Genomic DNA, 57,671 nt, shown 5'->3' on the forward strand with positions numbered 1-57,671 from the left:
GGCAAAGAAAAGTAGGTGCCGCCCCGCACAGGGGCGACGCGTGAAGTGAGCTAACAAAACGCGGATGCCAGCGAAAAAGCAAAAGCAAAAAAAGCAGAGGCAAAAAGCAAAAAGCAAAAGCAAAGGCAAAAACAAAAGCAAAACCCGACCACCGCGCCGCAAACGTGTATAACCGTTTAAACAGCGCCCCCGCACTAATGCAGCATGCATAAACACTCAGCGAATCGCGCCGCATGCGCCACCGGCCTCGAACGGAGTTGCTCACGATGAACGCCAGCCAAGACCGCCAGATCGACACCAACGACACCAACGACGCCGCCACCCAACTTACCCGCGAGCGCCTGGCAAACGCCCGTTTGCGAAAACTGATCGACGCACATTCCAGAATCGCCGCTGCAAAACTCGACCTTGACCGCTTTCTGTCGCTCGTCACCGACTCGCTGCTCGAACTCGTGCCTGCCGCACATGGCTCCGTCGTCGAATGGGTCGATGGCGACGAAATGGTCTATCGCGCGTGCAGCGGCACCATCGCGCACCACATCGGCTTGCGCCTCAAGCGCGACGGCAGCCTGTCGGGACTCTGCTCGGTCGAAAAGCATCTGCTGTACAGCAGCGACACATCGGACGATCCGCGCGTCGACGCCGCCGCGTGCAAGCGCGTGGGCGCGACGTCGATGGTCGTCGCGCCGCTGCTCTATCAGTCGGAAGTGGCGGGCGTCGTGAAGCTGATGGCGAGCCGCACCGACGCCTTTTCCGCCGACGACATCGAAACGCTCGAACGGATCACCTCGCTCGTCGCGTCAGGCATGGCGCATCAACGCGTGTTCGCGGAGAACCGCGCGCTGATCGAACAGAACACCATCACGATCGCCCGGCTGCGTACCGAGATCAGCCTGCGCGAAGCCGCCGACAGCAAGCTCGAAGCATCGCTGCGCCGCCGCCGTCTGGTGCTCGACACGACGCACGACGCGTTCGTGTGCACCGACGCCGACGGCGTCATCATCGAATGGAACGATGCCGCAACGCGCACCTTCGGCTATGCGCGCGACGCGATGATGGGACGCCCGATGCTCGACGCGCTGTTCCCGGCGCGCTGCAAGGCGCACTATGCCGAACTGGACGTGTTCAACAGCGCACCGGAACAGAGCGTGGATGCACCCTTGCATCGAAGCCGCACCGAACTGGTCGCGCAGCGCATCGACGGCAGCGAGTTTCCGGCTGAACTGTCCGTGTGCCCCGTGCAGTTCGACGGACATACCGAACTCGCCTATTTCATTCGCGACGTCACCGAGCGCTTCAACGCACGCGAACTCGACAAGCGCTTTCGCGTGCTGGTCGACGCGATCAAGGACTATGCGATCACGATGCTCGACGCCCAAGGTCACATCATGACGTGGAGCGCGGGCTCGACGCAGGTGATGGGCTACCTGCCGCATGAAGTAATCGGCCAGCCGGCTTCCCTCTTCTACACGCCCGAAGACATCGCGACGGGCCGGCCGCAACGCGATCTCGAACTCGCCGCGCGCGAAGGCCGCGTCGAAATGGAAGAGTGGCGCGTGCGCAAGAACGGCACGATCTTCTGGGCCAACATCATCACGACGGCACTGCGCGATCCGAACGGCGCGCTGCAAGGCTTCGCGAAGATCACACGCGACATGTCGCGGCGCCGGCGCCTCGAAGAACTCGAAGCGTCGAGCCAGCGCATGAGCCAGTTCCTCGCGCTGCTCGGCCACGAACTGCGCAATCCTCTCGCGCCGCTACGCAATGCCGTCAGCATGCTGCAACTGAAGACGGCCGATCACCAGGCTTTCGTGCCCGAGCATGAGCTGATCGACCGGCAGTTGTCACATCTGACGCGCCTCGTCGACGATCTGCTCGACGCCGGACGTGTGACCCTCGGACGCGTGCAGATCGAGCCGAAGCCAGTGTCGATGCAGGCCATCGCGCAACTGAGCATCGAAGGCAGCGCGCCGTTGCTCGCGGCGCGCAACCAGACACTCGATGTGATGCTGCCCGACACGCCGATGACGATCGAAGGCGATCTCACGCGGATGGTGCAGGTCGTGCAGAACCTGCTGAACAACGCATCGAAATTCAGTCCGGCAGGCGCGTCGATCAGCTTGCAGGTGTTTCGCTCGGGCCGTCTGCTCGCGATCCGCATCCACGATTCCGGGCGCGGCATCGATCCCGATGCGATCGACGCGATCTTCAATCTGTTCGTGCAGGAAACGCCAACTGAAGAACAGGCCGACAAGAGCGGTCTCGGCATCGGGCTGACGCTGGCGCGCGCCATCGTCGATCTGCACGGCGGTCATATCGAAGCGCACAGCGAAGGCCGCGGCAAAGGCAGCGTGTTCACCGTGTGGCTGCCCGAGTTCAGTGATGCGATCGCCGCCGAAACCGTGCGCGAGGACGAGCCTGCGCCCTCGCAACCCGTCGATCTGAAGGTGATGGTGGTCGACGACAACGTCGATTCCGCTGACAGCATGGCGACGCTCGTGCAGGTGCTCGGCCACGAAGCGCACGCGGTATATGACGGCGCGGCCGCCATCGAGCTGGCGCAGACGCTGCAGCCGCATCTCGTGCTGCTCGACCTGTCGATGCCGAAGATGACGGGCTTCGAAGCGTTGCCGCATATCCGCAAGGCGCTTGCGGCACCGGGCGCCGTCATCGCCGCAATGACGGGGCTCGGCACCAGTGAAGACCGCGCGAAAACCGAGGCGGCGGGCTTCGATCTGCACCTGACCAAACCCGTCGATCTCCCGGAACTGGAGAGCGTGTTGCGGATTGCCGTCGCGCACGTGCCCCACTGAGGCGCACGACCATCCTCACGCTTACTGATCCTTCCGAAAACTCAAGAAGCCAATCCTGGGGACGTTAGCGAGGACAGTCACTTCATTCGAGGATCGAACGTGGATACAGTCAACCCTGAACTCATTGCGCGGCTCGTGCGGATCAATCCTGTCGTCATCGTCAATGGCGAGACGTCGCGCTCGCTGCGTTATCACGGCAAGCGCAACGTGCGTGCGCTGATGGGCTTTCTCGGCACGCATCGCGATATGCGCGCGCTCGTCTACAGTCATTCGGCGAGCGGCCGGCAGACGTGGCTCGACGTGCAGACGGGACGCGTGTCGCAGTTGCCGGTGTTGCTGCCGAGCTGAGCGGCGCGCAACAGCGGCGGGCCGCCAGTGCGCCTGCGGATGACCGGTTACGCAGGCGTGAAGACGATCGCCCCACGGTTTTCCGCCTGGGCAAACACTCTCGTGAAGCGGTACGTCTGCCCGTCGATGCTGAGATGGTTGAGGCCCGACTGGGTCGCCACCAGGATCGCGTCCGACAGTTCACGATGAATGGTCCCGCAGCTCGCCCATTCCTCTTTGGGCGCGCTCACGTCGCCAAGATACAGCCTTGCGTCTTCGACGCCTGTGCGCAGCATGATCAGGCTGAGCGCCTTGTCGAGCGCACGCTCGAGATATTCGGATAACGTCGAGAGTGCTTCCACGTCCGGTGGGAGTCTGGCGGAGTTCGTAGTCATTTTTGCCCCGTGCTTTAGCGCGGTCGCGCCTTTACAGCATACAGCCCGCATTCTCCTCTGCACAGCCCGCGCAGTGACGCAAAAAAACCGGCACGCATTTCCAATGCGCCTGTAACCCGGGACATCCTCCGCCAGCACGTACGCCTCCCATCTTTCGCAGCGCCTGTAGAAAACGATTAACCTCCCGCACACCGATCCGCCCCGCGTAGAAAGCGTTGTCGCGCCGCATATCCCGGAAAATACGTACTAGTCAGGCAGCGATAAACCGCCTATTCTTGGAAAAACGTTTTCCAAACGTGACGGAAACATGCCCGCGCCGCCGCCCCGGCGCGACGCATCCCGCACCGGCGCTCGTCGCCGGCCATGAATAAAGACGCGGCGCGACGAGCGATGCCGCGAATGGAGACATACATGCAATCTGCCGTCGTCGGCGTCGTGCGCTCTGCCAGCCGCTTCCGCTGGACCGTCTGCGCGCTGCTATTCTTCGCGACCGTCATCAACTACATGGACCGGCAGATTCTCGGTCTGCTCGCCCCCGTGCTCCAGCACGAAATCGGCTGGACGCAGGTGCAGTACGGCCGCATCGTGATCGCCTTCTCCGCGTTCTATGCAATCGGCCTGCTGGGCTTCGGGCGCATCGTCGACTGGCTCGGCACGCGCATTTCCTACGCGGCCGCGATGCTGGTGTGGAGCATCGCCGCGATGCTGCACGCGGCCGTCGGCTCGGTAACGGGCTTCGCGATGGTGCGTGCGCTGCTCGGCATCGGCGAAGGCGGCAACTTCCCATCCGCGATCAAGACCACGGCCGAATGGTTTCCGCGCCGCGAACGCGCGCTCGCAACGGGCATCTTCAACTCGGGCGCGAACATCGGCGCGGTGTTCGCGCCCGCGATCATTCCGCCTCTCGCCGTGCTGTACGGCTGGCGCGCGGCGTTCGTGATCATCGGCGCGATCGGCATCGTGTGGCTGGCCGTGTGGCTCGTCGTCTACCGTCCCGCCGACCGCAGCGCGCAAGACGAAGCCTTCGACGATACGCGCGACGACGCCGACTCGCTCGACGCCCGCAACGCGAACGCCCCCGCGCCCGGCTGGGGCCAGTTGATCCGCAAGCGCGAAACGTGGGCGTTCCTGATCGGCAAGTTCCTGACCGACCCCGTCTGGTGGTTCTACCTGTTCTGGCTGCCGAAGTGGCTCAACGAGTCGCGCGGCATGGACATGCAGCACATCGGCTTGCCGCTCGTCGTCATCTATGCGATCACGACGGTCGGCAGCATCGGCGGGGGCTGGATTTCATCGACGCTGCTGCGCAAGGGCTGGAGCGTGAATGCCGCGCGCAAGACGGCGATGCTGATCTGCGCATGCTGCGTGCTGCCCATCGCGTTCGTGTCGCAGGTGGACAATCTGTGGGTTGCCGTCGGCATCGTCGGTCTCGCGGCGGCTGCGCACCAGGGCTGGTCGGCGAATCTGTTCACGACGGCATCCGACCTGTTCCCGCGCCGCGCGCTCGGCGCCGTGGTCGGTATCGGCGGGATGGCGGGTTCGGTCGGCGGCGTGCTGTTCTCGGAAGTGATCGGCCAGGTGCTGCAGCGTACGGGGCACTACTGGGTGCTGTTCGCGATCGGCGCGCTCGCCTACCTCGTTGCGCTCGTCGTCATGCACCTGCTGACGCCGCGCATGGCGCCCGCGAAGCTCGATGCCTGATCATGCATGCCGCGCCGCGTTGCGCGGCGCGCGTACGAACGCGAGATGCGCGAATGGCGCGAGTCGATCTTCAGCCGCGAGCGGCCGTCGACTCGCGCACGATCAGCCGCGGCTCGAACATCGAATGTCCGGCTTCCGCGTGGCCCGCGAGTCCGTCGATCAGCTTCTGCATCGCCAGTTCGCCCATTTTCTCGCTTTGAATGTCGACGGTTGTCAGGGCAGGCGCGGCGTACTCGCCATACGGCACGTTGTCGATGCCCGTCACGGAGACGTCGCGCGGCAGCTTGAAACCGAGCGACGCCGCCTCTTTCATGAAGCCGAGCGCGATCAGATCGTTGTAGCAGATCACCGCCTGCGGCCGCTGCGGCCCGAGCATCACGCGCGAGCAGGCCTGCTCGCCGGCCTGCGCGGTAGGCGCATGGGCGTCGTGCACGTCGAGCGTCAGGCCGGCTTCGTCGAGACATTCACGCGCGCCGCGAATCCGCTCGTCGTTGATGCGCGCCTGGCCGAAGCCGAGATACGCAATATGCCTGTGCCCGAGGTTCAGCAGATGACGCGCGAGCATGTAGGTGGCGAGCCGGTTGTCGATACCGACGCTCGGAATCGGCAGGCCCGGACTGCGCCGCAACAGCACGAGCGGCTTGTTGAGTTCAAGCATCCATTGCGATTCTTCGTCGGGCATCCGCGAGTTGACGATCAGACCGTCGACGCGTTGCGCCAGCGCCTCGATCAGCGAACGCTCGCGCGCCTGATTTTCTTCGGTGTCGACGAGCAGCAGCGTGTAGTCGTGTTGCAGCGCGACGCGGTTCGCGCCCTTCACGACATTCGTGAAGTGCGGGTTGCTGATGTCGAGGATCGCGAGGCCGATGGTGCGCGTGCGGCCCGTGATCATCGAGCGCGCGAGCGGGTTCGAGCGATAGCCGAGCCGCTCGATCGCTTCCTTGAGCCGCGCTTCGACGGCAGGAGAAAAACGCTGCGCGCCGTTGATGTACTTCGAAACGGTCGCGACAGACACGCCCGCGTCGCTAGCGACATCGCGAATGGTGGGGGAAACTTTTTTCATCCGGAAGGTAACGTTTTCTTTTGCCGTAACCCGATTGTCGCAGAAAAGCTCTGCAATGAAGCTTGATAGCGGCCCTCTCGCGGCTTGATGAGTACGCCGATTGACGCACAACCCGCGTCGCATTTATATTTGGAAAACGTTTTCCTTATTTTTGGCTATTTCGAAGGATTAGCAATGAACGAGACACCTGCTGGGTCGCACAAGCCGTTCCGCCGCCTGCTGCTGACGGGCGCGGGCGGCAATCTGGGCCGCCAGTTGCGCGATGCACTGGCCGCCTGGGCCGACGTCGTGCGCGTGAGCGACATCGTCCCGGTGAGCGCCGCGGCTGCGCACGAGGAAGCGAGCGTCGTCGATCTGGCGGACCGCGACGCCGTGATGCGCATGGTCGAAGGCGTCGATGCGATCGTGCACCTGGGCGGCATTTCGATCGACGCGCCGTTCGACGATCTGATCGAAGCGAACATCCGCGGCACGTACAACCTGTACGAAGCCGCCCGCAAACATGGCGTGAAGCGCGTCGTGTTCGCCAGCTCGAACCACGCAATCGGTTTTCATCCCGTCACCGAAGTGCTCGACGCCGATGCGCCGCAACGTCCCGACAGCCTGTACGGCGTGACGAAGTGCTTCGGCGAATCGCTGTCGCGCTACTACTTCGACCGCTTCGGCATCGAGACCGTGTGCCTGCGCATCGGCTCGTCGTTCGAAGAACCGAAGAATCCGCGCATGCTCGTCACGTACCTGAGCTATCGCGACTTCATCGAACTCGTGCGTTGCTCGCTGTTCACGAACCGTGTCGGCCACGCGGTGGTTTATGGCGCGTCGGACAACCCCATCAAGTGGTGGGACAACACGAAGGCGAATTTTCTCGGCTTCCGTCCGCGCGACAGCTCCACGCAGTTCTCGGACCGCTTCCCCGTCACGTCGCCGACAGCCGAATACGACGACCCGGCCCAACGCTTCCAGGGCGGCGCGTTCGTGCTCGGCGAACCGATGGAACGCAGCGCCTGAGCAGGCGCTGCCCGCCGCAATCGCGCCGCAAATGCGGCAAAAACGCTCCACATCACGCGCGATGCAGCCCCATTGCCTGCATCGCGCGCGTGACGCCAACACCATTCGCCGGCGAATTTTTTTTCGCAGCGGCAATGCATTGCCCGCACAGTTTCGCAACGTGTACCATGTGGCCTAGGGCAAAACCCTTGGAGATGATCATGGACAGGCATGCAGTACATTACCGGCGCCACGTCATCATCCCACTTGCGTCCGTGGGCACTCGCGGCTATGCAGCCAGCGTGTTCGTCACCGGCCCGAACGGACGGCGTAAGGCCTTTGGCATCCTCGGCTACTTTTCTTCCGAGGAAGAGGCGATCGAGTACGCGACGTCGTGCGCAAAAGCCCGCATCGAAGGCAACCGGATGCCGGGTTTGCCGCGCAAGCTCGGTGCTGTCAGGCACTGGTTTCTGCGCCATGGCATGCGCCGCCAACAGGGACTGTTCGCAGCGAATCCCTGGGAATGATCAGACGTTAGTTGTGCAATCAACGCGCCGTCAGCCGCGCGCGTTCTCGACACGCAAATCAAACCGAAGCGTTCGATAATCGGAGAAGCTTCGACTCGCTGCGTTTCACGCGCATGAGGGTCGTTGTCCCTTTTGGGAAGTGCGATTCTCTGATTGTTGCTCGCCTGTTTCCACGCGCCAGGCGTGCCATTTGCTGGCATTTGTCTGACCTAAAACCGCGAGCCGGCGATGATCGAGGCTCGCGTCGATCGAACGACCGTCAGTATGATGACTACCCGAAAGATTTTGATGATTTTCGCCGGGCTCGTGCTCGGCGCGGCCTTGACCACGTACCTGATGCTGCTTCAGGCGGACCGCCGTGCAACGGCCGAAGCCAGGGCCGGCATGGACGAAAGCGTGCGCCCCGCCGCCGTCGATTCGCGTACGAGCGAAAATCATATGACGGAAGGCAGCATCGGCCAGTCGACGCCGCCCCGCGCAATCACGAAGAGTGCCGCCGTCGCACAGCAGCCCGTTGCGCCTGCACCCGTCCCTGCTCCGGCGGCGCCCGCGCCGATGAAACCCACGCCTACGCCCAGCGTTGCCGTCACGCAAAGCACTGAGCAAGCGAAGCCGGCGCCTTCGACGGCCGTCGCATCGGTGAACGTGCAGGACACGGGCGCGCCGAAAGTGGTGCCCGCACCGCGTGCGCAGCGCGGACGTGAGAGTCTGGACCGCCGCGCGGCAACCAGTCAGGGCCCGACGCCGGAAACCGAGGAACTCGTCCGCGAATCGGCGAAGCTCGATCCTTCGTTGCCGCCTCCCACGTCGATGCCGACGCAAACGCCTTCCACGGCAAGCACCGACTCACGCAGCGCGTCTCGCGGTGCGTATCAGACCGGGGCCGCGCAAACAGACCAGTTGGTGCGCGATTCGGCGAAACTCGATCCTTCGCTGCCGCCGCCGAACATGTCGGCCGTTCGCGCTGCGACCGAACAGCAGCAACGGGCGATGAAACCGGGCGCTGGATCGAACCCTGTCGCCGCAGCGGCGACGGACCAACTGGTCCGCGATTCCGCCAGGCTCGATCCCTCGCTGCCGCCGCCGAAGTAACGCGGATTGTTCGCGCAAGACAAAACGGCGCCGCTGCGCTCGCAGCGGCGCCTTTGCATGTCGCTTTCGTCCGATCAATAGTGGCTTAAACGGGGAAGTCCGTGGACGCCGACAGCGTCTTCCAGGCTTCCGTTTCCGTCGTCACGTACTCGTTTTTCTCCGCGACCGCCTTCAGCGTATCGGTGCCGAGCGCAAGCCGCAGCGGCGGCGTTTGTGCATCGACGAGCGTGACGAGGGCCGTCGCCAGCTTCTGCGGATCGCCGGGCTGGTTGTGATTCATTCCGACCGCGAAGCGGCGCACGTTGCCCGACGTCTCATCGTAGTCGCCGATGATTTCCTTGCCGACAACCAGCGACGACCCATCCAGAAAGTCCGTGCGGAAGTAGCCCGGCTCGACGACCGTCGCGTGAATGCCGAGCGGCTTCAACTCCGCGTGCAACGCTTCCGTGATGCCTTCGACAGCGAACTTCGTCGAGCAATACACGCCAAAGCCCGCCCCCGAGCGATAACCGCCAATCGACGACATGTTGATCACATGCCCCGAGCGCTGCTTGCGCATGACGGGCAGCACGGCGCGCGTCACATTCAGCAGACCAAAGACGTTGGTGTCGTACATGCGGCGCACGTCGGCGTCGCTCGATTCCTCGACAGCTGCCAGCAGGCCGAAGCCCGCATTGTTGATCAGCACGTCGATCCGGCCGAACTTCTCGACGGCGGCTTCGACGGCGGCTTTCGCCTGCGCTTCGCTGGTCACGTCGAGGGCGACGGGCAGCAAGGCCGGCGACTCGCCGAGCCGCTCGACAATCGCAGCGGCATTACGGCCCGTGGCGACGACGGCATTGCCGTCGGCCAGCGCCGCTTCGGCCATCAGCGCGCCCAGACCGCGCGAAGCGCCCGTGATGAACCAGACGCGCTTGAACTGTTGTTTCGTGACGTTGCTCATGATCGTGATCCTTCGTTCGTGGTGAGAGTGAAACGAAGAATAGGCCGTCCGATTCGCACAAACTAGCCGCACATTGCTAGACTGATAATCAACTTTTATTTGCTAATTGGAACCCGCCGATGAACGAGGTCCGCGCCATTTCGATCTTCGTCCGCGCCGCCGCCGTCGGCAGCCTGCGCAAGGCCGCCGTCGATCAGGGCATCTCGCCTCAGGCGGCCAGTCACGCCGTGATGCAACTGGAGAAGTCGCTCGGCGTGCGGCTGTTTCATCGGACCACGCGCAAGCTGAGTCTGACGGAGGAAGGACAGCGACTGCTGCACAGCGTCGAGCCGGCGCTCGCCACGCTGTCGTCGGCAATCGACGACGCGCGCCGCGCAAAGGATGAAGTCGCGGGCCCGCTGCGCGTGAGCGCACCGATGGCGCTCGGCCGCGCGGTGCTATGGCCGTCCGCGCTCGAATTCGCCGCGCGCTACCCCGACGTGCAACTGGACGTGCGTTTCGACGATCACTTCACCGATCTCGTCAGCGATCGCGCCGACGTCGGCTTTCGCGGCGGATCGCCGCCGTCGGGCGGCGCGATTGCGCGGCGGCTACTGCCTATCCAGCTGATCGTGTGCGCGTCGCCGGCGTATATCGAACGTCATGGCAAACCGTCGACCGTCGATGAACTCGACGCGCATCGCTGCACGGGATACCGGCGCGCGAACACCGGCAAGCAGGCGCCGTGGGAATTTCTGATGGGCAATGAAATCGTCTATCGCGAGATGGCCACGACGCTGTGCGTGAACGATATCGACGCGGAAACGGACGCGGTGCTGGCGGGTCTCGCAATCGGCCAGCTAGGCAGCTTCTCGGCCGCCGCGCATATTCGCGGCAAACGGCTCGTGCCCTTGCTGACGCAGCACATGACGCAGCGCGAATCGATCTACATCTACTACCGGCATCGCACCGAACAGCCGCTGCGCGTGAGGACCTTCATCGACTTCATGATCGCGCGGCTCGCGGATAACAAAGACTTCTATCTCGAGCCGGCGGAGTTGCGCGCCTGACGCGTTAGCCGCACACGATGATCGAGCGCAACACGAACGCGCGCCAGTCCGCGTGATGCGGACCGGCGCGCGCCGTAGACGAGACCGACGTTACTCCGTCTTGTTACGCGGCTTCAGCTTGCCCTGATAACGCAGCGTCGGACGCACCGTTTCGGCCTGCGGCGTCACCTGCAACTGACGGCGTGCCATCGCGCTAACTGGCGGCGTGATGGAGCCGATCGTCGTGGCGCGAGAAGGATCGGCGAGGCCCGAATTCACGAGCATCTTCGCTTCCATCTGCAGGTTGGTCAGCAACACGGGATCGGTCAACGCACTGCTTTGCGCAAGCAGCTGGCTCCACGCGTTGTCGCCGTAGTTCGTCACGTAGTAATCGAGCCCGCTCGGGTCCGCGACCACGGCCGAGCAACCGTTGACGCGCACCTGCATCTGCGTGTCCTTCAGCGCAACCGTCTTGCGCCGTGCGAGACCCTCGCCATAGGCGAGCGTCAACGGCACCGTCCATTGAATGCCCGGATACAGATTCTGGTTCGGATACGGCGACTGCCTGAGCGTGACGACCGTCTGATTGCTCGTGAGATCGCATTGGGTATCGAGCGACACCAGCGGCACGCCCGTTTGCCGCACGAAGCTGTCGCCGATCGCCACCATCGGCTCGCCGCTCACCTTCGCCAGCTCGTCCCACAGACGCTTCGGCGTCGAGTTGCCGAGAGAGTAATCGGCGAGATACGACTGCAGCCCCCTGCGCATCACGCCATCGCCGAGATAGTTCTCCAGCATCTTCAGCACGATGCCGCCCTTGTCGTACGTGAACGGGCTCGCGCTCAACACGAAGTCGTTCGATGCCCAGTCGTTGAAGTTCGGCTGCACCGGGAACGACGTGTTGCGCAGGTCGCGCGACATCACCGCGTACTTGGTCCTCACCTCGTCGACCCAGCTGAAGCGATCGGGGAAGAACAGAATTTTCGTCTTGTTCTCGAAGTACGTCGCGAACGATTCGTTCATCCACACGTCGTCCCACCAGTCGAGCGTCACGAGATCGCCGAACCACTGGTGCGCGGCCTCGTGCGTCAGCACCGTCACGCCATAGTCGGACATCGGCGTGCCGGGCGGCGGGAGAATGTCGTCGGCGAATTCGAGAATGGCGCCCCAGTTCTCCATCCCGCCGAAGTTCAGGTCCTTCTGTTCCTTGAACGCATCGTTCGCGGCGATCGTGTCGAACTTCGTCAGCGGCAGCGGGATGCCCGTATAGCGGTAGTAGTAATCGAGCGCCTGCTTGGTCTGCTGCATCGCCGGGACGGCCCAGTCGCGCATGCCAGGCGGCGTGAAAATCCGCAGGTGCAGATTCTTGCCATCCTTCAGCGGACTCGTGAAGTCGTCTTCGAGCGTATCGAACATACCGCCGCCGAAGAACAGCAGATACTGCGGCATGGGCGGCGTCTTGTCGAACGTGACGCGCTTGTAGCCGCTGTCCACGTTGACGGACGGTTTCTCCGCGGCATTCGACACGACACGCCAGTTCTGCGGCACTTCCGCCGACACCTCATAGGTCATGCGGAAAGCCGGTTCGTCCCAGCCCGGGAACCATTGGCGCCCGAGGTTGGTTTCGCCTTGCGTGAGGATCGCGCCGCTCGTGGTGCCGTCCGTCGACTTCAGATCGACGCGGAACACGCCTTCCGCCGCGGAGCAGCCCGGATACGGATCGTCGCCGCAACTGCCGCCCGTTTTCGTGGCGGGATCGTCGTAGGTCTTGAAGTTGATGATGCCCGACCACTCCATATGCAGCGAGTAGTTGCCGGGATGAATCTGGCCGCTGACGGGCCGCAGCTGATAGAAGTCGCCGTCGTCCTGCGGCGTTGCGATCAGCTGGATATTGCCTGGCTGCAGTGTCGTCTTGCCGTTGACGAACTTGATGCGATGCCCGGCAATGACGATCTGATTGATGTTCTTCGTGACCTGGATCTCGACATCCGCGCGGCCGTCGAACGCGGAGAGATCTGCGTTAGGCCGGAACCACAGCTTGTAGTTGATCGGCTTCACGGTGTCGGGCAACTCGACGGGCGGCACCGACTTGTTGATCGACGTATCGGCGACGACGGGCGACTCCGGCGCCGCCAGCACAGGTTGCGACGCCGGTGCGGTTGCGCCCACCTGTGCAGACTTGCTCGACGTTACGCCTCCATCGTCTCCACCACCACATGCACTCAATGCCACTGTCGCAGCCAACAACAGGCACTGCGCCTTTAACCGAAAATATGGTCGCATGATTCGTCCTATCGGATAAAGCAGCTCTGGAAATGTGTGGTTATGCGTCTCTTTTTATTATTAAAAATCGCGAAAAAAGGTCTCCCCCACGCGCGTTAAGGCGAATGAAAGATTTTTCAATAAACAGACGAAAACCGGCCTCAGCCGAATTCGCTGATATTTACATTGTTGAAACGTGAACTAGAGAAAAAATTACGGCATGAAACCGACGCGCAACGGACGTCACGCGCAAGGCTCGCAGGGCCGACACGCGCGCGATAATGATTTGATGCGCCCGTTTCGAATGACTGTCAGCTTACGATGGACGGTAGATTAGTTGGGCAAACGTCAGCGTGTCAACGCCCATTACAAAATATTTCTCGAATATTTCGACTATGCGTGATGAGTGAAATCGATTTGGAGTCAACGCTGCTATTGGAATTTATTTTGCATAAACGGACCTACGGGTTTTCCATAAAGACATAAGCCGACAAACGCATTATTTGCTGAACGGCCAATTCGGTGGAAAAGGCATATTAAAGAAATGCCTTCCAACGAATGACATGTCGACCAATTGATCAGGAATGCCATTCGAATGGCAATGTGCAGTGATGTTTCGGAGCACGGATTTGCGAACGGTTCGCATGCTATATTTATCCGACGATTACAACCTCGTTCCTGCGACCACGATGTGAAGAGGTTCTCATCTATCCGCCAATCGGCTGTCATGGGGCGCGGCTTCACCCCGATGGTCGCACTCGTCGTCGCGATAGTGTGCGGGGCGTGCGTGATCGCCGCCGCTGCCTGGTGGGCGGGTCACGAAGATCAGGCCGCCATTCGCGAACGCGAAAACCTGATCGCCAGCGACATGGTCGAATCGATCGACCGCATTCTCGACAACGTCACGTCACGCCGGAAACAGGAACTGTCGGCGCTGCCAGGACAGCCCTGCCCCAACGTCGAGCTTCGCCTCTCCGAACTGGAAACCTACGTTCAGTACGTGCGCAGCGTGAACCTCGTCGAGAACCAGCGGCTTTATTGCTCCTCGGCGATGGGACGTGTCGACGTCGCGCTTTCCGACTATCTGTCGCCCGCGCCTGCCGGCAACACGCTCGAGTTGATCGCAGGCACGCCGAATCAGCCGCAGTCGCCCGTGATGCCGCTGTATGTTCCGACGGGCAAGCACACCGGCCTGCTCTACATCGTCGAGGCCACCTATCTCGCGGACACGCTCGCGCACGGCGTGCGTTACGAAGCGGGCCAGGTGGTGCTCGTCGTGTCGAACGCGCGCGCCTTGAACGACCGGGGAGACATGATTTCAGCCGACAGCGCCGCCGCATTGGGCGGCACGCGCGCGGCGTCGGCACGCTGGTCGTTCTCGATCGTCGTGGTAGCCGCGCCGGCATTCGTCACGCAAACGCACTGGAAATACGCTTTGGTCGCGGGCGCGGCGGCCATTCTGGTGAACCTGCTGATCGGCGCCGCGTACCTGATCGTGTTTGCGCCGCGCCGCCTGCTGCTTTCCTCCGTACGCCGCGCGCTCAGGCATGGGCAATTGCATATCGCGTATCAACCCGTGGTCGACATCGCTACGCGCCGCGTGACGGGCGTCGAGGCGCTGATACGCTGGACGCATCCGAAATGGGGCCCCGTGAGCCCGAGTGCGTTCATGACGGAAGTGGAAAGCAGCAGCCTGCTAGCGAGCGTCACCCGCTTTGCGCTGCAACGCGCGACCCAGGAGGTCGCGCAAAAGACGGACATCCGCCCATTGCGCGTCGCCATCAACGTCGCGCCTATGGATCTGGAGCGCAAGGATTTCGTCGCAGACGTGCTGGCCGCGAACGACCAGTTGCCCGACGACATCACGCTCGTGCTCGAAGTCACCGAGCGCTTTCTGCTGCAGAAGCATCCGCGTATCGAGGCGATCTTCGACAGCCTGAAGGCGCAAGGTGTCCAGTTCGCGATCGACGACTTCGGCACGCAGCACAGCAACCTCGATCTGCTCGGCCGCTTCCCGTTCGACTACGTGAAAATCGACGGCCAGTTCGTGCGGCAAGTCGACAAGCAGGGCCGCGAACTGATACGCGCGATCGCCGCCGTGTCGAAGCACTACGGAATGGAAGTCATTGCCGAAGGCGTCGAAACGCAGTCGCAGCATGAAGCGCTGCGCAGCCTGGGCATTCCGTTCGGTCAAGGCTACTTCTACCAGCGGCCCGTGCCCGTCTCGCAACTCTTCGCGGATACCAGCACCGACCCGCCCACGACGAAAACACGCGTCACGCCTTGAGCTTTTCAGGCATGACGCGTGCGTTGAACGCTCACAGCCCGAGGTCGCTCAAGCTGGGGTGATCGTCGGGACGGCGGCCCAGCGGCCAGTGGAACTTACGCTCCGACTCCTTGATCGGCATGTCGTTGATGCAGGCAAAGCGGCGTTGCATCAGGCCGTCTTCGCCGAACTCCCAGTTCTCGTTGCCGTACGAACGAAACCAGTTGCCCGCGTCGTCGCGCCATTCATACGCGTAGCGCACCGCGATCCGATTGCCGCCGAACGCCCACAACTCCTTGATCAGCCGATATTCGAATTCCTTGCGCCATTTGCGCTCCAGAAAAGCCTGCGCTTCAGCGCGATTGTTTGCGAACTCCGTGCGGTTGCGCCACTTCGTATCCAGCGAATAGGCCAGCGCGACTTTCGCCGCATCGCGCGAATTCCAGCCGTCTTCCGCGAGGCGCACTTTCTCTTTGGCCGTTTCCAGCGTGAACGGCGGAAGCGGCGGGCGAATTTCCTGTTGTTGCGACGACATGTCGACTCTCCTTGAACGAGGTATGTTGCCGTGATGCAGGTTCTTGCGGGCAGAAAATCAGAATGGTTTAGTCGGCAGGTACTTGCCGTTGAGCGTGATGATTGCGCGCTCGCCGCCTTCGGGGTCCGGCACCTTCTGAATATCGAGCTTGAAGTTGATCGCGCTGATGATGCCGTCGCCGAACTGCTCGTGAACCAGCGCCTTCAACGTCGTGCCGTACACCTGCACCATTTCGTAGAAGCGGTAGATGGTCGGATCGGTCGGCACGCCTCCGGGAATGCTGCCACGCAAGGGAATGGTTTGCAGCAGACGGACCGCGTCGTCGTCGAGTCCGAGACGTTCGGCAACCAGCTTCGCGGCTTGCTCCGGCAGTGCGTGCTGGCCGAGCAGCGCGGCCGTCGTGTACGCGACGCTCAAGCCCGTGCCTTCATTGATTGCTTCGAAGGTCAGGTCCTTGCGCGTCTTGGCGTCGATGATGGTTTCCGTCAGGGTTTCGCGTGCGTACTGGGTGGTTTGCGATTGGGTCATGGTGTTGCTCCTTCAATGGATGAGACAGGGAACGACGACGAGGAAAAATCAGAATGCTGCGACGCATGCTTCACGCGTTCGCGTTGACATCCGGATGGTCGGACAGCGAAACGAATTGACGTGTCGTGCTGTCGAGCGCATCGATGGAACCGGATTCGATGTCATAGACCCAGCCATGCAGTTTCAGGCGGCCTTGCGCGAGCGCCAGCGCCACGGACGGATGCGTCTTGAGATTGTTGAGTTGCGCGATCACGTTCTCACGCACCATCGAGTCGATGCGTTCACGCTCGTCTGCATGCTCGCGCGATTCGTTGACGAGCTTCGCCGAATCGGCGTAGCGCAGCCAGTTTGCGACGGCGGGCATGTGATCGAGACACTTGCACGTCGCCACGGCCGTCATCGCACCGCAATCAGAATGGCCGCAGATCACGACGTCGGTGACGCCTAGCGCGGCCACCGCGTACTCGACCGTGGCCGACACGCCGCCCGGTTCCGGCCCGAACGAAGGCACGATGTTGCCAGCATTGCGGATCACGAACAGGTCGCCCGGTTCGCGCTGCGTGACAAGTTCGGGGACCATCCGGCTGTCCGAACACGAAATGAATAGCGTTCGCGGCGTCTGACTGGTCGCCAGCTTGCGGAACAACTCTTTGCGCGCCGGAAAGACGTCGCGCTGAAATTTCAGAAAGCCGTCGATGATCTCTTGCATGATTCGCTCCATTCAGTCGCCGAGCGCGCTGGGTTGAGTTGCGCTGCGTTGGACAAAGAATGGACGCGAACTGCCATAGTGTCCAAGATCGGTTTACGATTGTGGCTATAGGCATAACCAATAGTTACCCGAGAGGGGCAGACATGCTGCTACGTCACATCCGTTACTTCATAGCCGTCGCACAGCATCGCAATTTCACGCGCGCGGCTGAGGCTTTACACGTGTCGCAGCCGACGCTGTCGCAGCAGATCAGGCAGCTCGAGGACACATTGGGCGTGCCGCTGCTGGACCGTTCCGGGCGCGAAATACAGCTGACCGACGCGGGCGTGGCCTATATGCGTTACGCGCAGCGCGCGTTGCAGGATCTCGATGAAGGAAAACGCGCGATACACGACGTCCAGGAACTGACACGCGGCTCACTGCGCCTCGCCATGACGCCGACGTTCACCGCATATTTGACCGGTCCGCTGCTCGAGAAGTACTACCAGCGTTATCCAGACATCACGTTGAACATCCTCGAAATGCCTCAGGAACGGATGGAGGTCATGTTGATCGAAGGCGCACTCGACGTCGGCATTGCATTCGACGAAACGCATTCCCCCGACATCGAGGCTCAGGTGCTTTTCGTCGAAGCGCTGGCGATGGTGGTCGGCAGGTCGCACGCTTACGCAAAGAAACGTACTGCGCTGACGCTTCGCGAGTTCGGTGGCGAGTCGCTCGTGCTGCTCAACGAAGAGTTTGCGACACGCCGCTACATCGACAGGTATTGCCGTCAGCATGGCGTCGCGCCTCGCATCGCGATGGAAGTCAACTCGATCAGCGCAGTCATTGAAGTCGTGCAGCGAACCACGCTCGCGACGCTGTTGCCAGACGCGATCGCACGTGAGCGCGACAAGCTATGCATGCTCAAACTCGAGCCCACCCTGCCGAAGCGAACGGCGGCGCTGCTGTTGCGTAAAGGTGCGTATCGAAGCGCGGCGACACGGGCTTTCATCGCGCTCGCGTTGGAGGAAAGCGCGGCCGGTGGGAGTCGTTGACGGGTGAGGACGGCTCCGTAGAGCGCAAACAGTCCGGAGGATGCGTATGTCGGCTGCAAGCTGGTTTGCGGCCCATTCGCGAACCGGCGCTGGCGAATCGCACTTTTCGCTGTCGATGAATGCGACTTCCGGACCGATAAGAGACAACGATCTTTCTACAAAGCGGCCGCCAGATTCGTCGACGTTACTCGCTCACACAAATGCCAGCGAGCAGCCATTGATGACCTCAACGACCGCTCGGCAAGGAGTTTTCTAATTGCTGTTATCGGCCATGATGAGTCACCCGTCCAGCGCCACACCTGAATAGCGCGAACCCGGATGGGTCGTTCACCCGGCGGTGCTTTCGTTGCTCCCGGCCACCAGTTGAGCCGGCAGCGGGAAATCGATCACGGTGTCGTTGATCCGGTTCACCAGGTTTCCAAAGGTGATGGAAGCGATCGCCAGAGACACGCCGATCACCTGATGTTCGCTGTAACCAGCCGCGCGAAACGCATCCAGTTCAGCAGCGGAAAGCGTGCCCCGTGTTTCGACAAGGACCCGAACGAACCGTACCAGCGCATCTCGCCTCGCGTCACCTGTAGGCTTTCCAGCGCGGACTTGAGTGATCACCTCTTGAGACAGGCCCGAGAATTTGCCTTTCAGCGCGTGAGCGGCCACACAGTAATCGCAGCCCGAAAGCTCGCTGACGACCAGCTTGAGCGTTTCGATATCCGCGTCTGACAGTTCGCTTCGAGTCACCGCCGCGTCGACAGCGAATATGGCCTGAAGTCCATCAGGACTGTGGGTGCCGATCGTCGCAAATGCATTGGGAACTTTACCTACCCTTTTTTTGAGCTTCGCGAATACCTCTGCGGTTGCGCCAGTCGCGGTTTCAAGCGTGGCGGTAGTAAGACGGGACATGCTATTTCCTTTGATGGTTCTGTTTAACGGCCATAAATCGCGTAGTGCCCAGGTGACTACGGCGAAGAACTTAAGATGGTGCATGCCGGAACTGTTGTACTGGATGTGCAACCGGTTGCCGACGCATCACGTGTGAATGGAACAATGAAGCCCTGCTCAACGCTGAGGCGCTTCTCGGTTTCTGGCCGCAGCAACGGTGGGAACGAGAACCGCGAAAACGACGATTGCCAAAGCAACGATAAACAGTCCGGCAAACGTCAGATGAACCGACTGATGCAAGGCCAGGCGAATGGCGGCAAAGTTGTCCGTGCTGCCGGGTGCTGACTCGATCACCTTGCGCAGTTGATCGGAAGTGACGGCGCCAAGCGTCTTCGAATGAGCCAGTCCGTAGTTGAGCAAGGCGCCGAAGACGGTCGCGCCGAGCGTGCTTCCAAGATTGCGCGAGAACAGGTTTGAGGCGGTAGCGCTGCCACGCTGCGACTTGTCGACCTGCTCCTGGATGAGGACGAGTGAAGTGACGCTGAGCGCGCCCATTCCAAAGCCCATGACCAGCGATCCGATAGCGGCCATAAGCGGCGCGCTATGCGGGGTCAACGAGACGAAGATCATCGCGCCCACCGGGATCACTGCGCTTCCACCGATCAACAGCTTGCGCAGATCGAACCGGTGAAAGGAGCGGGCGGAAAGCGTGGCGCCCAGCGGCCAGCCCACCATGACCATGGTTAGCGCAAAGCCTGCGACCACCGGCGTGCGATGCAGCACCCCCTGAACATACATCGGCAGGAAAGTTGTCAGCCCCATCAAGGCCATGCCGGAGAAAACCGTCGCGAGGTTGGTCATCGCAATGGGCCTATGCCCCCACAGGCTAAACGAGATCATCGGGTCCGGGCTTCGCCGCTCCTGCCAGACAAACAGCGCTGCGCTTGCGATGAACACGCTGCCGCTGAGCATCGCGTGCGTATAGTCCGCTGTACTCAGGTTCGTCAAACCGATCATGAGCGCAGCGATGGCGGCGGTAAAGAGAACCGCACCGCCGATATCGATGGACGGCCGGGCGTCTCTTTCCTTTTCATGCAGGAACAGGACAAATCCTGCGGCTGAAATCAATCCGATGGGGATGTTGATCCAGAAGATCCACGCCCACGAAAAGTCACGGACAATCAATCCGCCGATCATGGGTCCGAGGACGGCCGCCGTCGCCCACACGCTGGCCAGATAGCCCTGAACCTTTCCACGCTCTTTGACCGGATAGAGGTCGCCGACGATGGTCAGCGTGACCGGCTGTATTGAACCGGCGCCGATCCCCTGAATGAGCCTGAAGACGATCATCGCAGGCATCGACCACGCGAAGCCGGCCAGCAGCGAACCGACCAGGAAAATGACAATACCCGTCAGCATGATTCGCTTGCGACCAAAGATATCCGCGAGCTTGCCAAAGACCACCGTCATCGCGGTCTGCGTCAGCAAAAACGACGAGAAAACCCAGCTATATAAATGCAGTCCGCCGAGTTTCGTCACGATCTGCGGCATGGCGGTCGAGACGATTGTCGCTTCGATGGCGACCATCGCCAGCGAGGCCATCACGGCTGCGATGACAAGTGGCCTGGATGTCTCCGATCGGGACGACAGGTTGTCCAACATTGTGTTCATGATGTTCCTGCTTAAATGGCAACGGTTCAGGACATGATCCGCGCGTCACCGATGTCGATAGACTTGGCAAACCGCCTGTCCCAGATAAGCGGGAATCTCCGGATGGCCTGGACTCAACTCTAGGGCCGAGCTGCCCCTTTTCTCCTGCCCGAAAGATTCAAAAATCTGCTCAGGCGACTCAACCGGATATCTGCCGAGATCGAGCGACATGGGGGCAGATTATCCAGGCGGAGCGAATGATCGTTTCATCATCCGGCGTGCGAATGGGCAGGCCCGCTTCACGCCGTCGATGGAGGCTCAGTCTGCAGCCGTGCGACGACCGGACGCCTCCGAACCGCTGCCGGCTCCACCCTGGCTGCCAGCCGCGGCCTTCTGCGCTGCAACCCGCGCCTCTGCCGCCTGGATTTGAGTCGGGTAGGTAACGTCTTCGCCGCGAGACTGGTCGTAGCCGGCTTTCTGAAGCGCGACGAGTTCGGCGCGAACCTGTGCACGCGTCAATCCCCCTGACTGCGCTGCCACAACGACAGGTTGCTGGTCCGGCACTTGTGCATCAGCAGCGGCAAAAGCGGGGAGCGAAAAGACGGCGGCAACGACGAAAGCGGCAATGATTCTGATGTTCATGATGTTCTCGATCAGGAAAGGTGAAAGCGCTGGTTCGCCATTGAGCGTGCGATCAGCTGCATCTGTCCCAGCGCATGCAGGGTCGGAGGGATGTGCGGCCGGTTTTCTGAAAACTGGCTGCACACACTGGCGTGCTTCAGAAGGGCCTGGTCGGCAGATACTTGCCGTCGAGCGTGATAACTGCGCGCTCGCCACCGTCCGGATCCGGGACCTTCTTGACGTCGAGCTTGAAGTTGATCGCGCTGATGATGCCGTCGCCAAACTGTTCGTGGACGAGCGCCTTCAACGTCGTGCCGTAGATCTGGACCATTTCGTAGAAGCGATAGATCGTTGGATCTGTCGGTACCCCGCCCGGGATGCTGCCGCGCAGCGGAATGGTCTGAAGAAGACGCGCTTGCTGATCTGATAGATCCAGGCGCCCAGCGACGACTTTGGCCGCATCCGTGGGCAAAGGATGCTGGCCGAGCAGGGCTGCCGTCATAAACGCGATGCTCAGCCCCGTGCCTTCGGTCAGTTGCTGAAACGTCAGCCCTTTACGCGCCTTTGCATCGATGATCGTGTCGGCGAGGGCGAGGCGGGAGTCCTGGCTGTATTGCGATTGAGTCATGTTCGTTCCTTCGGATCAGGTGAAGTTTGGGTCCCGGCTTCGCGTGCTTGCCGGGAACCTATGAACGAAGAATGAGCCAGTCCAGCTATAGCGTCCAAGACCGATTTGTTCTTGTCACGATTGGTAAAACGAATAGTTCAGACGCCGCCCCTTTTCTGCCAGCAACGGTGCAGCGCGTTACGGGATATTCCTTCGCAGCACGCGTGGCACCCTTCGAATCAACGCGTACGCGCCCCAGGCAGCGCCTGCACTGATTCACGCAGTGATTTGCAGTCCGTTTCTACGTTGCCACGAGAGGTCGCCATGAAGGAAATCATTAAAGGGTTTTTGAAATTCAGCGGGACGTTTTTCCCGAGCGAGCGGCCCTGTTCAGGAAGCTCGCTACGTCACGGTCTCCTAGGGCGTTATTCGTGACATGTTCGGATAGCCGCTTCGTTCCCGTCAGACGTTGGAATGTAGTACGCGACCAGCAACGCGACGAGATTTCCCGGCGAGGTGAGCGAGATCGCGTGGAGTTCTTGCGAGGTTCTCTATACCAGCGAGGTCGATCCCAGCAGACGGAATATCCGTCTGCGTCCAGTTCTGGTTAGACCTGCGCCAAACCGCCGTCGACAAACACTTCACTGCCGGTCATAAAGCTGCTCTCGTCCGACGCAAGAAATAGCGCCACGGCAGCGGTTTCGTCCGGATCAGCTATTCGCCCAAGCGGCGTCTGCACTTTCAATGCGCCGATCAGCGCATCGAGTTGAGCGCCCGAGACAAGGCTCTCCATCAAACCCGGCGTTGCCGTCGCACCGGGAGACAGCACATTCACGCGGATTCCGGAGTCCTTCAGATCGAGCGCCCAGCTGCGCGCAAAGTTGCGGATTGCCGCTTTCGTTGCGCTGTAGACGCTGAACGCCGGCGTCCCCTTCGAACCTGTCGTTGAGCCGGTCAGGATGATCGAAGCACCCGCGCTCATCAGCGGCAACGCCTTCTGAACTGTGAACAGCGTTCCTTTCACGTTGACGTCGAACGTAAGATCGAATTGCTCTTCTGTGATAGCTCCAAGCGGCGCCAGCGAGCCCAGCCCGGCGTTCGCGAACAGCACGTCAAGGTGCCCCTTTTCCGCCTGCACAGCAGCAAAAATCCGGTCGAGATCATCGAGCTTTGACACGTCGCCCTGCAGCGCCCGCACGTTGTGCCCGATGTTCGCTACAGCCTTGTCAAGCTCGCTTTGACGCCGCCCCGTGACAAACACGAACGCCCCCTCCTCGACGAAACGCTTTGCGCTCGCCAGCCCGATGCCACTGTTTCCTCCCGTTACCAGTACAACCTTTCCGGTCAGCCTGCCCATCTGCGTACTCCTTACAAAATATCGATTGCGGCTCGACATCCTAGACCTTCACTCTACTTGTGGCTAGTATGAACCTTTTGGTAAGTACCCATGGAATGTCGAATGAAAAGGGATATGTTCACCTGTGGCCTCGACGCGGCGCTGGCCGTAATTGGGGGTAAATGGAAGCCCTTGATAATGTTCCACCTTGCGCACGACACGCGACGTTATGGCGAGCTGAAGCGGGCGATCGGAGCAGTTAGCCATAAGATGCTCATCCAGCAATTGAAGGAATTAGAGGTCGATGGCCTCGTCCATCGTGTCGACCACAAGGAGATTCCGCCGCGAGTCGACTACTCGCTAACAGAATTCGGGCAGACACTGGCAAACGCGTTGGCCCCGTTATGCGAGTGGGGCACTGCACATGCCACGGAGGTTAGCGAGATGATGACGAACCGCGAGGCACGCACCAGGTGAAATTCCGCGCAACGCTGGCGCGCCCCCGGAGCATCGGTTGCGCCGACGGATACGTTTGTTTGCGATGAGATGCTACAAAATTTAATATTCTGAAAGCCGTCGGAGATCTAATGTATGAAGAAAGCGCGGGGACATAGTTTGCACAAGCGGATCATCGCGAGAAGCAAATTGTTCTCACCATTTGTATTTTCGCCATCTTTCCGCACTTCATATGCTCACGATAGACGATATACGAACGGTTCCCTTGTTCGCTGGTCTGCCCGACAGTGAACTTGACCGCTTGGCAAAGTCCGCCGGCGACGTACATTTGCAAGCCGGAGATTTTGCCGTACATGAGGGCGGAGAGCCTGCTCTTTACGCCGTGCTGGAAGGAAAAATAGAAGCCTTCAAGGTTTTTGACAGCGTTGAGCGCACGCTTGGTTGGAGAACGCCTGGAAGTGTGTTCGGTGAACTGCCGCTTGTGTTGAGCTCGCCATTCGTTATTTCTTACCGAGCTGCTTCGCCCTCCCGGGTCATGCGTGTCGACACACAGCACTATTATTCAATTGCGGCCTCGTGCCGGGAAATCGCAGTCAAAGTGGGCCTCCTCGCCCGAGAGCGCGTCGGGGGTCTGCAGGAAATCGCTGACGAGCCGCCTTCGCCTCGGGCGACGATGATCGGCGATCGCCTGGATCCGACCTGCAGGGCGTTGCAACAGTTCTTGCAACGCAATCAGGTAAGCTTCGAGGTGAAAGCGCCCGATGATTTCGAGAAGCAATCTTCCGAATCCGGGGAACGTTTTCAAGCAGCTGATTTTCCCGTTTTGAAACTGCATGACGGGGCTGTTCTCAGGCGCCCGTCAACTCGGCAGCTCGCTACAGCGCTTGGCTTGAGAACCCAGCCGAGCCTTCGGGACTATGACACTGTAATTATCGGAGGAGGTCCGGCTGGCCTTGCGGCAGCCGTCTATGGCGCATCTGAAGGTCTGCGTACGCTAGTCCTCGAGCGCGAGGCACTCGGTGGTCAGGCGGGTACATCGTCACGCATCGAAAATTACCTCGGTTTTCCGAACGGCGTATCAGGCGAAGAGCTTGCAAGCCGCGCGTTGCAGCAGGCAAAGAGACTCGGTGCGGAGATCGTGGTTGCGCGATCGGTCAGGAAAGTCGAGATTGGCGCTCACTGCCTACATCTCGATGGGGACGACATCATTCAGGCGCGAACAATCATCCTCGCGACAGGCGTCAGCTGGCGGAGGCTCGATATCGAGGGCTGTGACCGATTTGCTGGTAAGGGAATCCATTATGGCGCTTCGCGCGGCGATTCCAGTGGTACGCATGGTCTTGACATATTCCTTATCGGCGGTGGCAATTCGGCTGGTCAAGCCGCGTTGAATTTCGCCAATCATGCACGGCACGTAACGCTTGTTGTGCGTGGGGACTCGCTCGAGAAAAATATGTCCCGCTATCTCATCGAGCAGATCAAGGCAAAATCCAACGTCTCCGTCCAACTCGATTCGGAAGTGACCGCGGTGCGGGGGGAGTCCCGTCTTTCGGAGATCTGTTTGCGGGATGGGTCACATGGAGAGGAGAGCTGGAAAGCCTGCGGAGGGCTTTTCGTTTTTATCGGTGCAGACGCGGAGACCGGATGGCTACCGATGGAGATCGCGCGCGATCAACGAGGGTTCGTGCTCACCGGCGACGATGTCGTTAAGGCCGGGCACTGGTCCGAAACGCGCGACCCATACCTGCTCGAAACGAGTATTCCCGGCGTATTCGCATGCGGAGATGTACGACTGAGTCCGGTCAAACGCGTCGCCTCTGCCGTTGGAGAAGGCAGCATGGCGATCGCATTTGTTCACAAATACCTGGAGAGTCGTCGAGGGTGAATCTTTAGCAGGAACGCAAAGAGGTTGATCAGGACAACGACAATCAACCGCGCTGCGCCAACGCGATCTTCCCGTCAACGAGACGATTGACTCGCCATGGGTTGCCCGTTTTCAACGACTCGGGCAACAACGCCTCCGGCATGTCCTGATAGCTCACCGGCCGCAGAAACCGGCGGATCGCGAGGCTGCCGACCGAAGTCGAACGACCGTCGGCGGTGGACGGATAAGGACCGCCGTGCACCATCGCATGCGCGACTTCGACGCCCGTACCAAAGCCATTGACGAGCACGCGGCCCACGCGTCGCTCCAGTGACGGAAGGAACGAACGCGCCAGTGCGTAATCGGCTTCATCGATCTGCAACGCCGCCGTCAGCTGTCCTTCCAGCGACTCGATCAATTCACGCATCGTCTCCAGATCCGGGCAACGCACGATCAATGACGCCGCGCCGAAAATCTCTTCCTGTAATTCCTTTTGCTCACGAAACGCGGCGACGCTTGTCACAAAGAGCGCGCCTTGTCCCTTGTTCGCGCCCGTCGCGGGCTGCGCGCGCGCCACCGTCTGCACCTGCGGATGGTCGGCGAATTTCGACACCGCCGTTTCAAACGCGCGATGAATGCCGGGCGTGAGCATCGTTGCGGCCGGCGCCCGATTCAGCGCCTCCGAAGCCGCGGCCACGAAGCGATCGAGTGCGGGACCTTCCACCGCGAGAATCAAACCCGGGTTCGTGCAGAACTGCCCGGCACCGAGCGTCAACGATTGCACGAAGGCCTGAGCGATTGCTTCGCCGCGCTGCTCGAGCGCACGCGGAAACAGCAACACGGGATTGATGCTGCTCATTTCCGCATAGACGGGCACCGGCTCGGGACGCGCGGCGGCGACTGCCATCAACTCCGTCCCCGCATGGCGCGAGCCGGTGAATCCGACCGCCTTGATGCGGGGATCGCGAACCAGCCCCTGGCCGATTTCACGGCCGCTTCCGAACAGCAGCGAGAAGGTCCCCTCGGGCATTCCGCAGTCCTTCACCGCCTTCTGCACAGCCATGCCGACCAGTTCCGACGTGCCGGGATGCGCGGCATGGGCCTTGACGATCACCGGGCACCCAGCGGCCAACGCGGAAGCAGTGTCGCCCCCTGCTACCGAGAACGCCAGCGGAAAATTGCTGGCGCCGAACACCGCGACGGGGCCGAGCCCGATGTGCCGCAAACGCAGATCGACGCGCGGCAACGGTTTGCGCTCGGGCTGAGCCGGATCGATGCGCGCTTCGAGAAAGTCGCCTGCTCGCACCACACCCGCGAACATCCGCAACTGGCCCACCGTTCGCGCGCGTTCACCTTCGATTCGCGCGCGCGGCAAGCCCGACTCCGCGACGCAGCGTTCGATCAACGCATCGCCTGCTGCGAGAATGTTGGCCGCGATCGTCTCCAGAAAATTGGCGCGGGCTTCGAGCGTGGTTTCGCGGAAGAGATCGAAAGCGGTCCATGCCAATGCACATGCTGCATCGACGTCTTCGAGCGTCGCACCACCGAAGCCCGGCTCCAGACGTTCGCCGCTCGCCGCATCGATGGCATACGACACGCCGTTCGTTCCGCGTCGCACGCTCTGGCCAATCAACAGGTTCCCTGCGATGTTCATTTCTATTTCCTTGATGGGATAAATCGACGCCCTGTCCCGGGCGCCTTTATTCACTCGATTGCACTCGCATCGCTGCAATGACGAGCTCGCAACACCTGCACGAATGCGTTCAAACTGGCTGGCAAGCGTCGACGCTATCTTCGGATCTTCGAAGCGGAAGGCTTGCCCATCGTTCGACGAGCGCGTCAGAAGGTGCCCGGATAAGCGCCGCCATCCAGCAGCACATTCTGACCCGTCAGATATCCGGCCTGCGCGCTGCACAAGAAGGCGCAGAACGCGCCGAACTCCTCAGGGGTTCCGAAGCGTCCAGCTGGAACGATCTGGCGCTTCGCTTCGAGCGCCGCGTCGTAGCTCTGACCATGTGCATCGGCCGCTGCTCGCGTCGACTGACGCAAACGGTCGGTTTCGAACAACCCCGGCAGCAGATTGTTGATGGTCACATTGGCCTGCGCAATACGCTTTTGCCGGGCCAGTCCAGCGATGAAACCCGTCAGCCCCGAGCGCGCACCGTTCGATAGTCCCAGCACGTCGATGGGCGCCTTCACCGCGCCCGAAGTGATATTGACGATGCGGCCAAAGCCGCGCCCGGCCATTCCGTCCACGGTTGCCTTGATCAACTCGATCGGTGTCAGCATGTTCGCATCGACTGCGGCGATCCAGTCCTCTCGCGACCAGTTGCGAAAATCGCCCGGCGGCGGACCGCCCGCGTTGTTCACGAGAATGTCGATGTGAGGCGCCGCCGCCAGTGCGGCCGCGCGCCCTTCGCTCGTCGTGATGTCACCGGGCACGGTCTTGACCGTGACCGCGGGATTGAGCGTGCGCAGCGCCTGTGCGGTCGCCTCGAGCGCGTCACTGCCGCGTGCCGTGATGACGACGTTTACTCCCTCCGCGACGAGCGCTTGCGCGCAACCCTTTCCCAGGCCCTTGCTTGCCGCGCACACCAGCGCCCACCGGCCTTCGATGTTCAGATTCATCCCGCTTGCTCCTTGACTTAAACGATTGCCGTCTCAGCGCGATCCCGCGACTCGCGCACGCTGCCGCGCGACAGCAGATCATGACGACGCTGAAAAAGATTGTGCCGGCCGATTTCTCCGATCGTTCGGACGCCCGACAAGGCCATGCTGACGTCGAGTTCGCTTTGCAGTATCTGCAGCATTCGCATGACGCCGGCCTCGCCCATTGCGCCGAGTGCGTACATGAATGCACGTCCGACCATGGTGCCTTTCGCGCCCAGCGCGAGCGCCTTCATTACGTCCTGCCCGCTGCGAATACCGCCGTCCACCCAGATTTCGACCTTGTCGCCGACAGCCTCGACGATGGCCGGCAACGCTTCGATGCTGGACGGCGCGCCATCCAGTTGCCGCCCGCCGTGATTGCTCACGACGATGGCATCGGCGCCGATCGATGCGGCCATGCGCGCGTCCTCGACGCTCAGGATGCCCTTCAGCACGAGCTTGCGATCCCAGCCGCGCCGGATGGCGACGAGATCGTCCCAACTGAGCGTCGGGTCGAATTGTTGCGCCACCCACTTGCTGATCGCAATGACGTCGCCGCCGCCCTTGATGTAGCCGGCCAGATTGCCGAACGTTTTGGCGCCGCCCAGCGCACGCATCATCCAGCCTGGCTTCGACGCGAAATCGAGCAGATTGGAAGCCGTGAGACGCGGCGGAACGGTCATGCCGTTCTTCAGGTCCTTGTGCCGCTGGCCGTTGATCTGCAGGTCCAGCGTGACGACGAGCGCCGAACAGCCGGCCAGCTTCGCTCGCTCGATCAGCGACGCATTGAAGCCGCGGTCGCGCATCACGTAGAGCTGAAACCAGAACGGTGCAGCCGTATGACGCGCGACATCTTCGATCGAGCAGATGCTGACCGTCGAAAGGGTGAACGGCACGCCGAAGCGCTGTGCAGCCAGCGCGCCGAGCATCTCGCCATTTGCCCATTGCATGCCGGCGAGGCCGGTTGGCGCGATGGCAACGGGCATGGTCACCGGCTGACCGATCATCGTGCTGGCCGTGCTCCGACCTTCGACGTTCACGGCCACTCGCTGCTGCAGCTTCAGGTCGTCGAATGCGCGGCTGTTCTCGCGGTACGTCGATTCCGAATAGGAGCCGCTATCGACATAATCGTAAAACGCCTTCGGCACGCGCTTCTTCGCCATCAGACGCAAATCCTCAACACACGTAATGACTGACATTCGATCCCTGCACCTTGACTGTCTATCGGTTTGAAACTGCCGTGAGGTGGCTGCCGCGCTTGCTGCCGTTCAATCGGCCGCCCGCACGGTTGCGAGCGCGCCACGCTCTTCGCGCTCTTGCGTGACGCTCACGGGCCTGCGCACCATGACCATGTAAGCAACGGCGGAAAGCAGCGCGACGGCCGCACTCACGATCAGCGCGTTCACGAACGAATGCGTGCGGTCTACCACCAGGCCGGTGACGATCGGCGCAGCCGATCCCGCCAGGAAACCGCCGAAATTCTGGATGCCGCCAAGCGACGCTACGGCGTGACGGGGCGCGGCGACACTCACGAGCGACCATGCGCCGCCGGAAGCCATGTTGAGAAAGAACATCGCCACCGAGATGTACGCGATCGCCATCCAGGCCGAAGGCGTCAACGCAGCGGGGACGGTGGCCGCCGCAGCGCCCACCAGCCCCACGCAGATCGGCCACTTGCGGCTCGTGATCGGCGCCATGCCCTTGCTGTAGAGCCAGTCGGCGATATAGCCGCTTCCCACCATGCCGAGCGTGCCGACGAAGTACGGGATCGCCACGACCCAGCCCGCCCGCGCGATACTCATGCCGCGTTCGTGCTCCAGATACGCGGGCAGCCAGGTCAGATACAGCCACACCATGTAGATGACGCCCATGAAGCCGAACAGCATGCCCCACGTCGTACGTTGCGCGAAAAGATTGCGCCACTGCGCGCTGTTCAACGGTGCTGCGTTGGGTTCTTCCTGCGCGCCTTCGGCGAGATGGGCCTGCTCGTCGGGGCTCAGCTCCACTTCGCCTCGGTTGCGATACACCGCGTACCAGCCGAGCGCAACCAGGATGCCGAACACACCCGTGACGATGAACATCTCGCGCCAGCTGAGGGTCAGCATCAGCGCAGTGAGGATCGGCGGCGCAATCGCGGGGCCGATGGTCGACGAGGCCACGAAAATCCCCGTTGGCGCGCCACGATCACGCAGCGCGAACCATTCGCCGATCACCTTCGCGCCGGCGGGAAACTGCGGCGCTTCGCCGATGCCAAGACACACCCGCGCGAGGAAAAACTGCTGGACGCCATGCACGAAGCCCGTGCACAGCTGCGCGACCGACCAGAGCAACATGCCCGCGCCGAGCATCAGCCGCGCGCCCAGACGATCCAGCAGGACGCCGACCGGCAACTGCGCGAACGCATACGACATCGAAAACGCGGAAAGCAACAGGCCCATTTGCGACGCGCTAAGTCCCATTTCGCCGCTAATGGTGCTGTTAGCGACCGATAGCGCGCTGCGGTCGAGATAGTTGATGCAACCCGCCAGCGTCAAAAAGAAAACGGAAATGCGCTGGATACGACGCAGCTTTTTGCTCGCCTGCATGTTGAGTGTCTCCGGTTGATGTGTTGGAGTGCCGTCTGCGCGGCACTGTGTCAGTCAAATACGATGCATCAGAGCGATGCTTCCAGCATGGCGCGGTAATCGCCTTCGGACGCCTCGCGGGGATTGGTCTTGTGGCTGTGATCCTTGAGTGCGCCCCTGATGATGTCGGGGAACATCGCGGGCGTGACGCCGAGTTGCGCGAGTCCCGTCGGCAAGCCGAGCCGCTGCGTCATGGTCCGCACGGACGGCGCCACCTCCGCGCCGTTGCCAAGCCCCATAGCGGTTGCCATGCGGCTGAGTTTGTCCTCGTCGCGCACGGATGGCGCGTGCTGATTGAATTCGAGCACCGCGGGCAGAAAGATCGCGTTGAGCGTGCCGTGATGCAGGCGCGGATTGATGCCGCCAAGCGAATGACTCAGGCTGTGTACGCAGCCCAGGCCTTTCTGGAACGCGAGCGCACCTTGCATCGATGCGCTCATCATGTTCAGCCGCGCCACACGGTCGGCCGGTTCGCGCGTCGCGCGCTCGATGTGACGCCATGCGCGCCACAGTCCGTCCAGCGCGATACCGTCGGCGGGCGGATTGAATGCGCTCGCGAGGAAGGTCTCGATGCAATGTGCGATCGCGTCCATCCCGGTCGCCGCCGTCAATGCGGGCGGCAAGCCCAGCGTCAGTTCCGGATCGCAGATCGCCACGCGCGGCACCACGAACGGCGAGATCACGCCGACCTTGCGGCCGTCGTCGAGAATCAGAATGGCGCCGCGGCCCACTTCGCTGCCCGTCCCCGCTGTAGTGGGCACGGCAATCACGGGCGCGGTTTTCGCGGTGATGTTGGTCGCGCCGCCCTCGATCACGGCGAAGCGTTGCAGCGGGCCTTCGTGAGTCGCGCAAACGGCAACACCCTTGGCCAGATCGATCGCCGAGCCGCCGCCGACGGCGATGATGCCGTCGCAGTCGCCCGCGCGATAGGCCGCCACTGCGTCGCGCACCGCAGCCTCGTTGGGGTTCGGCGGCGTGCCGTCATAGATCGGGACGGACGCCTTGCCAGCGAGTGCGTCGAGCACGATATCGATGATGCCTGCCGCCCGGACACCTTTGTCCGTGACGATCAACGGCTGCCTGATCCCCACTCGCTCGCATTCGCTGCTGAGCAAACGGATGGCGCCATAGTCGAACTGAATCTGCGTGATGTAGTTGATGAGAGACATGGGAATGAGCGTCAGTTATAGTGGCTGTGGGCGGCGCGGCGCCGGACTTCAACGGCCCAGAACCTGGCCGTCGCATTGATGCTGGCGCTTTTGAGACGCCGTTTGTGGGCCAGTATAAGGAGACGCCCCTTTCTCAGTAATTGAGAAGATTTGATACAGATATAACTTTTCCTCAACCCTCATGACACCGCCGCTCAACTCCATCATTTCCCGCCTGCATCTGAAGCAACTGCGACTCCTGATCGCCCTCGGAGATCACGGCTCATTGCTGAAGGCGGCGCAGCAGGTCGCGCTCACGCAGCCGGGCGCCAGCAAGGCCTTGCAGGAAATCGAAACGACATTCGGGACGCCGCTGTTCAATCGCACGAACCGGGGACTCGAGCCCAACGAAGCAGGACGCTGTGTGATTCGCTATGCGCGCCTGATCCACACCGATTTGTCGCACATGCGTGAAGAGATCGACGGGATCATGCGCGGCCAGGGCGGCCGTGTGGCCGTCGGTGTGATCATGGGCGCCGTGCCGTTGCTCACCGATGCGATTACGTCGCTGATCGCGCGTAACCCCGAAATCTCAGTCGAGATCGTGGAAGACACGAGCGCAACGTTGCTCAGCCAGATCGACGAAGGCCGGCTGGATCTGGCGATCTGCCGGACGACGATCAGTCAGACGCCGCAGCACTACGAAACCACGCGGATGCAGGAGGAAACGCTCGCAGTCGTGGCCAATGTGCAGCATCCGCTGCGGCGCGCGAAGAAGCTCAAGCTTCAGGACGTCGCGGAATACCGCTGGGTGGTGTATCGCGCGAACATGCCGATGCGGCTATTGCTGGAGCGCGAGTTTCGCGAAGCCGATATTCGCTTCCCCATGCATCTGCTCGAAACGACGTCTGCATTCGCCACGCTCGCGCTGCTGCAAAGCAATCCGTCGTTCGTCGCGCTGGTGTCGATCGACGTCGCACAGTTTTTCGCCAGTCACGAGATGACGTGCATCCTTCCGCTGCATCTTGCTTCGCGTAGCGAGCCTTATGAACTCGTCACCCGAAAAGGCGCGCAGCTCTCGCCCGGCGCGCGACAGCTGATCGAGGAGCTGAACGCCAAACATGGCGGCGAAGCGTAATGCCGCGGGTGCCGAGCGTCCCGCGTGATCACGGGCCCGGATGCCTGATAGTGCGTCATCGGGCCCGAATTCGCGCAACTTACGCGACGCCTTTATCAGCGAACGCTGCCGCCAGCGCGTGCAGGCCGTCGCGATAGATACCTTCGAAAAGTCTCGATGCTTCGTCGTCGCTCACACCGTTCGGCGTGAACTCACCGCTCCAGTCGACCAGCGATGCACCCGCCTCTTCCCCCTCGCGCACCTGCAGCGTCGAGCGATAGCCCGTGACGGGAAACGGCGCTTCGAGAATCGAATAGGTATAGCTGCGCGCGCGGTTGTCGAAGGCTTCCAGACGCTCGACGATCACATCGCCGTTCGGCGTGGCGAGACGCCGCACACGTCCGCCCTCGCTCAATTCGCTCGACGGAATGTAGGGCAGCCAGTCCGGCAGCGAGTTGAAGCCGCCGATCAGTTGCCACACCTTGTCGGGCGAAACGGGAATGCGGATCGACGCATTGGCTTGGGCCATGTCAGTCTCCTTAAGCCTTGACGGGCAGCGGTGCATTGGCGGCGACCAGACCTTGCTCGCGCAACTCGCGCCAGAAGTCTGCAGGAACCGCTTCCTTGACGGCGGCGTGGTCTTCCGCGATGCGCTCCGGCTTGCTCGCGCCGGGGATCACTGCGGCTACCACCGGATTGGCCAGCACGAACTGCAGCGCGGCGGCCTTGACGCTCACGTTGTGACGCGCGGCGAGCGCCTTGATGCGCTCGACCTTCGCGAGAATCTCAGGCGACGCCTTCTGGTATTCGAAGTGTGCGCCGCCCGCCAGCACGCCCGAGCTATACGGACCGCCGACGACAATCTCCACGTTTTTCGCGGCAGCGGTGGGCAGCAGACGCTGCAATGCACGCTCGTGATCGAGCAACGTATAGCGGCCTGCGAGCAGGAAGCCATCCGGTTTCACTTCCGAGAGATCGAGCAGCAGTTCGCACGGCTCGACGCGGTTGACACCCAGCCCCCACGCCTTGATCACGCCTTCGTCGCGCAGACGGTTCAGCACACGGAACGCGCCCTTGCGGGCCGATTCGAACATGGCGAGCCACTCGTCGCCGTAGAAGTCCTGCGCGACGTCGTGCACCCAGACGATGTCCAGACGATCCGTCTTCAGGCGCTTCAGGCTGTCTTCGATCGAGCGCTGCGTCGCGTCGGCCGAGTAGTCGTTGACGATCTTGTTCGGACGGCCGTAGGCGAACACATCCCCTTTCTCGCCGAGATCGCGCGCGCCGACATCCTCGATCTCGTCGAGAATCACGCGGCCTACTTTCGTGCTCAGCACGTAGTCGTCACGCCTGCGGCCGGCGAGCGCATCGCCAAGCCGGATTTCCGAGAGGCCCGCGCCGTACAACGGGGCCGTGTCGAAATAACGCACGCCTTGATCCCACGCTGCCTGGACGGTTGCCAGCGCTTCTTCCTCAGGGATGTTGCGAAACATGTTGCCCAGCGGCGCAGCGCCAAATCCCAGCTGTGTGCCGGCCGGCAGTTTGTCCTTGATGCTCATGACTTGCTCCTTTGATTGAGTCGGTAGCGCAAAGTCTAGGGTGACAAGTTAAGTCTGTCTAAGACATAATTCGACAAACTTGAGTCCGAAGAGGTCTTATATGCTGGATATCCGTCAACTGCATTATTTCGTCGCGGTCGCCGAAGAGGAGCACGTTGGGCGCGCCGCCGAGAAGCTGCATATCTCGCAATCGCCATTGAGCCGCCAGATCGCCCAGCTCGAGGAAAATCTGGGTCTTACACTATTCGAACGTTCGCAGCAGCGCATCCGGCTGACTACCGATGGGCGCACCTTTCTTGCGGAAACGCATGCGTTCCTGACGCACGCAAAACGGCTGGAATCGTTGGCGCGACGTCTTGGGCGCGGCGACGAAGGCGGGCTATGCATCGGCTATCTGGAGAACGCGATGCACTCCGGCGTGCTGCCTCGCGCGCTGCGGCAACTACGCGCGCAGAAGCCCGACGTGCACATCGCCCTTTACAGCTACCGGTCGGCCGATCAGCTGACCGGCTTGCGTCAGCGCAGCCTCGATATTGCGCTCGTTTGCGAGCCACTGTCTTCGGACGACCCGGACCTCGAATCGGCGCTGGTACTCGACGATCCCATGCTGCTCGCGATTCCCGAGGACCATCCGCTGGCGAACGCGTCGCGCTTTACACCGAACGATCTGGCGGCGCAGAAGTGGATTGCCGTGATGTATGAAGAGGGCGCGCTGCGCCACGACAATTTCATCGCAGCATGCGCGAAAGCCGGGTTCACACCCGATATCGCGATGGAAGCCACCGAGCCGCTCGCGGCACTTGGACTCGTTGCGGCGGGCCTCGGCGTCACGATGATCCAGCAAAGCCTGCGGCGCCATGCGCCCGCTGGCGTGGTGCTGCGTGAAGTCTCGTGGTTCAGTTATCGGACGGCGCTATGGGCGGCGTGGCATCGGGTCAACCTGAGACCACTGGTCGAGCAATTCCGCAAGACGCTGCTGCATTCAAGCGCGGCGCCCGCCATGTCTGCAGATACATAGCGGCACAGCGAGGGCTTGCGCGGTGACGCGTGAACTGCACCAAACGGCCTTCTATCTCCGATGCACGTTAATTTGGGGAAGGTGGACGCCGGAGTCTGGTCTCGGCACAGCTAGCCGCACTTTTCTGCCAGATCTGAGATTTCCTTCTGAAGCGCACTGAGGAATACGTTCACCCGATTCGGCACATATCGCCGGCTTGGGATGACCGCCCACACTGACAGGTCTTCCATCGCGGCGTCCTCCAGTTGAACCTGCACGAGCGAATGATCGGCCAGTTGCCTGAAGACGTCCCAGTACGTCAGCATTGCGAGCCCGAGTCCCTGCACAGCAGCCGTGCGTGCCGCTTCCACACTGGTCGTGGTGACATACCCTTCAATGCGCTCGCGTATCAGCTTGCCGTCGACAACGAGCGGCCAACTTCCCACCGAGTCAAGTCTGATACAACGATGCTGATCCAGTTCCGCCGACGTCGCAGGTCGTCCGTGCCTCTTCAGATACCCGGGCGAAGCACAAATAAGCCGTGGATTCGGAGCAATCTTTCTGGCCACCAGTTCCGAATCTCCCAGCGGTGCAATGCGTAATGCGAGATCCAGCCCCTGCCCCACGATATCGACCTGGCGATCGGAAAGGTCGAGGTCGATACGAAGTTCCGGGTTGGCCTCCAGCAGTCCCGGCAACATCGGCAACACGACCGATTGTCCGAAGCCACTCGGTGCGGTCAAACGCAATATGCCAGATGCAGTGCCCGACGACGGACTGAGTTCAGCTCGCGCGCCGGCTTCCGCAGCCACCATCGCCCTCGCGTAAGGGACAAACGCCTCCCCTTCTGCGGTCAGCGTCAGGGAGCGAGTGGTCCGATGAAAGAGGCGCACGCCGAGGTCTTCCTCGAGCGCGGCGATGCGCCGTGACACCTGCATGGGCACCACGTTCAGCTGACGAGCCGCCGCCGACAGGCTGCCCGCTGAGGCAACGGCGAGGAATGTCTGAACGTCCGGGAGGAACATCGTCTATATCCAAAAGTGTTAGGGCGGCTTCACGCGCCGACCTCTGTTTCCTGCCGCTCGCGACGCCTACCATGCAGTCACCTTCTTCACCAGACGAGCAGCGAAATGAGCGACGCAACCTCCCCCATCCTTTCTTCGTATAACCGCAATGGCATCGCATTACGCAACCGCATCGCCGTCGCACCCATGACGCGAATCACGGCCACGGAATACGGCCATCCGACCCAAACCATGTTCGACTACTACAAGCGCTTCGCGAAGGGCGGTTTCGGGCTGGTAACGACGGAAGGCATCTACACCGACAAGGCGTTCTCGCAAGGATACCGGTTTCAGCCAGGACTGGCCGACGACGAACAGGCGAAGGCATGGTCGACGTTCAATCGCGAGATGCATGAGCATGGGACCCCTGTGTTCGCGCAACTCATGCATGCCGGGGCGTTGAGTCAAGGCAACGTTTATCGAAGCCATACCGTGGGACCGTCGGCCGTCCGCCCCAAGGGCGAACAGATGAAGTTCTACTTCGGCCAGGGACACTATGCTGAGCCGAAACAGATGACGGATGCTGATATTGATGAAGCGATTCAGGGCTTCGTCGACGCGGCACGACGTGCCGTGAATATCGCCGGGTTCCAGGGCGTGGAAATTCATGGCGCTAACGGATATCTCCTCGACCAGTTCCTGACAGCAGGGACCAATCGCCGGACTGACCGTTGGGGCGGCGACACGAAGGCTCGCGTGCAACTGCTCGTCGATGTTGTCGAAGCAGTCAGGCTCGGCATCGGAGATGCTGTACCCGTGGGTATCCGGATTTCACAAGGCAAGGTCAACGATTTCGGTTCCAGGTGGTCGGGTGGCGAGGCGGATGCCGAAGTGATCTTCGGCACACTTGCCGATGCAGGCATCGACTTCCTTCACGTCACGGAGTTCGAGGCCTGGCAGCCGGCCTTCGAAGGCACGCACGATAGCCTCGTGACGCTGGCACGCCGTTACGCGCCCGCCGTCACCGTCATCGCAAACGGCGGCTTGCACACGGCTGAGCGTATCAACCACGCGCTGGCCTCCGGTGCGGATCTGGTGACCGTCGGACGCGGCGCGCTGGCGAATCCCGACCTGCCGAAACTGCTCGCAAACAGGCTCGAACCCCGTACATTCGACGGTTCGATCCTTCAACCGATCGCCAGCATCAAGCCCGAAGAACTCGCAATGCAGATAGCCGCTTCAACGTAACGTCCGCTTGCGCGGCAGCGCGCCGCGCAACCGTTCTGCCGCACGCTCCAGCCGTCAGGTTGCAAGCTCCGCATGTTGTTTCTCCCGTTGCGAACGACGCCAGTCCGCTGGCGTCATGCCCAAACGTTGACTGAACGCGCGCCGGAATGCGGCGACGGATTGATAGCCGACTGTCTCGGCCACAACCTCGGTCGAAATGCCGGGTCTTTTCAGTTCGTTGGCCGCCAGCGCCATGCGGATATCGGTCAAGAGATCATTCGGCGAACGGCCCAGCTTGTCCTGAAAGTGACGAATCAACGTTGCACGCGACATGCTGCAGAGGTTCGCCAGTTCCGGCAGCGTCCATGCCCGTGCCGGGTCGCTGAAGATCGCCGTGAGCGCGGGAGACAGGCGCGGATTGCCTGCGAGCGCGAGCAGTCCGACAGGTGCTTCATCGGACTCGCTGGCCACGCGCATCGTCAGCGCAAACAGCGCCGCCGATAACGCATTCATCATCGCGTAGCCGCCAAGATTGTCTGCACCCGCCTCTGCTCGCATGAGTGCCACGAGACCGTTCAGGTGCTCGTAGGCCGCACCATCCGTGCCGTGCTTTACACCGCTTTTTGTCGGCGACGTATGCGTGACAAGCCGTGCAGGCAGATACGCACGGATGAACCGGTCATGTGGCGGCGCCAGAATGATCCGCCCGCAGAGCATGTCGAGACGCGGGCCGGTGCCCTTGTTTTCGCTAATGGTCAGGTTCAGTGCGGCGCGCTCGTGCGCCCGCTTCGGCCGCGCGCCGCTACCGTCGTGAAGCATGTGGGCACCGCCGTGCGCCAGCATTACGATGTCGCCTGCGCAAAGCTGCTGCGGCTTGCCGGAACCCGGCGTCTCCAGAACGGCCGACCCGCTGAGAATGATGTGATACGGCATCTCACCCGGGTCCGAATCGCCATAGATCACTTCCCACGGTGCGCCATACGAACAGCGCAATTCGAGTTGACCGTGCACGGTCATCATGCCGAGCAAACGGCTCAGCCAATCTTGCGAAAGTGACATCGCGGCTCCACGTGATACTTTTGAGCATGATATTGATAATCCAAGGACTCAACAAGCTCATTCGCCGCACCTAAAGTGGAGGCTCCTAACCACCACTGAATGAGGTCCAACATGAGTCGCATCGCCATCCCCGCAGTCCAGAACGCAACGGGCGCCACCGCCGAAGTCTATGGACGGGTTCGCAAAATAGCCGGCGGCAGCGTGCCGAATCTGTTCGCGGCGCTCGGCCATCTCGCGCCCGCGACATTGAATGCGGCGCTAGACGCGGAAGGCGCGCTGGCATCGAGCAGTCTGAGCAAGCAGGATCTGGAAACCATCAAGCTGCTCGTGAGCGAGCAAACGGGCTGCGACTACTGCGTCGCCGCGCACGTGATGCTGGGCAAGATGACCGGGCTGTCGCCCGAAGCGCTTAAGCACATTCGCGCGGGTCAGGCGACTGGCGATGCCCGACGCGACGCCCTCATCCGTTTCGTGCTGACCCTGCAGACGACCCGCGGCACGATCGGCGAAAGCGAACTCGCAGCGATTCGCGCCGCAGGCTACAGCGACACGCAACTCGCGGAAATCTCGCTGGCAATCGCCATGACGATTTTCACGAACACCTTCAACCGCATCAACGACACCGACGTCGATTTCCCGCCGGTCAAATGACGTCGCTTTGACGCGCGCACAGGCGGCGCGATGACGTGCCGCCCGCGCCGTACACCTGGCGCGCCGACGCCGACGGACCTGTCGCGATCGTCGCGCATTCACCCTTAGCTGGATTGGAGAAAGTCATGTCTCAGGTTGAACAGTTCGATACGTTGATTCTCGGCAGTGGCCAGGGCGGCAAACTGCTGGCCTGGCATCTGGGCCGGTCAGGACAACGTGTGGCCGTGGTCGAACGGCAGTGGGTGGGCGGCTCGTGTCCGGCCGTCGCGTGCCTGCCGAGCAAGAACGAAATCTGGAGCGCGCGCGTGGCTCATCTGGCGCGGCATGCCGCTGACTTCGGCGCGACTACGGGACCTGTCGCCATCGACATGGCAAAGGTTCGCGAACGCAAGCGCGGCATGGTCGAACGTGAAGCCGCGTTTCACGTGCAGGCGTATGAATCGAGCGGCGCTGAACTGATCATGGGCGTCGGCCGTTTTGTCGGGCCGAAGACCATCGAGGTGCAACTGAACGGCGGCGGCACGCGTACGCTCAGCGCAAGCCAGGTCGTGGTCAACGTCGGGACGCACGCAGCGATTCCCGACGTCCCGGGACTGCGCGCTGCCGAACCGCTGACGCACATCGGCGCGCTGGATCTCGACCGTGCACCCGCACATCTGATCGTCCTCGGTGGCGGCTATATCGGCGTGGAGATGGCGCAGGCTTACCGGCGCTTCGGCAGTCGCGTGACGATCATCGAGCGCGGTGCAAGACTGATGGCCCGCGAAGATGCGGACGTCGGCGCGGAGATGATGCGCATGCTTCGCGCGGAAGAAATCGATGTCGTGCTGGATGCACGGATAGTCAGCGTCGAGGGCCGCTCGGGCACGCATGTCCGCGTCGTCGTGCGCACGCCTTCGGGTGACCGGACTCTGGATGGAAGCGACATTCTTGTCGCCACCGGCCGGGTTCCCAACACAGCCGGCATCGGCCTGGAGCACGCAGGCATCCAGCTCGACGAACGTGGATACATTCGGGTGAACGACCGGCTGCAAACCTCGGCACCCGACGTCTGGGCAATTGGCGAAGTCGCGGGCAGTCCGCAATTCACGCATGTATCGGTCGATGACTTCAGAATCGTGCGCGACAACCTGGCAGGCGGCAATCGCAGCACTGGCGATCGTCTGATTCCGTACACGCTGTTCACCGATCCCCCGCTCGCGCGCGTTGGACTAAGCGAAAGCGATGCGCAACGTCAAGGTATCGGCGTTCGTGTCGCAATACTTCCCATGAACAACGTGCTGCGGACGGAAGCGACCGACGAGACGCAGGGCTTCATGAAGGTGCTCGTCAGCGCAAACGACGATCGCATACTCGGCTTCACAATGATCGGCTCGGAAGCTGGAGAAGTGATGGCGGCCATGCAGACAGCGATGATTGCGGATCTCCCGTACCAGAAACTCCGGGATGCCGTGATCTCTCATCTGACCGTCGCCGAAGGCCTTGGACCGCTGCTGTCAAGGGTGCCCAAGCGAACCGGCGAGTGAGGAAGACAGGAGGCCAGGTTTAAAGAAAGGTGCGGCTGTATTGGATGCCCATCACCCCGTGATGGGCATCGCGCGGTGGGATAAGGCGCCGCACTGATTGCCGGAATGAAGCCGACGATCAATGCTATGAACCGACCCGGAGCGGTCAACCGTGTCCGGCGCAAGCGGACACTCAATCGCGAGCTAATAAGGACGGTTCGAATGGCGGAACACGTGCTCTAACGATTCCTGCCTTCCAGTTCGTAGACGACTTCACACCAGCCCGCGACGCTGTTCAATTCGCTCACAATTGCGGCGACTCTCAATTCGAACTTCGCGCGATGCAATAGAGGGCCTATTGCATATCGCTTCGCTTCATCTGCAACGTGTTCGAAATTCTGATGGAAATCCGCAGTCATGACGTCTCGCCAAATGCATTCAGCTGCGAGGCGGACCAATATCTCCAGCGCGTTTCCCTGTGTCCAGTCATATTCGCCCCAAGCAATCCGGCGAAGAACCTCGACTGCAGAAGAACGGAAATGGAAGAGAATCTCGAACACAGCGAATTGCCAGGCGGTGAGCCAAGCTCCCAGACCACGCACTCCAGATTCGAATGTCTCCGGAGTTGGACATGAAGGCGTGTGGAGTCGGGATACCAGCATCTCAATGGCGCTCGGTCCGAGTTGCCCAGCGACGTCGGCCGCTCGCGAGCCAAAACGCTACCTGGGAATCGACAAGTATTGCGACAGAGCGAATTGCAGTTTCAGCGCGTCGGGCTCAATGTTTTTTGCCGCGCGATCGCTCTCGCGTTGAGCGGAAAATATTTTGAGAATATTTCGCATGCGAAGGTCGGTCAGCATACAACAGCTTGGGCGTTCAACTAGATGCGAGAATTTAGCCGACATTGTCAACGATCTTGGTACCGCAGTCGACCGTCTCTTACTGGCCGAGGGCGTGTGAAAACGCACCCTAAACGCGACGCTCGAAAAAATCGACCCTCCAGATCGTGCTGTGTTGGCTTCGCAGTGCCTTGGGAAGGGTAAAGCGACACCTGAAAACCGAGTACTTTCGAGTTTTCACACGCCCTCGGCCGAGCGGCGACATCCTCGAAGACCTTCACTTTCGGGCGACATCGAGCACGGTTACCGGCTTGCGCTCAGTTCCTGCTGTCGCCGCACTCGCGCGTCTTCCTCAAGACGTGTCGCTTCGAGTTCCTCCAGCACGCCATCGAGGTCCACAGGTCGCGTGTCGACTTCGATGCGACCCGTCAATTCGGCGTCGACATGCAGCCGCCCTGCTTCGAAGAGCGCCCAGATCTCCGTGCCATAACTCGCGGTGAGTATTTGCGGTGCAAACCGTCCGAAGTACGCGGCCAGGTTGTCGACGTCTCGCTTGAGCATCGAGGCGGCTTCGTTGTTGCCGGCTGCGTCGACGGCTTGCGGCAGATCAATTATCACTGGTCCATCCGCTGCCAGCAGGATGTTGTATTCCGACAGGTCGCCGTGAATTACGCCCGCGCAGAGCATGCGGACAACCTGGTTCAGCAGCAGCGCGTGCAGTTCGAGGGCGCGGGCTTCGTTCAGTTCGACGTCGTTGAGCCGTGGTGCGACGTTACCCACCTTGTCGATCACCAGTTCCATCAGCAACACGCCGTCGGTACAAATATAGGGTTGCGGCACGCGCACACCTGCGTTGGCGAGCCGGAACAGCGCGTCCGCTTCAGCGTTCTGCCATGACGCTTCCTGCATCTGACGGCCGTAGCGCGTACCTTTTTCCATCGCCCGCGCCTGTCTGCTGTTCTTGACCTTGCGACCGTCCCGATACGACGCGGCTTGCCGAAAACTGCGCTGCTTCGCGTCCTTGTAGACCTTGGCGCAACGCGTCGATTCGCCGCTGCGCACGACGTAGACCGTTGCCTCCTTGCCGCTCATCAACTGGCCGATGACCTCGTCGATAAGTTCTTCTTCGAGAAGCGGTGCAAGTCGTTTGGGTATTTTCATACGATCGTCGGCCACAGCTCGTGGAACGTGCATTCCGAGCGCGTGGATGGTGAATGGCCCGCTGGGGTATGCGCGACCAACGAACCGATGAATCGAGCAGCCGGTGCTGGCGGCCGTAAGCTTGCTGTGTGGGAGATGGATGGAGTCATGCCGGATTATAAGGGTGAACGAACGGAGGCAAATCTCCCGCCGACTGTGTAAATGCATTGCGCCGCAGATCCAGACCGCTCGCTGCTTGGCACGACCGGCAACACACGACCCACATGGGACGGTCGATTCGCTCGACAACGGCCATTCAACGGTGCGGGTGACGGCTCGCGCCAAGACGAGTCAACCTGATCCAAGCCCTCTCTATAGGAGGCGTCATCGGTGACCCGAGCGGATTTCAACGCGCTCTCAATTGAGAACACGCTTTCCGTAAATCCACTCAATGCTTCCATAGGGGGCAAGACGATCAAGGTCATCCAGCTTCGCCTTTCCTTCAGCTGAATTTCCCTTTACATACTTGGCATAGGCGCCTTGATAGAACAGTGCTTCGGCGACGGCGTCCTCCTTTTCTGTCCCAGACATCGTCGTGAGAATCTCCGTCACTTCGCTAGTCGTGTCTTCGCCTTGGTACATGCGCAGCAGGGCCCCATAGTGACTCTTATTATGTGCCGCGTAGTACGCTGCTTCCTGTTCCAGAGTTGGGTTCATCAACGCCGGGTTTTTGGCTCTAGCCATGATGTAGCGATAAACGAGGCTCCTATATGGATAGAAAGTTGACGATTCAAGTACGGACTGTGTGTCGGCTAGCGTATCGATAGCGCTCTGCCATTGCTCTAACTGAATATATGCGAAAGTCGCGGTTACGAATCCTTCTGTATAGGTGCTCAACGCGGACGCGCGGTCGATAGCCGGTCGGCTGTTCGCATATTTGCGGGTAAGCTCCAGTCCCGGCGCTAGCACTGTGAGAGCCCCTTGTGGAACGTTCAGGCTAAACAGAATTCCCGCTTTGGTCGCGATGACATCTTTGTTCTTCGAAGGATCGAGCAAGCTAAGTGCGTGGTTGATAACGACAAGCGCCTCAGTCGATCTGCCGAGAGAATCGAGTTCCGCTGCCTCCTGTTGCATTGCGAACGCCCGCTTCTGGTCAGTTGTGGCCGAGGCTTCGTCAGCCTTGGCGCTTTCCAGTCCCTTCTCATGTTCACTTTTCAGCGCATTTCCTCCGAGTTCAGAAGTGGGGATGCGTGTTGATTTTTGATCCACAGAGTTGGAAACGTTGCCCGAATCTCCGAGATACTGTTGCACGCAACCGGTGGCCAACAAGGCGTAGCAGGAGACGATAGCGGCAACAGACAATAAACGTCGGTTCAGCATGGATCTACTTTCTATCAGGTTAGTGATTGCGGGGGCGATCCAACGGACTAACGGAAGCATGGCCCTAGCCTTAAAAAATTACATCTTCAAGAGACCGGACATTGTCGACGATTTGCTGGCAGATGGCGGATGACCGAAAGTGGCCGCACGCATGCCTCATGCGCCTGCATCATCGGTTCTGCATTGATCAGCGACAGGGGTCCCTCAGGAGCCGCTTACGGCCGTGCCCTTTACGGTCTGATCCGATGATCCGTGAATTCATAGTCGGCCATGCAGTCAGCCGAAGGGTTTCGCTCAATCGCAGAAACATGAACGGTATCGCTGTCTGTAAAAGCGTAGGTGTACACATCGGGGATAGAGTCGCCCTCCGTGGTGAGGGAAATCTTGTCGTCTTTGGTTTCCCACTGGCCCCTCTCTATATTCAAAAACTTAGTCCTTTCGGGATTTTGGAAGAACGCAATTTCGAACTTGCCATCCGATGACCTTTTCATGGTCCACGCCATATATGAACACTTGCCATCCTTGTCTCTTTGCCCCTCCCATGTGCCAACCATACGATCATCGAGAGCCGAGGCGAGATTGGAGAAGCAAAGAAAAACTGCAACAAGTAATACATCTCGAACTTTGATTTTCATAGCGATTCCGAGCATCAATAGCAGTTAGTACGCTCACCGGAGGTACGTGCAGCATCCTGCCCGTTCCGAACGAAGAGCGCTCACACCGTCCTTACGGCAAATTGGCGTGAAACTTAAGTGATTGACTGAAGGCTGTGTCTGGCTTGCCGTGGTCGTCCGAGTCGCATCGGAGCCGAAGTGTCGACGATTTAGCGACCGGCATCGAATGGCCGAAAATGGCCGAACCCGGAAATCCATCGGCAGACGACGAACGGGCCGCCTGGATCGACCCCCGAACTTCCCTAGTCGACCTGCTGCTGCCGGTCCGGTCGCCGCAGTTTCAAGGGCCGGTATCAGAGCGGAGCAGTCACTTCGCACCGTTGCTCCCGGCCGGATAACCGGCCATGAAAACCGTTTTGGAGAATATACAACCCGCGCGCGCGTATCTGCTCGTCTCATCGCTCCTTCCTAAGGCGCTTTTGTATTTCAACTACGTCAAGCTCCGAAAAGTCATCGCTCACCCCCTCGAATATCAACCGCTGCGTTTCTTCGCTCAGGTCCGCGCGAACCATACCGAGAAATTTTGCTTCGGCAGCGATGATCAAGCGGTGATACTTTTGATGCAAGCGTCCCTGTTCCAGGTAGTCTGCAACGCGCTTCGAAAATTTCGCTTCAAGTTTTTCCTTTTGCTCACCCCGATCAAGCACTTCTGCTTCTTTATCCGTTAGTCCGGCTCCACGTCCCGCAGTGTTGACCAGATCCTCCATCTCTTGCAAATCGAGCGCTAGCCCTTGCGTCTGGAAAACACGCGCACGCTCACCATTAGCCACAATCACCCAGGTAATATCGCTCATCGCACATCTCCTTCACAGAACAAAGCATTTGACCAACCATTCGCTGTAGAAGTGAACGTCGCGCAGCACTGCCTCGCGTGGATAGCCCGCGTCTCTATCATGGCGCAACGGTCGCGATCCGACACGGCAAAACCGCATCGAACCGACCTGGAACGGGGCGATGCGAGCCGATACATATCATCGGTACTTCCGATATTCACACAGGCCTGTCCAGTCCCTAGAATTTCTTCACCGGTATCTCCGGCGGCGCGAGACCGTGGCCTCCGCGTTTTGCCTTGGAGACGACGTATCGATCGACTATATACACAGTACCTGCCCGGTCACGCGACGCCGTCCTCGCTCGCATTGTGACTCGGGGGGAATGAGTTTTCGCTGGCACACCAATTCGGAGCAGAAGACTGTCCTGCAAAAATCCGTGCGTATCAGCGGATGGATGCAAACGCTCCATATGACGGAGGCAATTTCACCATGCCCTTGCTCTGCGATATCTGTCATACCCGTCCCGCCGTGGCCCGTGTAAGCGTCGTGCAGAACGGCGAACGTAAGACCATGTCGATATGCGACTACGACTACCGTCAATTGATGCGCCATCAGAGCATGGTTAACCCATTCGACTCGTTGCTGGGTGGCGGCTCGGGCCTGTCACGCTTCTTCGGCGGCTTTGACGACGGTGACGGCGAAGAAACGGGACTTGCCGCCGAAGTGCCGCGCGAATCGGTCGATGCAACCGACGCCTTTAGTGAACAGACGTTGGAACTGCTACAGCGAGCCGCCGAAAAAGCGCACGAACTGCGCCGGAAAGAACTCGATACCGAGCACCTGCTCTACGTGCTCGCGGATACCGACATCGTCGCCGCGCTGTTGAAAGAACTGAAGTTGTCGCCGCAAGACATCAAGGGATACATCGACGAGCACGCGCAGACGGGAACGGCCGAAGCCGACACGCCGCTCGACAGGATGACGATTTCCCCACGTCTGAAGAAGGCATTTCAACACGCGTTTCAGGCGTCGCGCGATCTCGGGCATTCGTACGTCGGCCCCGAACATCTGCTGATCGGCCTCGCGGCCGTGCCCGACAGCATTGCAGGCACCTTGCTCAAAAAGTATGGCGTCACGCCTGAGGCACTGCGGCAGAAGGTCGTGAAGGTCGTCGGCAAGGGCGCCGAGGACGGCCGTGTCGATACGCCGACGGGCACGCCGAATCTCGACAAGTTCGGACGCGACCTGACGGCAATGGCGCGCCAGGGCAAGCTCGACCCGGTGCTGGGGCGCGCACAGGAAATTGAAAGCACAATCGAGGTGCTCGCGCGCCGGAAGAAGAACAACCCCGTGCTGATCGGCGAGCCGGGCGTCGGCAAGACGGCGATCGTCGAGGGCCTTGCACAGCGGATCGTAAACGGCGATGTGCCCGAGGTGCTTCGCGGCAAGCGGCTCGTCGAAGTGAACATCAATTCGATGGTGGCAGGCGCCAAGTATCGCGGTGAATTCGAGGAGCGCGCCAAGCAGATGATCGATGAGGTCACGGCGAAACAGGCCGAACTGATCCTGTTCATCGACGAGCTGCATACGATCGTCGGCGCAGGCCAGGGTGGCGGTGAAGGCGGACTCGACATCGCAAACGTGCTCAAGCCCGCGCTCGCGCGCGGAGAACTGAGCCTGATCGGCGCGACGACGCTGAACGAATATCAGAAGTACATCGAAAAGGACGCCGCGCTCGAACGGCGTTTCCAGCCCGTACTGGTACCGGAGCCGACGGTCGAGCAGACCATCGTCATCCTGCGCGGACTGCGCGACAAGCTCGAAGCGCACCATCAGGTAACGTTTGCCGATGATGCGTTCGTCGCCGCTGCCGAATTGTCCGATCGCTACATTACTTCGCGCTTCCTCCCGGACAAGGCCATCGATCTGATCGACCAGGCCGCCGCACGCGTGCGCATCGGCGCGACTTCGCGGCCTGCCGGCATTCAGGAACTAGAAGCCGAGATTGCGCAACTCAGGCGTGAGCAGGATTACGCGTCGTCGCGCAAACGCTTCGACGAGGCGAAAGGCTTCGAGGATCGCATCAACGATAAACAAAAGGCGCTCGATGAGCAGACCGAGGCGTGGCAACGCAAAACCGGCTCCGAGACGCTGGAGGTGACCGTCGAAGCGATCGCGGAGGTCGTCTCGCGCCTCACGGGCATTCCCGTGTCCGATCTGACGCAGGAAGAGCGCCAGAAGCTGCTCAGGATGGAAGAGACGCTGCGTGAAAGAGTCGTAGGGCAAGACGATGCCGTCATCGCCGTGAGCGATGCGGTGCGTATGTCGCGCGCGGGGCTCGGTCAGACACACAAGCCGATCGCTACCTTTCTGTTTCTCGGACCGACGGGCGTCGGCAAAACGGAACTCGCGAAAGCGCTGGCCGAAACCGTATTTGGCGATGAACAGGCGGTGATCCGCATCGACATGTCCGAATACATGGAGCGTCATGCAGTGGCACGGCTCATCGGCGCGCCGCCCGGCTATGTCGGCTACGACGAAGGCGGTCAGCTTACCGAACGCGTGCGGCGTCGCCCGTACAGCGTGATCCTGCTCGACGAAATCGAGAAAGCGCACCCCGACGTGAACAACGTGTTGCTACAGGTCTTCGACGATGGACGCCTGACGGATGGAAAGGGCCGGGTCGTGGACTTCAGCAACACGATCATCATCGCGACCAGCAATCTGGGTGCGTCGATCATCATGGAAAACCTGGAGCGGCCCGAAGCCGCTCGCATGACCGAAAAGGCCTTGCGCGACGAATTGATGACGGTGCTAAAGGGTCACTTCCGCCCCGAATTCCTGAATCGTCTCGACGAGATCATCGTATTCCACTCGCTGTCGCGCGAGAACATCCGTTCTATCGTTCAAATCCAGATCGACCGCGTCATACGCACTGCTGCCGCGCAAGGCATCACGCTCAAGATCGACGATTCCGTCATCGAGCATCTGGTCGAAGCGGGTTACCAGCCCGAGTTCGGCGCTCGCGAACTGAAGCGACAGATTCGACAGGAAATCGAAAGAAAGCTCGCGAAGGAAATGCTCGGCGATGCACTCAGATCCGGTGATACCGCCGACGTCACCTATGACAAAGACAGTGGTGAGGTCAAATTCCACAAGATCGCATCGGCATCGAAACCGGCAAAGGACAAGCCGAAAGCAGGTAACGGGCACGATGCGCAGCCCGATGGCGACGCGCAGACACCGCTCGCAGATTCCGCATCCAGCAAGGGACGTAAGAAGCGTGGTTCAACAGAGTCTGGTAAACATACCAGGTGAATCACCTGAGCTTTGTCTCCAATGGCGTGCTTATCGATTAGATCGCTTTCAACCTGTAACCGACCTACCCGTTCTTCACTCGATCTATACAAGCAAAGACATCGGTTGTGCGCTCCTGTAAAGAGCGCATAACTCGTCAATAACTTTTCGACTCGAGACCGTAGCCGTATATGGAAATAGAAACCTCACCACGCCATCGATCGGTGCATAAATTTCTGGTTCGGAAACCTTAACGGAGTGCGAGATGACGACACGACGCGAAGTTCCAGGCATTCGCCCATATGACGGACCCGCGGGTGGTTGGGGCGCGCTCCGCGCCACGGCTCAGGCGGTCCGCCAGCAGATGGAAAGCATCTCCGCCCCAATTACGCTCATGCGGACCAACCAGCCGGATGGCTTTGATTGTCCCGGATGCGCGTGGCCTGACAAGGAACATCGCTCCACATTCCAGTTCTGCGAGAACGGTGCAAAGGCTGTCACCTGGGAAGCGACGACCAAACGTGTTCCTCCCGAGTTCTTCGCCAGCAACACCGTGACTTCCTTGTTGAAAAAATCGGACTACGAACTGGAAGACATGGGACGCCTTACCCATCCGCTCGTCTACGATCGGGCAACGGATACCTATCGTGCTGTTGAATGGGAGGACGCGTTTGCGCGCATAGGTGAAATCCTGCGGACGCTTTCGCCGGACCAGGTCGAATTCTATACCTCCGGTCGCGCCTCGAACGAGGCGGCATACCTGTATCAGTTATTTGCCCGTGAGTACGGTACAAACAATTTTCCTGATTGCTCGAACATGTGTCATGAGCCGACCAGCGTCGGCTTGCCTCGTTCAATCGGCATCGGCAAGGGAACGGTTTCGCTGGAAGACTTCGACTCGGCCGAGCTCATCATATCGATTGGTCACAATCCCGGCACGAATCATCCGCGCATGATGGGAACGCTGCACGAAGCGTCGCGGCGCAACGTTCCCATCATCGTGTTCAATCCGCTGCGTGAGCGCGCGCTCGAACGGTTCGCCGATCCGCAGAACTTCCTCGAAATGGCAACCTATGCATCCACGCGCATTGCCTCGACCTATTTTCAGGTAGACGCAGGCGGCGATGCAGCCGCGCTGAAGGGCGTCATGAAAGCACTGCTTCAGATGGAGGCGGAGCAAGGCAATGTACTCGACCGCGAGTTCATCGCCGCGCACACGGAGGGTTTCGACGCGTTCGCCGCTGATCTTGAAGCGACGTCGTGGGACGATATCGAAAAGGCGAGTGGCCTCACGCGCCCCGATCTCGAAGAAGTCGCCCTTGCCTATGCGAAATCCAATGCGACCATCGTGACCTACGGGATGGGCATCACACAGCACAACAAAGGCACAGCCAACGTCCGTCTGATTGCCGACCTGTTATTGCTGCGCGGCAACTTCGGCAAACCAGGTGCAGGCATCTGCCCGCTTCGCGGACATTCGAACGTACAGGGGAATCGCACGGTCGGCATTACGGAGAAGCCATCCGGCGAGTTTCTCAAGCTGATCGAACAAACCTGCGGCTTCACCCCACCCTCGGAACACGGCCATGATGCCGTCCAGGCGATGCAGGCGATGATCGAAGGCAAATCGAAAGCGCTGATCTGCCTGGGTGGAAACTTCGCGGTCGCATTGCCCGATCCGGAAGCGTCGTTTCCCGCCATGGCCGGGCTCGACCTGGCCGTCCATATCGGCACGAAGCTCAATCGCACTCACCTGCTGGTATCGAAGGAAACCTACCTGTTCCCTTGCCTTGGCCGTACCGAACTCGACATGCAGGCTGGAGGTCAGCAGTCGGTCACGGTGGAAGACTCGATGTCCATGGTTCATGCATCGGCCGGCAAGCTCACCCCAGCGTCGGAACATCTGCGCTCGGAGCCCGCCATCGTCGCCGGCATGGCGCGCGCGACGCTACCCAACAGCAAGGTAGCGTGGATGGAACTCATTGGCGATTACGACAAGATCCGCGACCTGATCGAGCAGACCGTCCCGGGCTTCGAAGCGTTCAACGAACGTATCCGGCATCCCGGCGGATTTCGCCTCCCGCTGCCGCCAACCGAGCGGCAGTGGCCCACGCCGTCCGGAAAGGCGATCTTCTCGGTCTATGACGGCGTCAAGGAAGACGCGGACGTGCTCGGCGCAGAGAACGTACTGCGGCTCATCACGATACGCAGCCACGACCAGTACAACACCACCATTTATGCGATGGACGACCGCTATCGCGGCGTATTCGGCCGGCGTGACGTGCTGTTCATGAACGAATCCGACCTCGAAGAGCGCGGGCTCGAACATGGCGACCTGGTCGACATCGAGACGATCGTCTCAGGCAGACAGTTGCGCATGAAGAACATCACCGCGATCGTGTATGCCATTGCAAAGGGCTCGGTAGCCGCGTACTACCCGGAAGCCAACGTTCTGGTCCCGCTCGACTATATCGACAAGGAGTGTGGCACGCCCTCCTACAAGTCTGTGCCCGTCAAGGTCACGCGCGCGACGGCGAGTTGACGGTGTCAGTTGCCTTTGCGCACGGGGTTTGAGGACACAACCGCAGGCTCCGTGAGTAGCGGCTTGTCGTTCAGTACGTTATACGGGTCACGTCACAATCGATCCTGGCGAGTCATCCGGCAAATGTCGTCATCAACGGGAGCTATTGACCGATTATGGAAATCTTCGACGCCTTTCATCTCGCCCGGTTGCAGTTTGCGTTCACCGTATCGTTTCATATCGTCTTTCCCGCCATCAGCATCGGCATGGCCAGCTTTCTCGCCGTGCTCGAATGGCGCTGGCTGCTGACGGGCGACACCGCATACAAGGACATGTTCCTTTTCTGGTCGAAGATCTTCGCGGTCGGGTTCGGGATGGGCGTCGTCTCGGGCGTGGTGATGGCCTATGAGTTTGGCACCAACTGGAGCGGCTTTTCCAGCATCGCCGGGAATATCACCGGGCCGCTTCTCACCTATGAAGTATTGACGGCATTTTTTCTGGAAGCAGGGTTCCTCGGCGTGATGCTGTTCGGCTGGCATCGCGTGAGTCCGCGCGCGCATTTCTTTGCGACGTTGATGGTCGCAGTCGGCACGCTGATTTCCACGTTCTGGATTCTCGCGTCGAATAGCTTCATGCATACGCCGCAAGGATATGCAATCGAAAACGGCCGTATTGTGCCCGTCGACTGGTTCAAGGTGATCTTCAATCCGTCATTCCCGTATCGCCTCGCGCACATGACGATTGCCGCCTTCATCGTGGCCGGCTTCATCGTCGCGGCGTGCGGCGCGTGGCACCTGCTGCACGGCCGACGCGACAAGCCCGTCATGCGCAGCTTTTCGATGGCATTGTGGATATTGCTCCTGCTGACGCCGATACAGATCCTGGTGGGCGACGCGCATGGTCTCAATACACGCAAGTACCAGCCCGCGAAAATCGCTGCAATCGAAGGGTTATGGGAAACGGAGAAAGGCGGCACCGCGCTGAATCTGGTCGGTCTGCCCGACATGGACGCCGAAGTCACGCGATACGCCATTCAGATTCCGCACCTGGGCAGCCTGATTCTGACGCATAGCTGGAATGGCGAAATTCGTGGCCTCAAAGAGTTCCCGCCTCAGGACCGGCCTTATTCACCCATTATTTTCTGGACGTTCAGGCTGATGGCGGGTCTCGGCATGCTAATGCTGCTGACGGCGCTGGTCGGTCTGCTGCTCAGGATACGCGGCCAGTTGTACGAGACGCGCTGGTTTCAGCGCTTCGTATTCTGCATGGGACCGTCGGGCATCGTGGCGCTGCTGGCCGGCTGGATCACCACGGAAGTCGGCCGTCAGCCGTGGACCGTCTACGGCGTATTGCGCACGGTGGATTCTCTGTCGCCGGTCGATGCACAGCAGGCGGGCGTGTCCCTGCTCATCTTCGTGCTGGTGTATTTCCTGGTGTTCGGCGTCGGCATCTATTACATGCTGATGATGATGAAGCGTGGCCCTGACGAGCACATCGAGCGCCGCGATCAACGCAAGCATCCCGTATTGCACAACCGCGCTCTCGAAGCGCTGGAAGGAGAATGAGCCATGCAAATCGACCTTCCTGTCATATGGGCCGCAATCATCGGGCTGGGCGTGTTCATCTATGTGATGCTCGACGGCTTCGATCTCGGCATCGGCCTGCTGTTTCCATTCTTCGAGGCGAAAAACGACCGGCAAGTGATGCTCAATACAGTCGCCCCCGTCTGGGACGGCAACGAAACGTTTCTCGTGCTCGGTGGTGCCGGCCTGTACGGTGCATTCCCCGTTGTCTATTCGACGCTGCTGCCCGCCAACTATCTGCCGTTGATCCTGATGGTCGTGGGTCTGATCTTTCGCGGCGCGGCGTTCGAACTGCGCGGGAAAGCGACCCGTACGCAGCATGCGTGGGATCTCGCGTTCATCTGCGGCTCGGGGCTCGCCGCGCTCTGCCAGGGCATCGTATTGGGATCGCTGTTGCAAGGAATCAAAATCGCCGACGGACGTTTCGTCGGCGGTCCGTTCGACTGGCTCTCGCCATTCAGCCTGTTCTGCGGAATCGGCGTGCTCATCACGTATGCGACGCTCGGCTGCGGATGGCTCATCCTGAAGACGGAAGGCGAGCTGCAACGCAATATGCGCCAGTTGATGAGACCGCTCGTGTGCGTGCTGCTCGGCGCCATCACCATCGTGAGCCTGTGGACAGTGATTGGCCTGCCTGCCGTTGCGCATCGTTGGTTCGGCAGCGGCAACCTCGGCTGGTTCCTTCCCGTTCCCCTTCTGGTGATCGCGTGCGTGTGGGGAATCTTCCGTTCAGTCCGCTTGCAGCACGAAGCGATGCCGTTCATTCTCACGCTTGCGATCTGCTTTCTTGGCTACAGCGGCTTGCTGATCAGCATCTGGCCAAACATCGTGCCGCCCTCACTGTCGATCTGGGAGGCGTCGTCGAGTCCATCAAGCCAGCTGTTTGCGCTCGTGGGCACCGTCATCATTCTGCCCATCATCCTTGTCTACAACGCAATGCAATATCGTGTATTCCGGGGCAAAGTGCGGGAGGGAGACCCGGGCTATCACTGATCTCAATCGTTATTCCGGGGGACATGGACGGGCATATCTTTCCGGCCGCCGGCCGACGTCTGAGTTGGCGGCGAATCAATCTGTACAAAAGAAGAGCACGCTATGATCCTGAGGCCGAGACAGAACTGGTTCAGCTTGTTGTTCGTCTGGAACGGTTCCGTATTGCAATCGATTATTCCCCAGCTTTTGTTCATGGCGGTCGTCAGCAGTCTGGCCGTCGTCACGCAGGGACGCATCTTTGGCGAAAAGATCCCCCTTAACACAACGCCCTTTACGCTCTTCGGGCTTACTCTTGCGATTTTCCTCGCATTCCGCAATACCGCAAGCTATCAGCGATTCGACGAGGCGCGCCGACTCTGGGGCAATTTGCTGATCTCCGCTCGTGACCTCACTTCACAACTGCAATGTTATGCGCCTCAGAGCGACGAAAGCCGTTCCGTCGCGCATACCCTGATTGCGTTTGTCTACGCACTCAAGCATCAATTGCGCGGTACTGATCCAGAAGGCGATCTTACCCGCCTTCTCGGAACCGACCGCGCCGGGAGATTGCGGGAGATTCGTTACCGGCCCGTTGCGCTTCTCAAGGAAGTTCGTCGCGAACTCGCTGACCTGCAAAGTCGAGGATCGATTTCGGATACGAAGCTCTGGATGCTGGATGCGCAAGTCAATGAACTCGAAAAGTGTGTGGGCGGGTGCGAACGCATTGCGTCCACACCCATTCCGTTTGCCTACAACGTGTTGCTGCATCGTACCGTCTACACCTACTGCGTTTTGCTGCCGTTTGGCCTTGTCGACTCGACAGAATTTTTCACGCCACTACTTTGCGTCTTCATTTCTTACACGCTGATCGCTCTCGAGGCGATCGCCAGCGAAGTTGCCGAGCCGTTCAGCGTTGCACCGAACGCGCTCGCCCTCGATGTCATGACCCGCAACATCGAGCGGTCGGTTCTCGAGCTATGTGGGTGTGAACTGCCCGAAGAGATCGTACCGGTGCGTCTATATCAATTCACGTGAATCTGCTCCAAAGCGCCCCGAATGACGCCAGAGGTCGCGCAAAGCTGCCCGGCCAGAGCAAAAGGCCGAAATCCTACCAGTCACGCGTAACAGGTTGGCGTGACATCCGAAGTCATCCACATCGACTCAGCGGAACTGGCAATCGACCATCTGCGAGCTACGCTGGCATCGAGAGACGAGCGCATGGCGCAAGCCCTGCATGCGAGCCTCCCGATTCGCATTGCCGTCGATCACGAGATGGTCAGCAGCGGGTTTGTCGTGCGCGAAAACAGCGAGATCGCTTTCTTTCCTCCCGTCACGGGCGGCTGACGAAGTGACAGACCGCCTTCGTTAGCGGGCACAAACGGCCGCCAGCTTGCCGATCGTGATCACCGCCTGCTCGATTTCGCTCGTCCACGGGCTGCTGTAGTTGAGGCGGATAAAGTTTCTATAAGTCGCATCGGACACTGAAAACATATACCCCGGTCCAATTGTGATGCCCTCATCGAGCGCGAGATTGTAGAGGCGCATTCCGTCGACCTTGGGCGGCAGTTCGATCCACAGCACATATCCGCCTGCGGGATTCGACATCCGCGTACCTTCGGGAAAGAAACGCGACACAACGACCTTCATCAGATTGGCCTGCTGTGCGTACGCCTTTCGGACCCTGCGCAGGTGATGTTCGTAGCCATCGCGTTCGAGGTATTCCGCGATCGCCTGCTGAGGTATCGTCGGCGACGTCAACGTATTCAGGAATTTGAGCTTTTCGACCTGATCGCGATAGCGCCCGGGCAAAGCCCAGCCAATCCGGTAGGCAGCCGTCAGGCTCTTCGAAAACGACGAGCAATGCAGCACCAGGCCCTTCGTATCGTAGGCCTTCAGTGTGCTCGGGTGCGAGTTGCCAAAATACAGTTCGTTGTAGACACCGTTTTCGATGACAGGGATATCCCGCTTCGTCGCGAACTCGACGAGTTCGCGCTTGCGCTCGTCAGGCATTTGAAATCCCAGCGGATTCTGGAAGTTCGGCATGACCATGCATGCAGCGATAGTCTGTGAGTCGGCAATCGCAGCCAGCGCGTCGATATCGATGCCATATTCGGGGTGCGTCGACACCTCGATCGCCTTCATGCCCAATCGCTCAATTGCGTGAAGCATCGCGTAGAACGTCGGCGATTCGACAGCGATCACATCCCCGGGCTTCGCGACAGCCTGAAGGCAGAGATTGATCGCTTCTGTCGCGCCGACCGTAATGATGACTTCGTTCGGATCGACCGCCATGCCATTCTCGAGGTAACGACGCGCAATCTGGCGCACGAGATTCGGATTGCCGGGTGGCAAGGCGTCCGTTACGCCCCATCTGGACTTGCCGCGCCCGATGTCGTACGCGTAACGGTTGATTCGTTCGAATGGAAACAGACTGGGGTCCGGGTACGGTGAACCAAGCGGCAACGCGTCGTCTACGCCAATCGAGCGCAGCGTGGAAAGTACCAGCCGGCTGACATCTACCGGCGACGAGATCGGAATGGGTCTCGACGGGCGCAGATCGAGCGCTTTCCCTTCTTCGTCACCGCCCCGGAAGTTGGCGAAGTAGCCCGACTGCGGCCGGCTCGTCAGCAATCCACGGCTTTCGAGCAACAAATACGCCCGAATCACGGTTGAGATGCTGATCCGGTGCTGTTGACTCGTCTGACGTACCGAAGGCAAGCGCTCCCCGTGACGGTAAACACCCTGACGGATCAGCCGCTCGATGTCGTCTGCGAGTTTCTCGTAAATATTCATTAGACGTGTCCCTGACACTGTACTGGTCGGACGGGCAGCACAGCCCAACCGTCCCGCGAACGGCCACCGGCTTGGCTTTTGCCGGTATCGAGATCCTAGCAAAACTGTACTGATTCACCGCCCCCTGATTTGTGCCCACTGCGATGGACCGGGCCGCCTTACGCTTTGCCTCATCGTGCATCGTTTCAGCTCTCAACAGTAGCGCGGGCCGATGCGTAACTATCGGAGGCACGTCATGTACGGATCAACATTGAAGGAAAGAGCCAACGCATACCGGCAATCACATGCCCAAATGCGCGCGTTGACATACCTCGCCTTTGATCTGCACGAAGCCTCGTGCGTATCCAGTCACATGCCTGTTGCCATCTCAACACGCGACCAGGGCAAGGGCCGTACCGGCCATGCGTGGCTCGAACGGCGCAACCCGTCGAAGTTCGAACTGCGCGCAACCGGTGCGAAGGCGGGGTGGGCGCCATGAACCTGCTGGAGACCATGCGCATTTATGTCAGAGTGGTTGAACGTGGCAGCATTTC

Annotated in this window: 51 protein-coding genes and 3 pseudogenes (1 of these 54 running past the window's edge); 25 read left to right on the forward strand and 29 right to left on the reverse strand. The window is 60.6% G+C overall.

Annotated elements, in window-relative coordinates; genetic code table 11:
• Positions 1-265 (reverse strand): annotated as a pseudogene (locus KFO72_RS16640) (hypothetical protein); the annotation flags it as partial.
• A 1-nt stretch (position 266) separates the two neighbouring features.
• Here KFO72_RS16640 and KFO72_RS16645 point away from each other — a divergent pair.
• Together KFO72_RS16645 and KFO72_RS16650 are read left to right on the forward strand one after the other, a co-directional pair.
• Positions 267-2,813 carry a PAS domain S-box protein gene (locus KFO72_RS16645; protein WP_176055041.1) on the forward strand — a complete coding sequence of 849 codons (2,547 nt, stop codon included), beginning with the start codon at positions 267-269 and terminating at the stop codon, positions 2,811-2,813.
• Between the two features lie 99 nt (positions 2,814-2,912).
• On the forward strand, positions 2,913-3,161 hold the full coding sequence (locus KFO72_RS16650; protein ID WP_035993779.1) for a hypothetical protein: 249 nt from the start codon (positions 2,913-2,915) through the stop codon (positions 3,159-3,161).
• A gap of 47 nt (positions 3,162-3,208) precedes the next feature.
• On the opposite strand, the gene KFO72_RS16655 is transcribed toward KFO72_RS16650, so the two are convergent.
• Positions 3,209-3,535: a hypothetical protein gene (locus tag KFO72_RS16655; RefSeq protein ID WP_035996093.1), complete on the reverse strand. Its 327-nt coding sequence runs from the start codon at positions 3,533-3,535 to the stop codon at positions 3,209-3,211.
• A 411-nt stretch (positions 3,536-3,946) separates the two neighbouring features.
• On the opposite strand from KFO72_RS16655, the gene KFO72_RS16660 reads away from it, so the two are divergent.
• Positions 3,947-5,236 carry an MFS transporter gene (locus KFO72_RS16660; RefSeq protein ID WP_054930831.1) on the forward strand — a complete coding sequence of 430 codons (1,290 nt, stop codon included), beginning with the start codon at positions 3,947-3,949 and terminating at the stop codon, positions 5,234-5,236.
• Between the two features lie 70 nt (positions 5,237-5,306).
• Here KFO72_RS16660 and KFO72_RS16665 read toward each other — a convergent pair whose 3' ends face one another.
• Entirely contained in the window at positions 5,307-6,356 is a 1,050-nt protein-coding gene (locus KFO72_RS16665; protein WP_082670562.1) for a LacI family DNA-binding transcriptional regulator, read from the reverse strand.
• A 117-nt stretch (positions 6,357-6,473) separates the two neighbouring features.
• On the opposite strand from KFO72_RS16665, the gene KFO72_RS16670 reads away from it, so the two are divergent.
• Positions 6,474-7,307: an NAD-dependent epimerase/dehydratase family protein gene (locus KFO72_RS16670; protein WP_060608573.1), complete on the forward strand. Its 834-nt coding sequence runs from the start codon at positions 6,474-6,476 to the stop codon at positions 7,305-7,307.
• Between the two features lie 52 nt (positions 7,308-7,359).
• Here KFO72_RS16670 and KFO72_RS16675 read toward each other — a convergent pair whose 3' ends face one another.
• Positions 7,360-7,509 carry a hypothetical protein gene (locus KFO72_RS16675; RefSeq protein ID WP_176957065.1) on the reverse strand — a complete coding sequence of 50 codons (150 nt, stop codon included), beginning with the start codon at positions 7,507-7,509 and terminating at the stop codon, positions 7,360-7,362.
• On the opposite strand from KFO72_RS16675, the gene KFO72_RS16680 reads away from it, so the two are divergent.
• Complete coding sequence (locus tag KFO72_RS16680) at positions 7,508-7,813, forward strand: hypothetical protein (RefSeq protein WP_035996092.1); 306 nt, start codon at positions 7,508-7,510, stop codon at positions 7,811-7,813. The genes KFO72_RS16675 and KFO72_RS16680 overlap by 2 nt on opposite strands.
• A gap of 264 nt (positions 7,814-8,077) precedes the next feature.
• Complete coding sequence (locus tag KFO72_RS16685) at positions 8,078-8,905, forward strand: hypothetical protein (protein ID WP_225032621.1); 828 nt, start codon at positions 8,078-8,080, stop codon at positions 8,903-8,905.
• An 85-nt stretch (positions 8,906-8,990) separates the two neighbouring features.
• On the opposite strand, the gene KFO72_RS16690 is transcribed toward KFO72_RS16685, so the two are convergent.
• On the reverse strand, positions 8,991-9,848 hold the full coding sequence (locus tag KFO72_RS16690) for an oxidoreductase (protein WP_225032622.1): 858 nt from the start codon (positions 9,846-9,848) through the stop codon (positions 8,991-8,993).
• Positions 9,849-9,967: 119 nt separating this feature from the next.
• Between KFO72_RS16690 and KFO72_RS16695 the strand changes: the two genes are divergently transcribed.
• Positions 9,968-10,897 (forward strand): LysR family transcriptional regulator, encoded by a 930-nt coding sequence (locus tag KFO72_RS16695; RefSeq protein ID WP_060608576.1) that lies wholly within the window; start codon positions 9,968-9,970, stop codon positions 10,895-10,897.
• A 90-nt stretch (positions 10,898-10,987) separates the two neighbouring features.
• Here the strand turns inward: KFO72_RS16695 and KFO72_RS16700 are convergent, their stop codons facing one another.
• Entirely contained in the window at positions 10,988-13,159 is a 2,172-nt protein-coding gene (locus KFO72_RS16700) for a M1 family metallopeptidase (RefSeq protein ID WP_225032623.1), read from the reverse strand.
• Positions 13,160-13,886: 727 nt separating this feature from the next.
• Between KFO72_RS16700 and KFO72_RS16705 the strand changes: the two genes are divergently transcribed.
• Positions 13,887-15,425 (forward strand): EAL domain-containing protein, encoded by a 1,539-nt coding sequence (locus KFO72_RS16705; RefSeq protein ID WP_225032624.1) that lies wholly within the window; start codon positions 13,887-13,889, stop codon positions 15,423-15,425.
• A 31-nt stretch (positions 15,426-15,456) separates the two neighbouring features.
• Here the strand turns inward: KFO72_RS16705 and KFO72_RS16710 are convergent, their stop codons facing one another.
• From KFO72_RS16710 to KFO72_RS16720, 3 genes and pseudogenes are all read right to left on the reverse strand, one after another.
• On the reverse strand, positions 15,457-15,939 hold the full coding sequence (locus KFO72_RS16710) for a DUF1348 family protein (protein ID WP_054930817.1): 483 nt from the start codon (positions 15,937-15,939) through the stop codon (positions 15,457-15,459).
• A gap of 57 nt (positions 15,940-15,996) precedes the next feature.
• Positions 15,997-16,467: a cyanase gene (gene cynS / locus KFO72_RS16715; protein ID WP_225032625.1), complete on the reverse strand. Its 471-nt coding sequence runs from the start codon at positions 16,465-16,467 to the stop codon at positions 15,997-15,999.
• 48 nt (positions 16,468-16,515) lie between these two features.
• Positions 16,516-17,176, reverse strand: a pseudogene (locus KFO72_RS16720) (carbonic anhydrase).
• Between the two features lie 143 nt (positions 17,177-17,319).
• On the opposite strand from KFO72_RS16720, the gene cynR reads away from it, so the two are divergent.
• Complete coding sequence (gene cynR / locus KFO72_RS16725; RefSeq protein ID WP_054930819.1) at positions 17,320-18,213, forward strand: transcriptional regulator CynR; 894 nt, start codon at positions 17,320-17,322, stop codon at positions 18,211-18,213.
• A gap of 327 nt (positions 18,214-18,540) precedes the next feature.
• Here the strand turns inward: cynR and KFO72_RS16730 are convergent, their stop codons facing one another.
• The 4 genes from KFO72_RS16730 to cynS (KFO72_RS16745) all read right to left on the reverse strand — a co-directional run bounded on the left by KFO72_RS16730 (position 18,541) and on the right by cynS (KFO72_RS16745) (position 21,991).
• Positions 18,541-19,113, reverse strand: coding sequence for a carboxymuconolactone decarboxylase family protein (locus KFO72_RS16730; RefSeq protein WP_060608580.1), 573 nt, complete (start codon positions 19,111-19,113; stop codon positions 18,541-18,543).
• A gap of 156 nt (positions 19,114-19,269) precedes the next feature.
• The gene (locus tag KFO72_RS16735; protein WP_054930833.1) at positions 19,270-20,742 is read right to left on the reverse strand and encodes an MDR family MFS transporter; all 1,473 of its coding nucleotides are present in this window, start codon (positions 20,740-20,742) and stop codon (positions 19,270-19,272) included.
• Positions 20,743-21,060: 318 nt separating this feature from the next.
• Positions 21,061-21,507, reverse strand: a complete 447-nt coding sequence (locus tag KFO72_RS16740) for a DUF4148 domain-containing protein (protein ID WP_318248480.1) — start codon at positions 21,505-21,507, stop codon at positions 21,061-21,063.
• A 13-nt stretch (positions 21,508-21,520) separates the two neighbouring features.
• The gene (cynS, locus tag KFO72_RS16745; RefSeq protein ID WP_054930822.1) at positions 21,521-21,991 is read right to left on the reverse strand and encodes a cyanase; all 471 of its coding nucleotides are present in this window, start codon (positions 21,989-21,991) and stop codon (positions 21,521-21,523) included.
• 303 nt (positions 21,992-22,294) lie between these two features.
• Between cynS (KFO72_RS16745) and KFO72_RS16750 the strand changes: the two are divergent.
• A pseudogene (locus tag KFO72_RS16750) lies at positions 22,295-22,431 on the forward strand (carbonic anhydrase); the annotation flags it as partial.
• Between the two features lie 146 nt (positions 22,432-22,577).
• On the opposite strand, the gene KFO72_RS16755 reads toward KFO72_RS16750, so the two are convergent.
• Positions 22,578-23,327, reverse strand: coding sequence for an SDR family NAD(P)-dependent oxidoreductase (locus tag KFO72_RS16755; protein WP_054930823.1), 750 nt, complete (start codon positions 23,325-23,327; stop codon positions 22,578-22,580).
• A gap of 102 nt (positions 23,328-23,429) precedes the next feature.
• On the opposite strand from KFO72_RS16755, the gene KFO72_RS16760 reads away from it, so the two are divergent.
• Positions 23,430-23,783, forward strand: coding sequence for a winged helix-turn-helix transcriptional regulator (locus tag KFO72_RS16760; RefSeq protein ID WP_054930824.1), 354 nt, complete (start codon positions 23,430-23,432; stop codon positions 23,781-23,783).
• 211 nt (positions 23,784-23,994) lie between these two features.
• Entirely contained in the window at positions 23,995-25,647 is a 1,653-nt protein-coding gene (locus KFO72_RS16765; protein WP_225032626.1) for an FAD-dependent oxidoreductase, read from the forward strand.
• 43 nt (positions 25,648-25,690) lie between these two features.
• Here KFO72_RS16765 and KFO72_RS16770 read toward each other — a convergent pair whose 3' ends face one another.
• From KFO72_RS16770 to KFO72_RS16790, 5 genes are all read right to left on the reverse strand, one after another.
• A complete protein-coding gene (locus tag KFO72_RS16770; protein ID WP_225032627.1) occupies positions 25,691-27,280 on the reverse strand; it encodes an aldehyde dehydrogenase (NADP(+)) in 1,590 nt (529 codons plus the stop codon).
• 185 nt (positions 27,281-27,465) lie between these two features.
• Complete coding sequence (locus KFO72_RS16775; protein ID WP_062918211.1) at positions 27,466-28,254, reverse strand: SDR family oxidoreductase; 789 nt, start codon at positions 28,252-28,254, stop codon at positions 27,466-27,468.
• Between the two features lie 17 nt (positions 28,255-28,271).
• On the reverse strand, positions 28,272-29,474 hold the full coding sequence (locus tag KFO72_RS16780; RefSeq protein WP_082670504.1) for an alpha-hydroxy acid oxidase: 1,203 nt from the start codon (positions 29,472-29,474) through the stop codon (positions 28,272-28,274).
• A gap of 69 nt (positions 29,475-29,543) precedes the next feature.
• Positions 29,544-30,860, reverse strand: a complete 1,317-nt coding sequence (locus KFO72_RS16785) for an MFS transporter (RefSeq protein ID WP_107202318.1) — start codon at positions 30,858-30,860, stop codon at positions 29,544-29,546.
• 68 nt (positions 30,861-30,928) lie between these two features.
• A complete protein-coding gene (locus tag KFO72_RS16790; RefSeq protein WP_107202319.1) occupies positions 30,929-32,068 on the reverse strand; it encodes an iron-containing alcohol dehydrogenase in 1,140 nt (379 codons plus the stop codon).
• A gap of 181 nt (positions 32,069-32,249) precedes the next feature.
• Here KFO72_RS16790 and KFO72_RS16795 point away from each other — a divergent pair, with 181 nt between their 5' ends.
• Positions 32,250-33,185: a LysR family transcriptional regulator gene (locus tag KFO72_RS16795; protein WP_060608605.1), complete on the forward strand. Its 936-nt coding sequence runs from the start codon at positions 32,250-32,252 to the stop codon at positions 33,183-33,185.
• A 79-nt stretch (positions 33,186-33,264) separates the two neighbouring features.
• On the opposite strand, the gene KFO72_RS16800 is transcribed toward KFO72_RS16795, so the two are convergent.
• Positions 33,265-33,693: an SRPBCC family protein gene (locus tag KFO72_RS16800; RefSeq protein ID WP_054930835.1), complete on the reverse strand. Its 429-nt coding sequence runs from the start codon at positions 33,691-33,693 to the stop codon at positions 33,265-33,267.
• Between the two features lie 10 nt (positions 33,694-33,703).
• The gene (locus KFO72_RS16805; protein WP_054930836.1) at positions 33,704-34,723 is read right to left on the reverse strand and encodes an aldo/keto reductase; all 1,020 of its coding nucleotides are present in this window, start codon (positions 34,721-34,723) and stop codon (positions 33,704-33,706) included.
• Positions 34,724-34,823: 100 nt separating this feature from the next.
• Here KFO72_RS16805 and KFO72_RS16810 point away from each other — a divergent pair, with 100 nt between their 5' ends.
• Positions 34,824-35,741: a LysR substrate-binding domain-containing protein gene (locus KFO72_RS16810; RefSeq protein ID WP_225032628.1), complete on the forward strand. Its 918-nt coding sequence runs from the start codon at positions 34,824-34,826 to the stop codon at positions 35,739-35,741.
• Positions 35,742-35,851: 110 nt separating this feature from the next.
• On the opposite strand, the gene KFO72_RS16815 is transcribed toward KFO72_RS16810, so the two are convergent.
• Positions 35,852-36,745, reverse strand: a complete 894-nt coding sequence (locus KFO72_RS16815; RefSeq protein WP_054930838.1) for a LysR family transcriptional regulator — start codon at positions 36,743-36,745, stop codon at positions 35,852-35,854.
• A gap of 105 nt (positions 36,746-36,850) precedes the next feature.
• On the opposite strand from KFO72_RS16815, the gene KFO72_RS16820 reads away from it, so the two are divergent.
• On the forward strand, positions 36,851-37,972 hold the full coding sequence (locus KFO72_RS16820; protein ID WP_054930839.1) for an NADH:flavin oxidoreductase: 1,122 nt from the start codon (positions 36,851-36,853) through the stop codon (positions 37,970-37,972).
• Between the two features lie 54 nt (positions 37,973-38,026).
• On the opposite strand, the gene KFO72_RS16825 is transcribed toward KFO72_RS16820, so the two are convergent.
• Positions 38,027-39,010: an AraC family transcriptional regulator gene (locus KFO72_RS16825; protein WP_225032629.1), complete on the reverse strand. Its 984-nt coding sequence runs from the start codon at positions 39,008-39,010 to the stop codon at positions 38,027-38,029.
• 111 nt (positions 39,011-39,121) lie between these two features.
• On the opposite strand from KFO72_RS16825, the gene KFO72_RS16830 reads away from it, so the two are divergent.
• A complete protein-coding gene (locus KFO72_RS16830) occupies positions 39,122-39,661 on the forward strand; it encodes a carboxymuconolactone decarboxylase family protein (RefSeq protein WP_062918219.1) in 540 nt (179 codons plus the stop codon).
• A 125-nt stretch (positions 39,662-39,786) separates the two neighbouring features.
• Positions 39,787-41,187, forward strand: coding sequence for an FAD-dependent oxidoreductase (locus KFO72_RS16835; RefSeq protein ID WP_225032630.1), 1,401 nt, complete (start codon positions 39,787-39,789; stop codon positions 41,185-41,187).
• A 218-nt stretch (positions 41,188-41,405) separates the two neighbouring features.
• On the opposite strand, the gene KFO72_RS16840 is transcribed toward KFO72_RS16835, so the two are convergent.
• From KFO72_RS16840 to KFO72_RS16860, 5 genes are all read right to left on the reverse strand, one after another.
• Entirely contained in the window at positions 41,406-41,726 is a 321-nt protein-coding gene (locus KFO72_RS16840; RefSeq protein ID WP_225032631.1) for a hypothetical protein, read from the reverse strand.
• A gap of 582 nt (positions 41,727-42,308) precedes the next feature.
• Complete coding sequence (locus KFO72_RS16845; protein ID WP_225032632.1) at positions 42,309-43,166, reverse strand: PA4780 family RIO1-like protein kinase; 858 nt, start codon at positions 43,164-43,166, stop codon at positions 42,309-42,311.
• A 396-nt stretch (positions 43,167-43,562) separates the two neighbouring features.
• Entirely contained in the window at positions 43,563-44,525 is a 963-nt protein-coding gene (locus KFO72_RS16850) for a hypothetical protein (protein ID WP_225032633.1), read from the reverse strand.
• Positions 44,526-44,755: 230 nt separating this feature from the next.
• On the reverse strand, positions 44,756-45,160 hold the full coding sequence (locus tag KFO72_RS16855) for a hypothetical protein (protein ID WP_062918862.1): 405 nt from the start codon (positions 45,158-45,160) through the stop codon (positions 44,756-44,758).
• Positions 45,161-45,594: 434 nt separating this feature from the next.
• Positions 45,595-45,993 carry a host attachment protein gene (locus KFO72_RS16860; RefSeq protein ID WP_225032634.1) on the reverse strand — a complete coding sequence of 133 codons (399 nt, stop codon included), beginning with the start codon at positions 45,991-45,993 and terminating at the stop codon, positions 45,595-45,597.
• Positions 45,994-46,461: 468 nt separating this feature from the next.
• Here KFO72_RS16860 and KFO72_RS16865 point away from each other — a divergent pair, with 468 nt between their 5' ends.
• The 6 genes from KFO72_RS16865 to KFO72_RS16890 all read left to right on the forward strand — a co-directional run bounded on the left by KFO72_RS16865 (position 46,462) and on the right by KFO72_RS16890 (position 55,689).
• A complete protein-coding gene (locus KFO72_RS16865; protein WP_225032635.1) occupies positions 46,462-49,290 on the forward strand; it encodes an ATP-dependent Clp protease ATP-binding subunit in 2,829 nt (942 codons plus the stop codon).
• Positions 49,291-49,534: 244 nt separating this feature from the next.
• Entirely contained in the window at positions 49,535-51,811 is a 2,277-nt protein-coding gene (locus KFO72_RS16870) for an FdhF/YdeP family oxidoreductase (protein ID WP_054930865.1), read from the forward strand.
• A gap of 155 nt (positions 51,812-51,966) precedes the next feature.
• Complete coding sequence (locus KFO72_RS16875; RefSeq protein ID WP_054930866.1) at positions 51,967-53,355, forward strand: cytochrome ubiquinol oxidase subunit I; 1,389 nt, start codon at positions 51,967-51,969, stop codon at positions 53,353-53,355.
• 3 nt (positions 53,356-53,358) lie between these two features.
• The gene (gene cydB / locus KFO72_RS16880) at positions 53,359-54,366 is read left to right on the forward strand and encodes a cytochrome d ubiquinol oxidase subunit II (protein WP_054930867.1); all 1,008 of its coding nucleotides are present in this window, start codon (positions 53,359-53,361) and stop codon (positions 54,364-54,366) included.
• A gap of 102 nt (positions 54,367-54,468) precedes the next feature.
• Positions 54,469-55,380: a bestrophin family protein gene (locus KFO72_RS16885; RefSeq protein ID WP_054930868.1), complete on the forward strand. Its 912-nt coding sequence runs from the start codon at positions 54,469-54,471 to the stop codon at positions 55,378-55,380.
• Positions 55,381-55,479: 99 nt separating this feature from the next.
• Entirely contained in the window at positions 55,480-55,689 is a 210-nt protein-coding gene (locus KFO72_RS16890; protein WP_225032636.1) for a MoaD/ThiS family protein, read from the forward strand.
• Between the two features lie 21 nt (positions 55,690-55,710).
• Here the strand turns inward: KFO72_RS16890 and KFO72_RS16895 are convergent, their stop codons facing one another.
• Positions 55,711-57,138 (reverse strand): PLP-dependent aminotransferase family protein, encoded by a 1,428-nt coding sequence (locus KFO72_RS16895; protein WP_225032637.1) that lies wholly within the window; start codon positions 57,136-57,138, stop codon positions 55,711-55,713.
• Between the two features lie 352 nt (positions 57,139-57,490).
• Between KFO72_RS16895 and KFO72_RS42100 the strand changes: the two genes are divergently transcribed.
• Together KFO72_RS42100 and KFO72_RS16900 are read left to right on the forward strand one after the other, a co-directional pair.
• Positions 57,491-57,616, forward strand: a complete 126-nt coding sequence (locus KFO72_RS42100; protein WP_257784191.1) for a hypothetical protein — start codon at positions 57,491-57,493, stop codon at positions 57,614-57,616.
• A protein-coding gene (locus KFO72_RS16900) for a LysR family transcriptional regulator (RefSeq protein WP_225032638.1) crosses the window boundary here: on the forward strand, positions 57,613-57,671 show its 5' end (the start). 898 nt of this gene lie beyond the right edge of the window; only the first 59 of its 957 coding nucleotides appear in the window; its start codon is at positions 57,613-57,615; its stop codon lies off the right edge, out of view. Before KFO72_RS42100 ends, KFO72_RS16900 begins: the two co-directional genes overlap by 4 nt.

The organism is Paraburkholderia sp. XV (assembly GCF_020177535.1).
Lineage (GTDB): Bacteria > Pseudomonadota > Gammaproteobacteria > Burkholderiales > Burkholderiaceae > Paraburkholderia > Paraburkholderia caribensis.

Coding starts and splice junctions, on each gene's coding strand:
- KFO72_RS16645 (WP_176055041.1), top strand. CDS start 267: ATGAACGCCAGCCAAGACCGCCAGATCGACACCAACGACACCAACGAC.
- KFO72_RS16655 (WP_035996093.1), bottom strand. CDS start 3,535: ATGACTACGAACTCCGCCAGACTCCCACCGGACGTGGAAGCACTCTCG.
- KFO72_RS16660 (WP_054930831.1), top strand. CDS start 3,947: ATGCAATCTGCCGTCGTCGGCGTCGTGCGCTCTGCCAGCCGCTTCCGC.
- KFO72_RS16670 (WP_060608573.1), top strand. CDS start 6,474: ATGAACGAGACACCTGCTGGGTCGCACAAGCCGTTCCGCCGCCTGCTG.
- KFO72_RS16680 (WP_035996092.1), top strand. CDS start 7,508: ATGGACAGGCATGCAGTACATTACCGGCGCCACGTCATCATCCCACTT.
- KFO72_RS16675 (WP_176957065.1), bottom strand. CDS start 7,509: ATGATCATCTCCAAGGGTTTTGCCCTAGGCCACATGGTACACGTTGCG.
- KFO72_RS16685 (WP_225032621.1), top strand. CDS start 8,078: ATGATGACTACCCGAAAGATTTTGATGATTTTCGCCGGGCTCGTGCTC.
- KFO72_RS16690 (WP_225032622.1), bottom strand. CDS start 9,848: ATGAGCAACGTCACGAAACAACAGTTCAAGCGCGTCTGGTTCATCACG.
- KFO72_RS16695 (WP_060608576.1), top strand. CDS start 9,968: ATGAACGAGGTCCGCGCCATTTCGATCTTCGTCCGCGCCGCCGCCGTC.
- KFO72_RS16700 (WP_225032623.1), bottom strand. CDS start 13,159: ATGCGACCATATTTTCGGTTAAAGGCGCAGTGCCTGTTGTTGGCTGCG.
- KFO72_RS16705 (WP_225032624.1), top strand. CDS start 13,887: ATGGTCGCACTCGTCGTCGCGATAGTGTGCGGGGCGTGCGTGATCGCC.
- KFO72_RS16710 (WP_054930817.1), bottom strand. CDS start 15,939: ATGTCGTCGCAACAACAGGAAATTCGCCCGCCGCTTCCGCCGTTCACG.
- cynS (WP_225032625.1), bottom strand. CDS start 16,467: ATGACCCAATCGCAAACCACCCAGTACGCACGCGAAACCCTGACGGAA.
- cynR (WP_054930819.1), top strand. CDS start 17,320: ATGCTGCTACGTCACATCCGTTACTTCATAGCCGTCGCACAGCATCGC.
- KFO72_RS16730 (WP_060608580.1), bottom strand. CDS start 19,113: ATGTCCCGTCTTACTACCGCCACGCTTGAAACCGCGACTGGCGCAACC.
- cynS (WP_054930822.1), bottom strand. CDS start 21,991: ATGACTCAATCGCAATACAGCCAGGACTCCCGCCTCGCCCTCGCCGAC.
- KFO72_RS16755 (WP_054930823.1), bottom strand. CDS start 23,327: ATGGGCAGGCTGACCGGAAAGGTTGTACTGGTAACGGGAGGAAACAGT.
- KFO72_RS16760 (WP_054930824.1), top strand. CDS start 23,430: ATGAAAAGGGATATGTTCACCTGTGGCCTCGACGCGGCGCTGGCCGTA.
- KFO72_RS16765 (WP_225032626.1), top strand. CDS start 23,995: ATGCTCACGATAGACGATATACGAACGGTTCCCTTGTTCGCTGGTCTG.
- KFO72_RS16770 (WP_225032627.1), bottom strand. CDS start 27,280: ATGAACATCGCAGGGAACCTGTTGATTGGCCAGAGCGTGCGACGCGGA.
- KFO72_RS16775 (WP_062918211.1), bottom strand. CDS start 28,254: ATGAATCTGAACATCGAAGGCCGGTGGGCGCTGGTGTGCGCGGCAAGC.
- KFO72_RS16780 (WP_082670504.1), bottom strand. CDS start 29,474: ATGTCAGTCATTACGTGTGTTGAGGATTTGCGTCTGATGGCGAAGAAG.
- KFO72_RS16785 (WP_107202318.1), bottom strand. CDS start 30,860: ATGCAGGCGAGCAAAAAGCTGCGTCGTATCCAGCGCATTTCCGTTTTC.
- KFO72_RS16790 (WP_107202319.1), bottom strand. CDS start 32,068: ATGTCTCTCATCAACTACATCACGCAGATTCAGTTCGACTATGGCGCC.
- KFO72_RS16795 (WP_060608605.1), top strand. CDS start 32,250: ATGACACCGCCGCTCAACTCCATCATTTCCCGCCTGCATCTGAAGCAA.
- KFO72_RS16800 (WP_054930835.1), bottom strand. CDS start 33,693: ATGGCCCAAGCCAATGCGTCGATCCGCATTCCCGTTTCGCCCGACAAG.
- KFO72_RS16805 (WP_054930836.1), bottom strand. CDS start 34,723: ATGAGCATCAAGGACAAACTGCCGGCCGGCACACAGCTGGGATTTGGC.
- KFO72_RS16810 (WP_225032628.1), top strand. CDS start 34,824: ATGCTGGATATCCGTCAACTGCATTATTTCGTCGCGGTCGCCGAAGAG.
- KFO72_RS16815 (WP_054930838.1), bottom strand. CDS start 36,745: ATGTTCCTCCCGGACGTTCAGACATTCCTCGCCGTTGCCTCAGCGGGC.
- KFO72_RS16820 (WP_054930839.1), top strand. CDS start 36,851: ATGAGCGACGCAACCTCCCCCATCCTTTCTTCGTATAACCGCAATGGC.
- KFO72_RS16825 (WP_225032629.1), bottom strand. CDS start 39,010: ATGTCACTTTCGCAAGATTGGCTGAGCCGTTTGCTCGGCATGATGACC.
- KFO72_RS16830 (WP_062918219.1), top strand. CDS start 39,122: ATGAGTCGCATCGCCATCCCCGCAGTCCAGAACGCAACGGGCGCCACC.
- KFO72_RS16835 (WP_225032630.1), top strand. CDS start 39,787: ATGTCTCAGGTTGAACAGTTCGATACGTTGATTCTCGGCAGTGGCCAG.
- KFO72_RS16845 (WP_225032632.1), bottom strand. CDS start 43,166: ATGAAAATACCCAAACGACTTGCACCGCTTCTCGAAGAAGAACTTATC.
- KFO72_RS16850 (WP_225032633.1), bottom strand. CDS start 44,525: ATGCTGAACCGACGTTTATTGTCTGTTGCCGCTATCGTCTCCTGCTAC.
- KFO72_RS16855 (WP_062918862.1), bottom strand. CDS start 45,160: ATGAAAATCAAAGTTCGAGATGTATTACTTGTTGCAGTTTTTCTTTGC.
- KFO72_RS16860 (WP_225032634.1), bottom strand. CDS start 45,993: ATGAGCGATATTACCTGGGTGATTGTGGCTAATGGTGAGCGTGCGCGT.
- KFO72_RS16865 (WP_225032635.1), top strand. CDS start 46,462: ATGCCCTTGCTCTGCGATATCTGTCATACCCGTCCCGCCGTGGCCCGT.
- KFO72_RS16870 (WP_054930865.1), top strand. CDS start 49,535: ATGACGACACGACGCGAAGTTCCAGGCATTCGCCCATATGACGGACCC.
- KFO72_RS16875 (WP_054930866.1), top strand. CDS start 51,967: ATGGAAATCTTCGACGCCTTTCATCTCGCCCGGTTGCAGTTTGCGTTC.
- cydB (WP_054930867.1), top strand. CDS start 53,359: ATGCAAATCGACCTTCCTGTCATATGGGCCGCAATCATCGGGCTGGGC.
- KFO72_RS16885 (WP_054930868.1), top strand. CDS start 54,469: ATGATCCTGAGGCCGAGACAGAACTGGTTCAGCTTGTTGTTCGTCTGG.
- KFO72_RS16895 (WP_225032637.1), bottom strand. CDS start 57,138: ATGAATATTTACGAGAAACTCGCAGACGACATCGAGCGGCTGATCCGT.
- KFO72_RS42100 (WP_257784191.1), top strand. CDS start 57,491: ATGCCTGTTGCCATCTCAACACGCGACCAGGGCAAGGGCCGTACCGGC.